Source organism: Nocardia sp. NPDC052254 (genome assembly GCF_040679495.1).
Taxonomy (GTDB): Bacteria; Actinomycetota; Actinomycetes; order Mycobacteriales; family Mycobacteriaceae; genus Nocardia.
The window spans coordinates 113,542-171,212 of the sequence record NZ_JBFAUW010000011.1 but is presented as its reverse complement, the minus strand read 5'-3'; the positions used below and the strand labels follow the sequence as shown (position 1 = coordinate 171,212).

At 66.7% G+C, this 57,671-nt stretch carries 48 protein-coding genes and 1 pseudogene (2 of these 49 only partly in view); 26 read left to right on the top strand and 23 right to left on the bottom strand.

Features of this window, described 5'->3' with window-relative positions; genetic code table 11:
* The 4 genes in view from AB0L57_RS25480 to AB0L57_RS25465 are tightly spaced (at most 41 nt apart) and all read right to left on the bottom strand, a layout consistent with a single transcriptional unit that may run on beyond the window.
* On the bottom strand, positions 1 to 341 hold the 5' portion of the coding sequence (locus tag AB0L57_RS25480) for an ESX secretion-associated protein EspG (protein ID WP_364966924.1). The gene continues 388 nt to the left of window position 1, outside the view; only the first 341 of its 729 coding nucleotides appear in the window; it begins with the start codon at positions 339 to 341; its stop codon lies beyond the left edge, outside the window.
* Positions 338 to 1,657: a hypothetical protein gene (locus tag AB0L57_RS25475; RefSeq protein ID WP_364966921.1), complete on the bottom strand. Its 1,320-nt coding sequence runs from the start codon at positions 1,655 to 1,657 to the stop codon at positions 338 to 340. The genes AB0L57_RS25480 and AB0L57_RS25475 overlap by 4 nt, the downstream gene beginning before the upstream one ends.
* 2 nt (positions 1,658 to 1,659) lie before the next feature.
* Positions 1,660 to 2,220 (bottom strand): DUF3558 domain-containing protein, encoded by a 561-nt coding sequence (locus AB0L57_RS25470; RefSeq protein ID WP_364967058.1) that lies wholly within the window; start codon positions 2,218 to 2,220, stop codon positions 1,660 to 1,662.
* 41 nt (positions 2,221 to 2,261) lie between these two features.
* Positions 2,262 to 2,627 carry a hypothetical protein gene (locus AB0L57_RS25465; RefSeq protein WP_364966918.1) on the bottom strand — a complete coding sequence of 122 codons (366 nt, stop codon included), beginning with the start codon at positions 2,625 to 2,627 and terminating at the stop codon, positions 2,262 to 2,264.
* Between the two features lie 212 nt (positions 2,628 to 2,839).
* Between AB0L57_RS25465 and AB0L57_RS25460 the strand changes: the two genes are divergently transcribed.
* Together AB0L57_RS25460 and AB0L57_RS25455 are read left to right on the top strand one after the other, a co-directional pair.
* Entirely contained in the window at positions 2,840 to 3,721 is an 882-nt protein-coding gene (locus tag AB0L57_RS25460; RefSeq protein WP_364966914.1) for a helix-turn-helix transcriptional regulator, read from the top strand.
* On the top strand, positions 3,721 to 3,921 hold the full coding sequence (locus AB0L57_RS25455; protein ID WP_364966911.1) for a DUF397 domain-containing protein: 201 nt from the start codon (positions 3,721 to 3,723) through the stop codon (positions 3,919 to 3,921). The genes AB0L57_RS25460 and AB0L57_RS25455 overlap by 1 nt, the downstream gene beginning before the upstream one ends.
* 305 nt (positions 3,922 to 4,226) lie before the next feature.
* On the opposite strand, the gene AB0L57_RS25450 is transcribed toward AB0L57_RS25455, so the two are convergent.
* The gene (locus AB0L57_RS25450) at positions 4,227 to 4,412 is read right to left on the bottom strand and encodes a hypothetical protein (protein ID WP_364966908.1); all 186 of its coding nucleotides are present in this window, start codon (positions 4,410 to 4,412) and stop codon (positions 4,227 to 4,229) included.
* A gap of 659 nt (positions 4,413 to 5,071) precedes the next feature.
* On the opposite strand from AB0L57_RS25450, the gene AB0L57_RS25445 reads away from it, so the two are divergent.
* The 7 genes from AB0L57_RS25445 (at position 5,072) to AB0L57_RS25415 (ending at position 20,160) form a co-directional block, all read left to right on the top strand.
* On the top strand, positions 5,072 to 5,410 hold the full coding sequence (locus tag AB0L57_RS25445) for a hypothetical protein (protein ID WP_364966905.1): 339 nt from the start codon (positions 5,072 to 5,074) through the stop codon (positions 5,408 to 5,410).
* 3 nt (positions 5,411 to 5,413) lie between these two features.
* The gene (locus AB0L57_RS25440; RefSeq protein WP_364966902.1) at positions 5,414 to 7,606 is read left to right on the top strand and encodes a hypothetical protein; all 2,193 of its coding nucleotides are present in this window, start codon (positions 5,414 to 5,416) and stop codon (positions 7,604 to 7,606) included.
* 161 nt (positions 7,607 to 7,767) lie between these two features.
* Positions 7,768 to 9,369, top strand: a complete 1,602-nt coding sequence (locus AB0L57_RS25435) for a hypothetical protein (protein ID WP_364966899.1) — start codon at positions 7,768 to 7,770, stop codon at positions 9,367 to 9,369.
* Positions 9,370 to 9,376: 7 nt separating this feature from the next.
* A complete protein-coding gene (locus tag AB0L57_RS25430) occupies positions 9,377 to 9,814 on the top strand; it encodes a YbaB/EbfC family nucleoid-associated protein (RefSeq protein ID WP_364966896.1) in 438 nt (145 codons plus the stop codon).
* Between the two features lie 93 nt (positions 9,815 to 9,907).
* Positions 9,908 to 10,228, top strand: coding sequence for a hypothetical protein (locus AB0L57_RS25425; protein WP_364966893.1), 321 nt, complete (start codon positions 9,908 to 9,910; stop codon positions 10,226 to 10,228).
* Between the two features lie 15 nt (positions 10,229 to 10,243).
* The gene (locus AB0L57_RS25420; protein WP_364966890.1) at positions 10,244 to 18,748 is read left to right on the top strand and encodes a toxin glutamine deamidase domain-containing protein; all 8,505 of its coding nucleotides are present in this window, start codon (positions 10,244 to 10,246) and stop codon (positions 18,746 to 18,748) included.
* Entirely contained in the window at positions 18,745 to 20,160 is a 1,416-nt protein-coding gene (locus tag AB0L57_RS25415) for an ADP-ribosylglycohydrolase family protein (RefSeq protein WP_364966887.1), read from the top strand. Before AB0L57_RS25420 ends, AB0L57_RS25415 begins: the two co-directional genes overlap by 4 nt.
* Before the next feature lie 71 nt (positions 20,161 to 20,231).
* On the opposite strand, the gene AB0L57_RS25410 is transcribed toward AB0L57_RS25415, so the two are convergent.
* Positions 20,232 to 21,539, bottom strand: coding sequence for a serine hydrolase (locus AB0L57_RS25410; RefSeq protein WP_364966885.1), 1,308 nt, complete (start codon positions 21,537 to 21,539; stop codon positions 20,232 to 20,234).
* Positions 21,540 to 21,685: 146 nt separating this feature from the next.
* Here AB0L57_RS25410 and AB0L57_RS25405 point away from each other — a divergent pair, with 146 nt between their 5' ends.
* Together AB0L57_RS25405 and AB0L57_RS25400 are read left to right on the top strand one after the other, a co-directional pair.
* Positions 21,686 to 23,257, top strand: coding sequence for an MFS transporter (locus tag AB0L57_RS25405; protein ID WP_364966882.1), 1,572 nt, complete (start codon positions 21,686 to 21,688; stop codon positions 23,255 to 23,257).
* Positions 23,247 to 23,876, top strand: a complete 630-nt coding sequence (locus AB0L57_RS25400; protein ID WP_364966880.1) for a TetR family transcriptional regulator — start codon at positions 23,247 to 23,249, stop codon at positions 23,874 to 23,876. The genes AB0L57_RS25405 and AB0L57_RS25400 overlap by 11 nt, the downstream gene beginning before the upstream one ends.
* 5 nt (positions 23,877 to 23,881) lie before the next feature.
* Here AB0L57_RS25400 and AB0L57_RS25395 read toward each other — a convergent pair whose 3' ends face one another.
* From AB0L57_RS25395 to sdhC, 5 genes are all read right to left on the bottom strand, one after another.
* Positions 23,882 to 24,766: a phenylalanine 4-monooxygenase gene (locus AB0L57_RS25395; RefSeq protein WP_364966878.1), complete on the bottom strand. Its 885-nt coding sequence runs from the start codon at positions 24,764 to 24,766 to the stop codon at positions 23,882 to 23,884.
* Positions 24,767 to 24,952: 186 nt separating this feature from the next.
* Positions 24,953 to 25,726, bottom strand: a complete 774-nt coding sequence (locus tag AB0L57_RS25390; protein ID WP_364966875.1) for a succinate dehydrogenase iron-sulfur subunit — start codon at positions 25,724 to 25,726, stop codon at positions 24,953 to 24,955.
* Positions 25,726 to 27,510: a succinate dehydrogenase flavoprotein subunit gene (gene sdhA, locus AB0L57_RS25385; RefSeq protein WP_364966872.1), complete on the bottom strand. Its 1,785-nt coding sequence runs from the start codon at positions 27,508 to 27,510 to the stop codon at positions 25,726 to 25,728. Before sdhA ends, AB0L57_RS25390 begins: the two co-directional genes overlap by 1 nt.
* 13 nt (positions 27,511 to 27,523) lie before the next feature.
* Positions 27,524 to 27,955, bottom strand: coding sequence for a succinate dehydrogenase hydrophobic membrane anchor subunit (locus AB0L57_RS25380; protein ID WP_364966869.1), 432 nt, complete (start codon positions 27,953 to 27,955; stop codon positions 27,524 to 27,526).
* Between the two features lies 1 nt (position 27,956).
* Complete coding sequence (gene sdhC, locus AB0L57_RS25375) at positions 27,957 to 28,358, bottom strand: succinate dehydrogenase, cytochrome b556 subunit (RefSeq protein WP_364966866.1); 402 nt, start codon at positions 28,356 to 28,358, stop codon at positions 27,957 to 27,959.
* A 332-nt stretch (positions 28,359 to 28,690) separates the two neighbouring features.
* On the opposite strand from sdhC, the gene AB0L57_RS25370 reads away from it, so the two are divergent.
* The 3 genes from AB0L57_RS25370 to AB0L57_RS25360 all read left to right on the top strand — a co-directional run bounded on the left by AB0L57_RS25370 (position 28,691) and on the right by AB0L57_RS25360 (position 31,936).
* Entirely contained in the window at positions 28,691 to 29,092 is a 402-nt protein-coding gene (locus AB0L57_RS25370) for a cytidine deaminase (RefSeq protein WP_364966863.1), read from the top strand.
* Between the two features lie 170 nt (positions 29,093 to 29,262).
* The gene (locus AB0L57_RS25365) at positions 29,263 to 30,555 is read left to right on the top strand and encodes a thymidine phosphorylase (protein ID WP_364966860.1); all 1,293 of its coding nucleotides are present in this window, start codon (positions 29,263 to 29,265) and stop codon (positions 30,553 to 30,555) included.
* A gap of 286 nt (positions 30,556 to 30,841) precedes the next feature.
* Positions 30,842 to 31,936: an adenosine deaminase gene (locus tag AB0L57_RS25360; protein WP_364966858.1), complete on the top strand. Its 1,095-nt coding sequence runs from the start codon at positions 30,842 to 30,844 to the stop codon at positions 31,934 to 31,936.
* Between the two features lie 27 nt (positions 31,937 to 31,963).
* Here the strand turns inward: AB0L57_RS25360 and AB0L57_RS25355 are convergent, their stop codons facing one another.
* From AB0L57_RS25355 to AB0L57_RS25335, 5 genes are read right to left on the bottom strand one after another with little or no spacing between them, the layout of a single operon-like run.
* Positions 31,964 to 33,232, bottom strand: a complete 1,269-nt coding sequence (locus AB0L57_RS25355; protein ID WP_364966855.1) for a primosomal protein — start codon at positions 33,230 to 33,232, stop codon at positions 31,964 to 31,966.
* A 33-nt stretch (positions 33,233 to 33,265) separates the two neighbouring features.
* Positions 33,266 to 33,598 carry a YbaB/EbfC family nucleoid-associated protein gene (locus tag AB0L57_RS25350; protein ID WP_364966853.1) on the bottom strand — a complete coding sequence of 111 codons (333 nt, stop codon included), beginning with the start codon at positions 33,596 to 33,598 and terminating at the stop codon, positions 33,266 to 33,268.
* Between the two features lie 28 nt (positions 33,599 to 33,626).
* Positions 33,627 to 33,977 carry a hypothetical protein gene (locus tag AB0L57_RS25345; protein ID WP_364966851.1) on the bottom strand — a complete coding sequence of 117 codons (351 nt, stop codon included), beginning with the start codon at positions 33,975 to 33,977 and terminating at the stop codon, positions 33,627 to 33,629.
* Positions 33,974 to 35,116, bottom strand: a complete 1,143-nt coding sequence (locus AB0L57_RS25340) for an NlpC/P60 family protein (protein WP_364966848.1) — start codon at positions 35,114 to 35,116, stop codon at positions 33,974 to 33,976. Before AB0L57_RS25340 ends, AB0L57_RS25345 begins: the two co-directional genes overlap by 4 nt.
* Positions 35,113 to 35,439 (bottom strand): type VII secretion target, encoded by a 327-nt coding sequence (locus AB0L57_RS25335; protein ID WP_364966845.1) that lies wholly within the window; start codon positions 35,437 to 35,439, stop codon positions 35,113 to 35,115. Before AB0L57_RS25335 ends, AB0L57_RS25340 begins: the two co-directional genes overlap by 4 nt.
* Positions 35,440 to 35,578: 139 nt before the next feature.
* Here AB0L57_RS25335 and upp point away from each other — a divergent pair, with 139 nt between their 5' ends.
* Positions 35,579 to 36,208: a uracil phosphoribosyltransferase gene (upp, locus tag AB0L57_RS25330; protein WP_364966842.1), complete on the top strand. Its 630-nt coding sequence runs from the start codon at positions 35,579 to 35,581 to the stop codon at positions 36,206 to 36,208.
* Between the two features lie 11 nt (positions 36,209 to 36,219).
* Here the strand turns inward: upp and AB0L57_RS25325 are convergent, their stop codons facing one another.
* Both AB0L57_RS25325 and AB0L57_RS25320 read right to left on the bottom strand, forming a co-directional pair.
* Positions 36,220 to 37,779, bottom strand: coding sequence for a phospho-sugar mutase (locus AB0L57_RS25325; RefSeq protein ID WP_364966839.1), 1,560 nt, complete (start codon positions 37,777 to 37,779; stop codon positions 36,220 to 36,222).
* 9 nt (positions 37,780 to 37,788) lie between these two features.
* Positions 37,789 to 38,568 (bottom strand): purine-nucleoside phosphorylase, encoded by a 780-nt coding sequence (locus AB0L57_RS25320; protein ID WP_364966836.1) that lies wholly within the window; start codon positions 38,566 to 38,568, stop codon positions 37,789 to 37,791.
* A 96-nt stretch (positions 38,569 to 38,664) separates the two neighbouring features.
* Between AB0L57_RS25320 and AB0L57_RS25315 the strand changes: the two genes are divergently transcribed.
* The 4 genes from AB0L57_RS25315 to AB0L57_RS25300 all read left to right on the top strand — a co-directional run bounded on the left by AB0L57_RS25315 (position 38,665) and on the right by AB0L57_RS25300 (position 43,092).
* On the top strand, positions 38,665 to 39,579 hold the full coding sequence (locus tag AB0L57_RS25315) for a ribonuclease Z (RefSeq protein ID WP_364967055.1): 915 nt from the start codon (positions 38,665 to 38,667) through the stop codon (positions 39,577 to 39,579).
* 88 nt (positions 39,580 to 39,667) lie between these two features.
* Entirely contained in the window at positions 39,668 to 40,369 is a 702-nt protein-coding gene (locus tag AB0L57_RS25310) for an enoyl-CoA hydratase-related protein (protein WP_364966833.1), read from the top strand.
* Between the two features lie 189 nt (positions 40,370 to 40,558).
* A complete protein-coding gene (locus tag AB0L57_RS25305; protein ID WP_364967052.1) occupies positions 40,559 to 41,734 on the top strand; it encodes a M20 family metallopeptidase in 1,176 nt (391 codons plus the stop codon).
* Positions 41,735 to 41,961: 227 nt separating this feature from the next.
* Positions 41,962 to 43,092 (top strand): M20 family metallopeptidase, encoded by a 1,131-nt coding sequence (locus AB0L57_RS25300; RefSeq protein ID WP_364967049.1) that lies wholly within the window; start codon positions 41,962 to 41,964, stop codon positions 43,090 to 43,092.
* Positions 43,093 to 43,144: 52 nt separating this feature from the next.
* Here the strand turns inward: AB0L57_RS25300 and AB0L57_RS25295 are convergent, their stop codons facing one another.
* Positions 43,145 to 43,627, bottom strand: a complete 483-nt coding sequence (locus AB0L57_RS25295) for a gamma-glutamylcyclotransferase (RefSeq protein WP_364966831.1) — start codon at positions 43,625 to 43,627, stop codon at positions 43,145 to 43,147.
* A 200-nt stretch (positions 43,628 to 43,827) separates the two neighbouring features.
* Here AB0L57_RS25295 and AB0L57_RS25290 point away from each other — a divergent pair.
* From AB0L57_RS25290 to AB0L57_RS25275, 4 genes and pseudogenes are all read left to right on the top strand, one after another.
* Positions 43,828 to 45,237 (top strand): annotated as a pseudogene (locus AB0L57_RS25290) (NAD(P)H-quinone dehydrogenase); the annotation flags it as partial.
* 782 nt (positions 45,238 to 46,019) lie between these two features.
* Positions 46,020 to 47,120, top strand: a complete 1,101-nt coding sequence (locus tag AB0L57_RS25285; RefSeq protein WP_364966828.1) for a hypothetical protein — start codon at positions 46,020 to 46,022, stop codon at positions 47,118 to 47,120.
* Between the two features lie 75 nt (positions 47,121 to 47,195).
* Positions 47,196 to 48,359, top strand: a complete 1,164-nt coding sequence (locus AB0L57_RS25280) for a hypothetical protein (RefSeq protein WP_364966825.1) — start codon at positions 47,196 to 47,198, stop codon at positions 48,357 to 48,359.
* Between the two features lie 93 nt (positions 48,360 to 48,452).
* Positions 48,453 to 49,628, top strand: a complete 1,176-nt coding sequence (locus tag AB0L57_RS25275; RefSeq protein ID WP_364966823.1) for a PLP-dependent aminotransferase family protein — start codon at positions 48,453 to 48,455, stop codon at positions 49,626 to 49,628.
* Positions 49,629 to 49,632: 4 nt separating this feature from the next.
* Here AB0L57_RS25275 and glpK read toward each other — a convergent pair whose 3' ends face one another.
* Positions 49,633 to 51,126, bottom strand: a complete 1,494-nt coding sequence (gene glpK / locus AB0L57_RS25270) for a glycerol kinase GlpK (protein ID WP_364966820.1) — start codon at positions 51,124 to 51,126, stop codon at positions 49,633 to 49,635.
* 136 nt (positions 51,127 to 51,262) lie between these two features.
* On the opposite strand from glpK, the gene glpD reads away from it, so the two are divergent.
* Positions 51,263 to 53,011 carry a glycerol-3-phosphate dehydrogenase gene (glpD, locus tag AB0L57_RS25265; RefSeq protein ID WP_364966818.1) on the top strand — a complete coding sequence of 583 codons (1,749 nt, stop codon included), beginning with the start codon at positions 51,263 to 51,265 and terminating at the stop codon, positions 53,009 to 53,011.
* Positions 53,012 to 53,026: 15 nt separating this feature from the next.
* Here glpD and AB0L57_RS25260 read toward each other — a convergent pair whose 3' ends face one another.
* Complete coding sequence (locus AB0L57_RS25260; RefSeq protein WP_364966815.1) at positions 53,027 to 53,230, bottom strand: hypothetical protein; 204 nt, start codon at positions 53,228 to 53,230, stop codon at positions 53,027 to 53,029.
* 208 nt (positions 53,231 to 53,438) lie between these two features.
* Here AB0L57_RS25260 and AB0L57_RS25255 point away from each other — a divergent pair, with 208 nt between their 5' ends.
* Positions 53,439 to 53,915 carry a flavodoxin family protein gene (locus AB0L57_RS25255; protein WP_364966813.1) on the top strand — a complete coding sequence of 159 codons (477 nt, stop codon included), beginning with the start codon at positions 53,439 to 53,441 and terminating at the stop codon, positions 53,913 to 53,915.
* A 168-nt stretch (positions 53,916 to 54,083) separates the two neighbouring features.
* Positions 54,084 to 54,518: a DUF4870 domain-containing protein gene (locus AB0L57_RS25250; protein ID WP_364966810.1), complete on the top strand. Its 435-nt coding sequence runs from the start codon at positions 54,084 to 54,086 to the stop codon at positions 54,516 to 54,518.
* A 79-nt stretch (positions 54,519 to 54,597) separates the two neighbouring features.
* On the opposite strand, the gene AB0L57_RS25245 is transcribed toward AB0L57_RS25250, so the two are convergent.
* Positions 54,598 to 55,359 (bottom strand): DNA-formamidopyrimidine glycosylase family protein, encoded by a 762-nt coding sequence (locus tag AB0L57_RS25245; protein ID WP_364966807.1) that lies wholly within the window; start codon positions 55,357 to 55,359, stop codon positions 54,598 to 54,600.
* Positions 55,360 to 55,430: 71 nt separating this feature from the next.
* On the bottom strand, positions 55,431 to 57,671 hold the 3' portion of the coding sequence (locus tag AB0L57_RS25240) for an ATP-dependent helicase (protein ID WP_364966804.1). It continues 2,502 nt past the right edge of the window; only the last 2,241 of its 4,743 coding nucleotides appear in the window; its start codon lies beyond the right edge, outside the window; it ends in the stop codon at positions 55,431 to 55,433.

Here is a 57,671-nt window from a genome sequence, read left to right as displayed (position 1 = left end):
CCCAGCTCGACCACGACGTTTCCACCGTACTCATCGACCGGCCCGGGTCTCTGGACCAGGGTGACGCCGGTCGTCTCGTCGATCCCGGCGTAGAACCGCACCGGGCGCTTGCGATTTCCCATGAGCAGCAACGACATCGGCGGGCTCGCCACCATCCGCAGTGCCGCCGACAGCTTCCGATCGAAGCCCCTAGGCATCCGCAACCGGAACTCCGAATGCATCCGGTCGTAATCGCTCTGCCACTGCGCCGACGAGGTCAGCTGCATCGGAAACGGATACCGGTCCCGGTCGGTCTCCCGCCAGACATGCATGAACTCATCGGGCGTGAACTCCCACTTCACCGTCGGTGCTCCCGATCCTCCGGCCGGAATTGCGCCGAGGGAGCATCACCACCGATGGCCTCGGGAAGAGTCCGGTCGCGAATCCCCAGCAGTTCCTCTTCGCGATCCATGATCAAGTAGTCGGGGGTCTTGTGCTCACGCTCGGACTCCTCGTTCTTGCGAGCACCGCCGAGGCCACCCATCCCCGGCATCCCACCGACTCCGGCCTGCCCCGGCTTGCCACCGAAAGCCGCTGCGGCAGCGGGATTCACGCCGCCCGGCGTGCCCGGAATGCTTTGCCCCGGGCCACCGAGCTGCCCGCCGCTCGCACCGCCGGGCCCACCGGAGGAGCCGAACCGTGAGCCGGGACCGCCGTACCCGGCGGCGGTGGTGGAGTCGGCTCCCGGCCGGGTATCGCCACTGGAAAGTGAGCCGGGTGTGCTCGACGGCTTCTGACTCGCCTGATCGCCCTGTCCAGCGGGGGAAGCACTGGCGGGATCGGTCTGCTCGGACTGCTCGGAATCGGGCTTGTCACCCTGGTCGCCAGGCTCCTGCTGATCGCCAGAAGTGTTGTTCCCCGGTGCGTTCGGACCGCTGCTGCTGTTCGGACCACCACTGTCGGGATTGTTCGCGCCGCCGTCACCGGGGCTGTCGACCGGAACGAAGGTGGGAACATTCTCGCCCGCAGGGCGATACGTGGGGTTGTAGTTGTTCTTCATCGCCTCGCGCGCGAGGAACTTCTGTTCCTCGGCGGCCGTTCCGTTGTCTATCGCGGTGCCCGCGTACATGGCGCCGAGATTTGTGAGTGGATCGTTCGAACCGGTGGGCGCCACTGTGGCGGCCTGCCCCGGCGGCGGAACGGCGAGCTGGGCGGCCTCGGCACCGTATGCCGCAGCATGGATTCGTGCACCGACGGCGGTGATGACCTCTTGGATATCGGTGGCTTGCTGGATGAACTTGTTGGCAGCGTCTTCGGCGGCTCCGGCGAATTGGCCGTGAAATCCATCGGACAGCTCTTTGTGAATCGAGAGATTCAGCCCGAAGAGGCCGCCACCCACGGCGGCTGCAATGCTATTCCAAGCCGTCGCGTGGTCATGCATAATGCCCGGGGTAATGCTGTGAACCATGGTATAGATTTCTTGGTGCTGAAGGGTATCCCAGGGCTCCGTATCCTTGATATAGGCAGGGTCGGTACTGCCATGGTGAATGCCGTCCTGGACCTGCTGTGCGCCATGCTGCGCCTGGTTGGCATCACTTCGGTTAGTGGCAATACCAGGATTGGTCACCCCGGCTACAAAATATGGATCGAAAGGTGCGGGCTGATTCTGGTCGCCCATTATCAGTTGTCCTTACCTATGGAGGATTCCACAGCTGCGGCGATACTATTTATGTTTTCACAGGGGTCGGCAGACTCTCCGCGTCCATTCAAAGTCAACAGTGTATTTATGAAGACGGTCCCCGATTTTGTGCGCAGGTGTACTTCGCAGGAGCCTGGAATGGCCGGATCCTGGCCATACGCCGCCTCCCGTCCATTGACGGTCGCTGTTTTGTGCAGCCAGGACGAGTTCTTTGCTTGATCCTCCTCGAACGACACATTCAGTGAGTCCACATCCAACGATCGGAGATCGGATTGGAACCTACATGTGAACGAGGTGAACTCTGTCACTTGGTCATGCGCTCGTTTACGCGATGCTGGATCGAAGCCAGCGGCGGTCACTGTGTCATCGCTGATCCATGTGCATGGATCGAATACAACTTTCGGTCTGTCGCTGCCGGATTCGCCTTCTTGGCTGGGAGGCTGTAGGCCGGGGTTTGTGAGCGTGGGATGCGAAGAGTGATTCTGTACCTCGGTTGACGTGGAGCTCGAATCATTGTCAGAGGTGCAGGCCGATGCGGCCATTAGGGCAGTTGCGAACGCTGCAGTAATCCAGATGCGCTGATTCATTTGTTGACGCTCGCCGCCGTGTTGATTGATCGTCGATTCATGTCGTCTGCTCCCTGAAGATCATTTCCTGCGCGGAGGTACGCGGCGGCCATCTTCAGTGCCGCCTCCTGCATACCGACTAGGGCAGTGGTGAGGTTCTCGGCTTTCCCTTCGAACCCCCGTTGTAGGTCTTCTGCGGATTTGAAATTGCCGAATCCGGCGAGGCGGTGCAGTAGATAGGAATTCTGAACCTGCTCGTCCAACGACTGTGCGAACCGTTCGAAGGTCTTTGCACATTGATGCGCCGCCCCCGGCTCCATCTTGAATGTCCCGTCGACCGCCTGCTGCCACAGCGCGTTGGCCGTTGACTGCCCCACGTCCATCGGCGTCCCTCCCGTCGTGCGTCCGCCTACCTTACTGGACGCTCGGTGTGCCGCCGTGGTTCCCCTGTCCGCGCAATCTGCTCGGCCGAGGCTGTCCACGATGCAACACTTGCAGGGGTTATGCGGAGATTGAATGAGATTCCGCAGTGGTGGGGTCGTGGGGGATCTTGCGGTGATGTGCTGGCCGCATCAATGACCTGGAGGGAGGCGGGATGTCGGAGTGCGGGTCGACGTTGCCGAGGCGGCAGCTCGGGAGGTATCTGCGCAACGGGCGCGAGGAGTGCGGGCTGACGCTACAGGAGGCGGCGGCGTTGCTGGAGCGCAGTGGGAGCACATTGCAGCGGATCGAGCGGGGCATGGTGGCGCATGTGCGGGCAGTGGACATCGCGGCGTTGTGCAAGATGTACGGCTTCAGTGATGAGCACACCAAGGCAATGAAAGCTCTTGCGGCGCAGGGGAATGAGCTGAGTTGGTGGTGTGAGTTCGGGGACCTCCTGCCGCCGAGTTTCGACTTCTACGTCGGACTGGAGGCGTCGGCCCTCCGGCTCACTACCTATGAGCCGGAGCTTGTTCCGGGCCTGCTGCAGACCCCGACGTACGCCAGCGTGCTGTTCCACTCTGGCCATCCAGATGATTCGGCGGACGAACACGCTCGACGGGTGCAACTGCGAATGCGCCGCCAGACGCGTATCACCCGGAAGTATCGGCCGGCGGTGCTGGAAGTGATTCTGCGGGAGTCGGTGCTGCGGGGCACGGTCGGTAGTCCCAAGATCATGGCCGCTCAACTGAAGCACCTAGCGGATATGAGTACTCGGCCGAACATCACCGTCCGAATACTGCCGTTTGCCGCAGGTCTGCCATTGGGCGAGCCAATTGGGCCCTTCGTCATTCTGGACTTCGGCTCGGACAGGTCCGGACGGGTCACCGAGCCACCCGTCGTCTATACCGAATGCTTCACAGGGGGTTTGTATCTTGCAAAACCAGAGTCTATTCAGCGCTACGATGGTGCCTACGAAGATCTCCAACGGAGCGCGCTGGACCCCGTGGCAAGTCGGTCCTTCCTCCGGCAGACGGCGAAGGAGTACATGTCGTGATGGGCGATGTATCGGCGGCACGGTGGTTCAAGAGCACTCATAGTGGCGCTTCCGAAAATTGTGTCGAAGTGGCCTTCCTTCCAGATGCCGTTGTGGGAGTGCGTGATTCGAAGGACCCATCGGGTCCGGCCCTGGTCTTCACCGCAGGCGAGTGGTCGGCATTCACTGCCGCCGCGGTGCGCGGCAACCTCGATCGTTGACCTCTGCGACGCGTTCGTTCCTCATCTGATCTACAACATGATCGCTATCGGCGCCTCGTACCGGCGGCCTCGCTGCGCCGTGCACTCCGCACCAACCCATGTCATCTCGAGGCGCCGAAATCGACGATGCCCACCAACACTGCGGCAGCGGGAGGCAACCGGGTTACTCGCTGCCACTCGAGTCATCACGGACCTGCCCACCTGGGCGGGACCCGCGAGTCAAGCGTTCGGCGTATGTCCCTCGTCCAATCTTGTTCGCGCGTCCTCGATCTCGGACGACAGCGGCGAACGCCAGCGGAAGATCGTCACGCTCGAGCCCTCGACGTAGGAGTCCGTTCCCATCCAATTCGGAAGTCGTCACCACCCGTCACATTGACCGTCGGGACGAGCCCGAGCCGCGACAGCACCTCGACCTCGGCCACCGCCAGGTCACCCGGCGCGGGGTCGATGACGAAGATGCGAGGATGGTCTGGAGGAGGGGGATATGCCATGCAAGAATTTTGGCGCGTGGCGATCCAGCGTGCGATGGCTTGCGTCGGTGCACGTGACCTGAGATTCTGAGCCCGCGTACGAGGTGGCTCACTTTCTGGTCCGCTGACAAGTCGATGGCCATCGCGTGCCGTGGACGACCGTGAAGGGGGAACGATGCCGGTGAGGCGGGGGCGACGGAGCGTCGGACCCATCACAGTGCTCAGCTCAGGGGCGATGGCCTTGGAGGTGGCGTGATTTGAGCTGGCACAATCGGATCGACAACATCACGGCTGAACATATCTCTGCCACCCGGCGTATCGAGGATGAAGTTGCGGAGATCGACGAGCAGGCGCGTGCCGAGACCACTCGTAGGGTCCAGGCATTGAGTTCCATGTACAGCGAGGTCGAGACCTCGGAGGAGCAAGCAGCGCGCGAAGCCCGAGACGAACGCGACAGGGTGTCGAGGGAAGCCGTTTCGAGGGGAGTCGCAGCCAGAACCACGCGGTCGGGTCGCGGCGACACCAGTAAGGACGACTACGTGCTCCCGTCGGATTGGACGGATGAAGACGAGGCAAGAGCCGAGGGATACGGCCCACCTCGCTCCTGGTTGACATAGCAGAAGTCCGGAGCGATCTGACCGAATACGCGTCGGCCCGGACGCAAAGGGGAAGGGTAATCGGTGAGCGACTATCTGAATATGAACCCGGATGGAGTTCGTCGGCAGGCGGAATCCTTTCACAGTGCATCGCAGGCATTGACGGAGGCGGCCGGATCATGGGAGGAGATGTTCGGCGTCGGCGACCTCGGTGACGAGTACAAGACTTTCGCTCGAGAGATCGTCACCGGTTTCGAGCATGTGACTCACGCCGTCGAGAACTGGTCTAGTGCCTGCGAAGCCTTCAATCACGCATTGACGCAGAGTGCGAACATCGTTCAGTACACCGACTCGCAGTTCAGTGGCGATATCAGCAAGGTATCGTTCGATCCCAATGGTGACCTTTCGCTGGGCGGAAAATAAACCATGGTCGATCAAGCTGATCTCAACCTCGGTCCCGGCACCGATGGCTCTTGGGTAACGATCAACAGCGCCGACTCTTCCGCTCAGTGGGCCGGTTACGGTAAGCACGGTAACACCGACGTAGCCGCCAACCGGGTCCTCACCAACGACGTCGGCGACTACGACCACGCTGATCCTGGACTCGATGCGGGAAAGATCCTCGGCGGGGATGCCTGGGTGGCGAACGCCGCGTTCGGGGACTACGACTGCCTGAGATGGTTCCATCTTGTGCAGGCGAGATACGCCTTTTCGGGACGTTCCGCCGGTAACGCTGTGCCTGAGTTGCAGTCGAAGGAAGCAATCGGCAAGCTGTACCTTCTGCAGAAGGACATGCGGCTCAACCATCTTGTCGGTGCCGGGCAGCGAATTGCCCGTGCTCTCACCAAGATTGAACAGGCACGTGGTGACCAGGCGCAGGCCACACAGCAACTGGCCGATTACTGGCAGGGCCCGACGGGGGCCGACGTGCAGGGCAAGCTGGCGAAACTGAGCACCTGGTCGGATGACACACTTGGTGAGTTGAAGCCCTTACCCGATCTCCTCAATACGGTTGTCGACGAGATCAAAACATGCCTGAAACGCAAGGCCAATGCGTTTGCGAAATTCAAGGACATTCACCGAATCAACGGTGCTGACATGACGAACGGTGACAGCGCCGGCCAAGCGGTCAATCTCCGTGACGACGATGATGCGGCGAACGGCAATGATGATGTCTCGATGATCATCAATGTCGCCGCTCGACGAGGTATCGGCAACGGTGTACGCGCCCGGATCCAAGATCTCGCCGACAGAGGAATATTCGGAGGGCCGCGGGACTATCACGTACTGCCGCATTATGTTGTGAATCAGGTCGGGTACGACGACGACGGTACGACCGCAGGCCAATACGAGTTCGATGACAAGGCGTCTGCACTGTGCGCGATCTGGCGTGATCAATTTTGTGAGAGTGCCGAGGGATACTTCAGGGCCTACGCCAACCTGTGCCATCAAACCGACGTGGCGGTCCAGGGGTACTTGCAGGTGGCAGTCGACGCGTTGAACGGCGTCGGGCACATACCGAAACCACCTCAGCCGACCGATCCGGGACCGCAGCCCTCGACGCCCAACCCGTCGATCCCGGGGCCGGCTGTCCCCGGTAACCCGGCTTCGACGATCCCGGCGTCGACAACCCCCTCTCCGACCAATCCTGCTGGTAGCCAAACGAATCCGGCGCAACAGCTCCTGTCCAGTCTTGCCGGCCAGGCGAGCCAGACCGTGCAGCAGGGCCTCGGCCAGACCCTCCAGCAGGGCATGAGTCAGATCCAGAATGTCGCCCAGCAAGGCTTGGGTTCGCTGGGCGGGAACCTGTCCTCGCTCGGATCTCAGATACCCGGTGTCGGTTCGGTATTGACCGACGCCAAGGGCGCCACCGGCCCCAAGGAGCTTGCGAACCTCAGCGCGTTCGGCGGGAATCTCACGGTGTCGCAAGCTGCCAACGGCGCGATCACCGCGAAGGTGACCGGACCGGATGGGAAACCGCAGGAATATTCGATGGGGATCAAGGACGGTGTGCCGTATTTGAAGCCGGGGCCGGCCGACTCGGACCCGGCGGCCGCTGATCCTGCACAGGGAACTGGTTCCGGCAAGGGAACTCCCGGGGCGAGGAGCGGCATCCCCGGCGGTGGTGGATCGCCTCAGTCAGCGAATACTCCTCCGGAGGGGAGGAGTCCGGGTTCGGTACCTGGACATTCGGTGGATCCACGTGCGGGTGAACCGGATTCGGGTGGGAGCTCGCCGACGGCCGGCCCCACGGATCCCGGTACGTCGCAGAACGGGATGCCGGGTATGCCAGGAATGCCGGGCGGTGGAAAACCCGCGCCGGGTGCCGAGCGCCCGCCGGCTGGGATCGTTCCGCCGAAGCCGATGTGGACGACCGTTCCCGGCGATGACGCGCAGATTCCCGGCGGACCGGTAGGACCGCCCAGCACCGGGCCGGAACTGGCCACCGTCGGTCCGCTGGACGGGGCTGCGGTGGCTCCGACTTCGGGTCCGGAGTTGGCGACTTCGGGGCCGTTGAATGCGCCGCCGCCGGAACAGGCGAGTGCTCCGGTGGCCACGCCGACTGCGCGCCCCTCCGATGGGGTGAAAATCGAGATCGATATGGGCGAGACCAAATAATCTATCGCGCAGTGAGTTTCGGCGGCCGGGCGCCGTGGGGCCGCGAGTGCTCCGGAGGGCTCCGGACCGTCGAACTCCCGGCTGCGGTAGCGTGACCGACGCGCTGCCATCGGGGACGAGACGCGCAGGGTGGAAATCTCGGTTGGTGAAGGGGGCATGGGGTGGCTCGGGACGAGATGTGGCGCATCGCGCTCAGAGATCGAATGGCGACCGACCCGTGGCGCTATGTTCCGGCGCCGACCAGCGACGACCATGATTGGGCCCGCGCCAACCCGGGCACCTGGCGATACTTCGTCGATCCCCATGTCGATCCGGAGACATCACGGTGGCCCCAGGACTGCATGTCCGGTTGGGGATCGGACGACTACGGCCAACTCACCAGGGTCTGGCTGAATCCGGACTTCGAACCATCGCCCGGGACCGCGCACATGCCGCTGACCACCGAGTTCGAACTCGTGTTGTGGCGTACTGCGCGTGGGTTCGTCGACTTCGAAACGTTCATCGGCACATTCGCCGACAGCTGGTTCCTCGTGGCCGCCGCCCCCGATGGGGTGCCGACCGAGACCCGGGACGGCGTCGTATTCCTGATCATCTACTCCTCGTCCGCGCAGCTCGGTGAGGATATGGATCCGTCACGGTTCCGACGGGTGTCCGGCCGCGAACTGCTCGTAGATGTGTTGCCCGGCAAGGACTTCGTAGTAAACATCAACGTCCGCAACGGGGTCCTGTTCCCGGCGGGCGGCCTGGTCGATCTGTGGCGGCAATGGGTCGCGCGGCATGTGGTATCCGTGGCTCCGTCGTGGCTGGTGGACACGTCGGCGGAAGTCCCGTCCTCGGCCCCGCAGTCGGCGCAGATGGAAGATATTCGGTCCTGGGCACTGGGGTCGGACGCGGATGTTCCATACGCGGCACCGTCACCGGGCGAAGAGATACCGCCCTGGGAACCGCCGCCGGCGAATGCCGCACCGACTCGGGCGCCGGAGCCCGTGGCAGACGTACCGCCCCGGAGATCGGCACCGGTGTCCGACTCGCCACCCTGGGGACAGACGCCGTCGGAAGCGACCGAGGCGACCGCATCGGGCACCGATCTGGGCAACCCGCGATTCGCCAACTGCGGCATCTCGGACTTCATCGAGACACGAAGCAAGGTTCTTCCGGAGCCGCGGGAATCGGATTTCGCTTGGGCGCGTGAGCATCCGGGTGAGTGGCACCATCTCGTGGGCGCGCGGGTGGACAAGGCGTCGGCTACCGACGCCGACATCATCGGCGGGTGGCTGGCCGACCGGGACGGTGGCCTCCTTCCCTGGTTGAATCCGGCGTTCGTACCGGTACCGGGAACGACGGACGCGCCCATCACCAACCACATCGAATTGACCATCTTCCGGGCGGAGATCGGGGCCGTTGATCTCGGGGAGTTCATCCACGCGTTCAGTACGGCCGAATTCATCATGCTCAACCTCGAGGACGATCCGGACGGGGCGCGCGGCTGGCCGCTCGAGCCGATCCCCGGTGGTGGCAGGGCGCTGAAGCTGTACACGTCGGAGGAACAGCTGCCGCAGGGCATCAATCCGCGGCTCCGGCAGCGGGTTTCGGGACTCTCGGTGCTGGTGGATGCGTGCTCTCTGGACGGGACCGTGGTGGTCCTGAACAGCCGGAACATCCCTCATGAACTCGGCGATCTGGACGGTTGGCTGCTGGCCGAGTGGTGGAAGCAATGGCAAGAGGCCGAGCGAATCCGCGCGGCTCCCGAGTCCGGAAAGTAGTAGCCCCGTGGACAAGTGGGAAAGAGATCAGATCCGGTCTGCCAATGACGGGCTGCGCGCGACACTCGATTCCATCGAAGGCGACTTCGAGCGTGAGCTGGGCGAACTGGGTGAGGTGCAGCGCAAGCTGGCCGCGCTGCAGGTCCGCGCGACGACGCCGAACAACTTGGGAAAGGTGACCGTCAACGGATCCGGGGTGGTCACCGACATCACGATCGCCGATGACGCCTTCCGGCGGACCACGCCACGGCAGCTCAGCGAGGACCTCAACGCGGCCATCCGTGGCGGTGTGAACGCGGCGATGGAGGCTAGGGCGAAGATTCTCGAACCGCTGGAATCCGTGGTCGACCGGATGCCCGACCTGGGGGAGGTCATGCCCGGGATGCCCAGTATGCGCGAACTGCGCGAACGGTTTTCGGAGAATCAATCGCCACCGGAGCAGTGATCGAGCCTGTCGCTGAGAGATCTGCGGAACCAGCGACGGTGCGGTTGCGTCCAAGACAGTGACGAAAAGACCGGCAGATGAGGAGTGTGGGGCGTGGTTGACTTCTTCGCGGATCCCGAGCGGCTGCGGGCGATATCGCCGCAGTTCGAAGCGCTGGGTGAGGAAGTCGAAACCGCGCTGGAGAAGTTGCAGCAGGGGCTCCAGGGTGAGGGAAAGTGCTGGGGTGGTGATCAGCCCGGCAAGGAGTTCGAGAAGCACTATCCGCAGACGGGGGAGGGCAGTGTCGCGGAGACGCTGACCGAGTTGGGGAAGCTGGCCGAAAAGTTGAAAGGAACCGGAAACAAGATCACCGGAGCGGCCGACGTCGTCCAGAATCAGGATCAGACCAATGCCGACCGAGTTCGCAAGGTGTAGTGGGGGACTGTTCGCGTGACTTTGTGGCGCCCGCCCCAGATTCCCTACCTGTCGGATTTCCTCTTCGGCCACTGGCCCGACGGCGACGAAGACGCCATGCGGCGCGCTGCCGGGCACTGGTCGGAGATGGCGAAGGCACTCAAAGACCTGCAGAAGCCGGCCGATCAAGCCATGGTCGACGCCCTCGACGCTGTCGAAGGCAAAGCCCACCAGGCGATGGCGAGCTATTGGCAGGATATCTCGGGCGGCGACGGCAGCGACCTGCAACGCCTCATCACCGTCTGCGAGAGTTACGCCGAGCAGCTCGAGCACGGTGCGACCGATATCGAGCACACCAAACTCACCATCTACATATCGGCGATGGTGATGTTGGCGATGACTGCGTGGTCATGGGTGCCCGGCGCCGGGCAGGCCGCCGAGGTCGCCACGGCCGCGGCGGTCAAGGTGACCATTCGCGCGGCAGTGCAGAAGCTGCTCTCCGAAATCGCGACCAAGGGTGCGTTGTTCGTCGCCAAACGTCTCGGCACGCGCTTGGCGATCAACGTCGGGACACAGGCGGCGGTCGGCGCCGGTCTCGGTGCGGCCACCGATGCTGCTGCCCAGGGGATTCAGCTTGCCGCCGATCATCGGCAAGGCGGCTTCGATTGGGGAAGCTTGTGGGGATCGGTGGGGTCGGGTGCCCTTGCCGGTGGGATCTCCGGACCGGCGAGCGACGGGGCGGGTCATCACATCGCCGACAAGCTCGCCAGCGGAGTCGAGCCGGGTATCGTCGCCAAGCTGGTCGGTAAGAACGTCGCGGAGATACCGGCGAACCTCGCCGGGAACGCGGCGAGTCAGGTCGCGTTCAGCGAGAACCACTCCGTCAGTGCGGACACCTTGTTCGACGGTGCCGGTGGAGGGCTGACCAGCGGTGCTCCCAAGCATGGACCGCAAACGCATGGTGATCCCACCCCGGGCACGCATCCCGATGCGGCGGCGGAACGCCCCTCCTCCGCGGATGCGGGTACCTCGCCGGCCTCCGACAGCGCCCAGCCCGCAGACCAGTCACACCCCGGATCGGGCACGACTCCGGCCGCGGCGGACGCGCCTGCGGCACCGCCGGGAACCGGCAGCGAGCACGCGTCCACCACCGCCGCCGGGCACGAGGAATCCGATACCTCGCAACCGGATTCGAAAGTCGGCCAGAACGGTGACACCCGCGCGCCGGCATCCGATTCACGGCCGAACACCGCGTCACCATCCGGTTCGGACGCCGGATCCGGACAGCAGACGCCCGCGCAGACACCGCCCTCCGACCGTTCCGCCGCGGGGCCGGCGCCGATGTCGGATCGTGCTGCCGCGCCTGCGTCTTCACAGGCGGCTGCGTCCGACCGTTCGGCGGCTCCCGTCCAGGCGCCCGCGTCCGACCGGTCCGCCGCGCCGGCGCAATCGCCGGTGCCGGATCGTGCTGCGGCGTCGGCGCAGCCGAGCTCTCCGGGCGCGGCAACGGGTGATCGGCAAATGCCCACGGGACGAGCGGCTCCCGACAGCGCTCCTCGAGTCGACGCACCCCCGTCCGGTGATCGCGGCGCTCAACCACACCGACCGGCGGAGGTGCGTTCACCGGGTGCCGATGTGCCGGAACGGCGGAACCCGGAATCACCCGCCGCGGCATCCGCACCGCGTGCGGACGCCGCGCCTGTGCGCCCGCCTGACCCGGTGATTCGCCCGGATGCCGGAACACGGCCGGACCCTGCTCATCGTCCGCAACCTGCCGCCGCTCGCCCCGAGCAACCGCGAACCGACAACGGACCCGCTCGTGATCGCGCGCCCGGTGCGGATGCGCATCCCGATTCCGCTCCGTCCCAACCGGATAGCGAATCCGGTACGTCCACCGATCGCCGGGATTCCACCCCGAACCCGGAAACCCACCGGCACGGTGGACCGGAACATCCGGCGGGAGACCGAACACCTGCGGTCACACCCGGGCCGCAGGTCTCGGACCGTGACCGAACCGGCTCACCCGGCACCGATCGATTCCCCGATGCCGCCGCCGAGCCGGACCCCGCCGCGCAACCGGTGCCGGTCGTGGTGGCACCGGTCAATGATGTTGCGGCGCCGACTCGCGACAGTGCGGGGCCCGGCCGCGAGACCGCGTCCGCTACGGAGCGGGCGCACGGTACCGATCAGCGACAGCGCGTCATCGACAGCGCCGATCAGGCCACGGCGGTCCCATCGCAGAGCGGTGGCGCCACCCGCCCAGGCAATCCGCTCGATATCGCTGCCCAGGACACCTGGGCGGGCGAGGCATACGACACCATTCGCGCATCCGACACCGATGTCCGTGACATGATCGAAAACCTCTCCACCGCAACACGTCCCGATGGTTCGACCGGATTCGGTGAGCATGAGATCGAACAGGCCAAACAACACCTGTTCGAGGACGAGCACAAACTCAGTGTGTTCGACGACGAGGGCACTGTCGTCGGTTACGAGAATCGCCGTTTCGACGCCGATCCCGATATCGCCGAGGCATGGATGCGGCTCTCGCGCGGCGAGCCGCTGCCCGCGGACATCACACTGCTGGAACATGAGCTGACCCAAGCCGCTTATCTGCGGGAACATCCGGATGCCAGCTACCGCGAGGCCCATGCGCACGCCAATACCAAGGCCGACTGGGAAAGCGACATCCCCGAGCGCACCGGCGAGAACTACCAGAAATGGGGCGAAGACGATGGCGCTGTACGTGATCTACCGGAAGACGGCGGAAACCGAGACCGAGGTGACCTACCGGTTCGGGAGCAGCGAGACGGAACTGAACCGGGAACTGGTGATCGAGAAGGCGGGCCCGGCCGTCGAAGCGGAGGGCGAAACGAGCGACCCGCTGACGTTGAAAGTGGCCGGACGCATCCTGGCTCGGAAGGGCAACGACCCGAACTGGCCGGGCGGGGGCGGGATTCAAGCCTGAGCGAGGGGGCTGAGGAGCCCCCGAAGAGTGCTCGCTCCGGCGATCGGCCACCGGATATCGCGGGACTTCGGTTCTGGTCGAGGGACAGCAACGACGACGCTGGTGGCTCGCGCGAGTCCGCCGCACGACCCGGCAGCTCGTGGGATCCGAGCAACTTCGTCGACGAGAGCGGCCCCGGGCCGCACCTGACTCCGGACGGCAGATTACCTGTCGAGAAGAAGCCGTTCCACGCGAACCCGAAATTCCGGGACGACGACGCGGCGCGGCGACATGCGGCCGACAACCCGCGAATCCAAGAGGGGGTCGGGGCGATCCGTGCCGGGGCGGAAAGGTATCCGGATCTCTATCGCCTCGACGCGGCCGACGTCGCTGTCATCAGGTCTTACCAGGATGGAAGCGTCTGCGAGCGCGTCAACAACGCGACTCGCGAGGGCCTGGCGCCGGTCCTGCGTGAAGCCGATACCGAGATACGGGCGCTGGTGAGCGCTCTGAACAAACTGCCCGACCATCGCGGCACCGTGCGGCGGGGAATCATGATCAGTGATCCCGCCAAGCTGTCGATGTTCCTGGAGGCGTACGAGGTTGGTGAGACGCCGACCGATCACGGGTTCGGTTCCTCCGACAAAGATGTCTCGGCCGGCGGAAATATCGAGCTGATCATCGAATCCCATCATGGAAAGGACATCTCCTGGGCCACCGCACAGCAGAACGAGGTCCTCTTCCCGCCCGGACACACTTTCTATGTCCAGGAGCGATCCGTCGTCCGGGGAAGGGAACCGTGGGAAGACAAGCACGTCATTGTTTTGACCGATCTGGGAAGGAATCCCGATGAGCGAGAACTCGGACGACATCGACTGGGAAGAGCTGAGGAGAGTGGGGGAGCGGATACTCGGCCCGACCCTGCGGGACGAGAACGTGTCCCCCGAGGTCCGGGCCCGGACGGACGCACTCCTGAAATGGTCGGCCGAGCTGGACGCGAAGAACGCCCGGCAGGCTACCGAACAGCAGAAGAAGAACTGGCAGGACTGGGGCGATTCGGAACTACGACGGATCGAACGGGAGCAGGACGGCCGTCCGAGGTAGGACCCTATTCGACTGGGGCACCGTCGAATTCGTCCGGCGGCCACGAGACGTATCGGAATGCCCACGACGGAATGCCGTGGCGGGCGCCGGAGTCCCGCGGTACCGACACCGGCTACCCGGACAACCGATTCCGCGCACCGGAATCCAGGCCGGCACCACCGGTTTCACCGGTGCCTCCCGGCAATTTTCCGAGGCCCGATCAGTTCGGTGGGCAGCGACAGTGGCAGCAGCCGATGAACGGGACCGGCCCGGCTCCCGCTCATGGGCCGGGTCACCCAGCAGAGCCCGCGCATTCGAGCGCGACCTCTTCGCCGCGTCCAGCCGGCCTTGCGCCGACCCACGGTGCGGCGCCCGGTCGGCCGGTGGAACCTCCGCCCGCGACGACGCGTGGAGCCGCGCCGAGCCGCCCCGCGGACCCTCCGCATCCGAACGAGGCTCCGCCATCGCGCCGGCCGGTTCCTGCCGGTGCCGCGGAGCAGCGGGGTCCCGATCCAGTTCCACCGCATTCGGATCGACCCGAAGCTCCGAGCGAACCGCCCGGACCGCACCCGGACACGCCACCTCGGGCTCCGGCCGATGCACCCCCGCCGACGCATCCGGACCGGCCGACCACCACCGTTGAGCAGCAACCACTTTCGGAGTCCGCGCCCGATGCGGGAGACTCGCGGCCCGTTCGCCCGACCGAACCGCCCACCGACGGCGGTCCGCCGTTGCGAGTGACTCGTACCGAGGATTCCGGCGGCGGGCAGGTCTCGGATATGTCGGTCAAGGTCTATCTCGACCAACGCCCCGGGGTCGAGAACGAGCACATGCGGCAGGTCGCGACCGCGGCACGGGCGGCTGCGGATGAGATCGCCGGCCCGAATCACCGTCTGCCGTGGGGGGATCAGCCGAAGCTGAGTATCGAGTTCGTGAGCGACCCGGCGGTCGCCGACATTTCTGCGATTGTCGAGCACGGCACCAGCTCGGAACGCGGGGTGTGGTCCACCGAGGCGTCGCCCGAGGACCTGGCCGGGCGGATTCGCGAGCAGCTCGGACTGCCCGCGGATCACGACGGGCGAATCGGCTTGAGCGCCGACGATATTCAGGCCCTGAGTGATCGCATCGCCGAGGCGAACACACATTCCCCGCTGCGTGGCCTGCCGGACACCCGAGAGGTCGGCACCGGCAAACTGGCACCGCTCGAAGACCCTGCCTACCAGGAGGATCTGCGAAACGCGCTGCGCGAGGGTGATCACTTCACCACCTTCTTCGACCCTCGTACCCATGAGGCAGGAGGCATGGTCAACGATGGTGGACCGGAGGTGCCCGGGCGCCGGAACTCGTGTGGCGACAACATCATGGCCGGGTTGTCATGCCTCTACGGCGACCCGCAGGTTTCGCACCCGCGTCATGCCGATCGTCTGCCGGACGGCAGTATCGACGACTTCGGTCCCGAGATCGGTGTCATCGACCGCATCAGCGATTGGCTCGGTGCCGATTGGCAGACCTTCACCCACGAAGAGTCCCCGCCGGCGGGCTTCACCGAGCTGCACGATCTGATCGACGGGCTCGGCCCGGGCTCATCGGCCGCGGTGGCGGTCGGCTTCCACGCTCGTGACCCGGAGACCACACTTCCGCTGTACCACGCGGACGGCAGTCCGGTCATCGAGGAAGGCCACGGTGTCATCGTGGTCTACCCGCGCGATGCGGAAGGCCCGGTGTGGTGGGACCCGCTGACCGGGGAAGCGTCCGACCGGCCGTTCCCGCACCTGGTCGAGGACGCCGCGAGCCTGCACGCGATACCACTGGGAAAGGATGCGAAACCCTATGCACCCCACACCGATTCGGAACCAGGAGGAGGCCGAGCGCTATCTGGCGAAGGCGCTGGGGCGACGTCGGAAGTACCGGATGTACCCGTTCGAACTGGGGTGGGTGGCCTATCCGATCCTGTCGCAGGAGGAGATCGACCAGGGGCGCCACATCGGCCTGACGAAGATGGTGCTGGACTCCCGCACGGGGGTGATCACCGAGTTCCCGAGTCTGCCGGTCCAGACGGTCGCCGAGAGGTACACGTCGGCGATCACGGAGGGCACCCGGATGCTCGGCGGCCAGATCTACCCGCCGCGCAATCGACTGCGCCTCACCCTGAGCCGGTACACCCGGGACAAAGTGGAGTACCAGATCCGGCCCGAGTGCCTGACCGGGGACCGTCCGACCGCGAACTACCTGCTCGTGATGGACAAGCGAACCCGGACCGCCCAGCCACCGGGAACCATGAACATGATGGCCGCGTCGTGGATCGAGGCACGGCAGCGAGCGATCGGGATCTGGCCGCTGCGGGGGATCGTGGAGTACTAGGTGATCGGGGGAATCCTCCCCTCGATGTCGGGCATCTGCCGGATGATTCGACTGCCGGTGCGGGGCGCGAACACCGACCGCAGGCTCAGGCGCCTTCCCCGGACCACCGTGCGCCGCTGTCGAATCCACCGGTACCGCCGTATTCCCGGCCGCAATACGGCGAGGGGCCGCACCCCCAGAGTCCGCAACATCAGCCCGCGCCGGTTCCGCCGCACCGGTCACAGGTTCCGGCCCCACCGCGAGAGAACGCGAACATCCCGCGTAGTCCGGACGAACGCCTGCGGTCGCACAACAGTCCCCAGCTCCCGTACGACTCTCGGCAGCCGGTATCGGCGCATCCGCACGACTCTGTGCCTGCGCCGGGCGGACACGATCCACGGCAGGGCCGTCGGGATCCGGTACAGCAATCACCCGTACCACCGCACCCTGTCGCCGAGCCGCAGCGAGCTCGTGAGTACTACCGCGGCCAGCACCCCGAGAACAATCAGGTCATCCCGGTGCGTGCCCACCGCGAGAACCCGACCCCTTCCTACGACGTCCGGCGTTATCCGAATGCACCCGGTGGGCCGATCACCGTGGTCAGGGTACGGGCGTACGTCACGGGCGACGCGCACATTCCGCCCGAACATCTCCATCACCTTTGGGACAACGCGCAATTCGCGACGGACCGTGCTTTCAATCAGGGGCACCATCTCGCGTCGGGGGATCGTGTTCTGGTCGACCTGGTCCAGACGCCCGACCCAACGGTCGCGAATGTTCACATGCACGTGAGTGACAGGCCTGGATATTGGCATCCGGGAACGTCACCCGAGGTGATCGCGAAGCAGCTGCACCGACACCTCGGATTGCCGCCGGAACACTATCTGGGTTTCGGAGAGAACAGTCTGCGCGAGTTGAGTAGTGCCATCGCCGGTTCATACCCGGGAGGACATGAAGCGGTACCTGGCCGCGGCATCGGGCACGAGCCGCGAGTGCCGGATCCTGTCGTTCGAACCGGGCACGGTGGCCCACCCGATCCTGTCCGCGCAGGACATCGGCCGGAGCCGCCTGTCGGCCACGGCGCTCCGCGCCGGGAAGGAAGCGACCACCGGCCTCACGAACCCGCCAGTGGAGACGGTCGTCCGGCTGTTCGCGACGGTGATCATGGGACCCACCCGGATGTCGGTCGCCTCGAGCAGGATCGTGGCGGCATGGATCACCCGTCTGAAACGTCCGAACCGCGGCCGGCGCAGCGCGGCGATCGCGGAGAAATTGGGGAAAGAGACGACGTTCCGCATACGGACGGGGCGGAGGGGAGTCGGCCCGAACATGGCCACGATGGTGAGCACACCGGATCGGAGCCGGAGGCTGACCGTAGCGACCCGCTCGGCCGTCCCGCCGAGCCCGAGCCGCGGCTGCGGGATCTGTTTCCCCCGTCCGGTCTGCCGGTGGATGAAGCACGGGTACTGCCGCTGGCGCGGCAGGCTCTCGACGGCGAGTACGGCGGACTACGCGCCTCCGTCGATACCGTATCCGGCAATTCGGGTAAATTGAACATGACCTTCAAGGTGTACGACGAGGATGGAAATCAGGTCGGATACGCGAGTAGATCGTTTTCCAACACCGACGGTCACATCATCGCCGAGCATGTCAAATTCACTCTCGATGAGAATGTTCAAGGTTCGGGGTTTGCTGGAGAATTCCACGAGGTTCTTTTCGGGTGGTATGGGCGGTCGGGGGTGGAAGAAGTGATGTTGCGGGCAAATATTGATGTCGGAAGCTATGCCTGGGCCAGGCAGGGTTTCGAATTCCGAATCCAGCAGCAGGCATGCGCCGATGTTCGGCCCAATCTGAATCGAGAGATCAGCAGAATGCGGCTCGAGCTGCAGCAGCTGCAGCAGGAGCAAGCGCACCTTCCGGAACATGAGAGAACTCCGAGAATCGGCGAGCTCGAAGGCGTTCTGGAGAAGGCGGACGAAATTATGTCGCGATTTGTGGTGGGGGACTCGAACTTCCCTACGCCGCTGGAAATTTCCGTGCTCGGTCGGCCGGATGACTTGTCGCCGGGGGAGTCTCGCGATCTGATGTGGCCGGGAAAGAGAGTCTTTCTGGAGCCCGAGGGCAAAGTTGCCTGGCACGGTGTCAAAAAGATCCATAAGGAATTGCGATGAGAGATCCGAAAATCGACCTCAACAGCTGGCCTTCGGCAGAAAAAGATAGGCGAAACGTCAAAATTGGGTTTTGGCATCACGACTGGTCGAGGCGGTGGCGAGACCAGGCGGAATTTCGGCCGGAGAGCCGCGCTGTCGAAGGCAGTGATTACAATCAGCATCACGTCGATATCGAGGCGCCCGCGAAGGCCGAGGTGGACTTCGGTACCCGTTCGGATGAAATTTCCGCGAGTCGTCCGGGTGGCATCGGGAGGCTGCGGCCGGCGACCGGGGGCGAACGGATACGCGGTGCGCTGGTGTCCGCCGCGGTCGGTGATGCGTTTGCGTGGTCGTGCAACGGCGGTGGGTTGCGGACGTATCCCTGGTATACGGGGATCGGGATCGGGGATGAAAGTCCGCTGATCGACTACCTCCCGTATAAACGGCCGGTGCTCACCGAAGTCACGCAGCTGATGGCCTACACTGCCGAAGGGCTCGTTCGTGCCAGTGGCGCGCGACGCGTAGGTAATCCAGTGGACCCAATTTCAGCTGTTCAGCATGGGTTTCAACGGTGGTTGTATTTCACTCGCCGTGACCGCGAACAGATTGGAGTGGTTGCTGAGTGGAGCCATTACGGCGGAATTTATGCCCCGGACGCAGCTGTAAATGATTACCCCGACGGAATTGTCGCGGAAGATTTTCGGTTGCGCGGTATCAGCGAAACAGGGCACGCGGATGTCGAAATTGCCGATACATTGCTCGGTTTTGCCGCCACCGGAATCCGGTCGACCCCCACTGATCCACGAGGCACGGCCCGCGGTGGCGATGTTCTGGTCCGCGCAGCTCTCGCCGCGGTGTGGTCGGAAGATCTGACGGAAACCTTCGACCTCGCGATTGCCATTGCCGCGCTGACCCATCCGCACCCTGACGACTATCTCGCTGCCGGTGTGCTGGCGGTGATCCTGCACCAACAGATTCGCGACCGCCCGTTCATGGAGTGCCTGTCCGCCGCGTTCGACGAACTGGTGCGCAGACCCGATCACAAGAAGACCCGGGTGATGGTCAACCGTGGCCTGATCCTGGTCCAGGACGAGCGGTCGCCGACGGGGGTGAACAAGCTGCGCAGATACTTCCCGGACGGCGGTGCGGACGGTGCCGAGACCCTGGGGATCGCCCTCTATTGCGCTATGGCCAGCGACTATCTGCGCGAGGGGTTGCTGATGGCCTTGAACTACGCCACCCATCGAAACGGTGCCGCTGCCGCCACCGGAATGCTGCTCGGCGCGGAGTACGGAATCCAGTCCGTCCCCCGAGTCTTCCTCGACCCGATGGATTCGGCACCCACCCTCGATACCCTCGCCCAGCACCTCGCCACCGAACTTCGTGACGTGCTCGTCGACGAGGAATGGCTGCGCCGCTTCCCGCCTACGTGACCACCTGCCCGGTTGGCGTGAGATTGCCTTCCAGCCACGTGTGCGGTACGCGGTTCCGCGCCGGACGAGCCCTACCGCGACCGTCCCATACGTGACCACCCGAACAATCCCAGCCCGATCACCAGCACGAATCCGCCGATGATTCCCACCGTGCGCAGATTGCTGCTGTTGTGCGGCGGGGACGGGTTCGCGGCCGTGGGGTTGTCCTGGGACGGTGGGGAGGCCAGGGCCACGTTGGTGTTGTCTTCTTTGACGTTCGCGTCGGGCAGGGAGCCGATGTTCGCGCCCGCGGGCAGGGCGAAGGCGTAGTCGAGGAGGCGGGCGGCCTGTTCCGGGGGGCGAATGGGCAGGACGTCGGCCTTGAGCAGGGTGACCACCAGGCGGTGGCCGTTGCGCTCGGCGCCGGTGACGAAGGTCTGGCGGGCGTCGTCGGTGAAGCCGGTCTTACCGCCCAGGTCGCCGGGGTAGTCGTAGAGCAGGCGGTTGTCGTTGGCGATGGGGAAGCCGGGGTGGTCCTTGTCGTCGGGGATCTTCGGATCGGCGGGGAACCCGGGGAAGTCGTACTGCTCGGTGTGGATGATGTCGGCGAAGGTCGGGTTCTGCATGTCGTGCCGGAAGATCGCCGCCAGATCGAAGGCCGAGGTGCTCATTCCGGGGCCGTCCAGGCCGGAGGGGGTGGCGGCGCGAGTGTCCATGGCCTGCAACTGTTTTGCCATCGCGTTCATCTTCGCGACGGTGGCCGCGTCGCCGCCGAGCTGGGCGGCGATGGCGTGTGCCGCGTCATTGCCCGAGCACATCAGCAGTGCGTGGAAGAGCTGTTCGTTGGTGTAGCGCCCGCCGGGGCCGATACCCACGCGGGTGCCGTCGGCGTTCGCGTCGTCCTGGGTGCCGGTCACCACCTGATGTGGGTCCAGGGCCGGTAGCGCGACCGCGGCCAGCAGGGTCTTGATGGTGGAGGCCGGCCGGTAGCGGCCGTGCGGATCCTTCGCGGCCAGCACCTTGCCGGTGTCGAGGTCGGCGACGATCCAGGCCGTCGCGGAGATGTCGGCGGGGACCGGGGGAGCGCCCTGCGGCAGCACGACCCCGCACGAGCCGAGCTTGTCGCCGCCGATCGGATTCTCCGGGATCGGCAGCGGACCAGGGGCCGTTTCGCCTGGTTGAGGGACCTCCGAGGTGTCGATCGGTGGCGGCGGCACCGTCTTGTTCGGGCACGAATCGGTGTTCGGCGTGGTGAAAGGCGTGGAGGTGGTGACCGGGGCCGCGCCGGCGACCCCCAATCCGGTGACCGTCGTGGCGCCGAGCAGCCCGGCCGCGACTACGGCGGCCGCCAGGGAGCGGAGTTGGAAAGGACGGTCGCTGCGGGACGTGCGGGTGTTCATCGACATGCAGCTTATGCGGATTTCGTAGATCGTGCCGCGACGCCTCTCCGAGCCGATCATTGACAGAGACATGCAAATGAGGGTTACTATCAAAAAGTAGAAACATCCAACTGAACGGACATGTCATGAACTTGCGGGGATCGCGAATGACGTCTGCACCGCCCGGCGGCACGGCGGAGCGAGCGACGACACGAGGTGAGGCCGACGCGTCGGCCGGTGCCGCGCGCTGGCTCGCCCTCGGCGCGCTGGGGCTCGCGATGCTCACGATCGGTCTGGACACCACCGTGCTCGTGGTGGCCCTGCCCACCATGGCCATCGATCTGCACGCGAATACCGGTGCGCTGCAATGGTTCACCACCGCCTACACGCTGGCGCTGGCAGCGCTGATGCTGCCCGCCGGTGCGCTGGGTGATCGGTACGGCCGCAAGAAGTTCCTGCTCGGCGCACTGGTGATCTTCGGTGGTGCCTCACTGTGGTGCGCGCTGGCGACCTCGGCGGGAATGCTGATCGCGGCGCGTGCCGTTCTGGGTGTCGCGGCCGCCGCGATGATGCCACTGTCCATGGCGGTGCTGCCCAGCCTCTTCCCGGATCAGGCCGAACGTCAACGCGCACTGACGATCTGGGTGAGCTCGACCGCCCTCGGGCTGCCGCTGGGGCCGATCGTGGGCGGCTGGCTGCTGCAGCACTTCTGGTGGGGCTCGGTGTTCCTGATCAATGTGCCGCTGGTGATCGTGGGGGTGATCGCGGTCTTGATGCTGGTGCCGGAGACGCGCGGAGACAGCACATCTCGGATCGATCTGCTGGGTGTGGTGCTGTCGGCCGCGGGCATGCTGGGCTTCACCTACGGATTCATCCGGTTCGGCGAACAGGGCTGGGGTGACGGTACGGCCTGGTCGGCGGTGGCCGCCGGGGCCGTGCTGCTGGCCGGGTTCGCCGGATGGCAGCGCCGGGCCGCGCATCCGCTGGTCGATGTGGGATTGTTCGCCAAGCGCGGATTCGCCTGGGGCACCGCGTATTCGGTGTTCGTCAACTTCGCTATGTTCGGGATGTTCTTCACGGTTCCGCAGTACTTCCAGGCGGTGCTCGGGGTCGACACCCTCGGCAGCGGCCTGCGGTTGCTGCCCCTGATCGGCGGGATCGTGGTGGGAACGCGCGCGGTCGACAAGCTGCTGCCGAAACTGGGCGCGCGGGTGGTGCTCACCGCCGGTTTCCTGATCCTCGGCGCCGGACTGGCGATGGGGGCGATGATCCAGGTCGGCAGCGGCTACGGCTACACCGCCGCCTGGACGACCATCCTCGGCTTCGCCATGGGCATCGTCATGCCGGCCGGTATGGGGATGGCGATGGGTGAGCTCAGCGCCGAGCGGGCCGGATCGGGCTCGGCGCTGCTGCAGGCGCTGCGCCAGGCCGGCGGCACCATCGGCGTCGCGGTGCTCGGGACCGTACTGGCCACGCAATACCGCGCCGATCTGGGCTCCTACAACCACGAGCCGATCTCCGACGGTGTGAACGCGGGAGTCGCGACGGCCCGGGCGACCGGTGATTCGGGCATGCTCGAGCAGGTGCAGTCGGCCTTCGTCTCCGGTATGGGCGCGATGCTGTGGTTGTGCGCCGCGGTGTGTGTGCTGGCCGCCCTGCTCGCCGCTATCTTCACCCGGCGCGGGGAGGCGGCACCGGCTCCGGACGTGGATGCGGGACAATCGGTACATGTCGGCTGATTCGAAGACACAGGCCCATCCGGGAGCGGCCTCGCCCCGGATGGGCCTGCGTGAACGCAAGAAGCTTCGCACTCGCCGCACCATTCGCACCGAAGCGTTGAAACTCTTCGGGCAGCAGGGGTATTCGTCGACCACGATCGATCAGATCGCCGAGGCCGCCGATATCTCACCGAGCACCTTCTTCCGCTACTTCCCGTCCAAGGAACAGCTGGTGCTGGCCGATGATCTGGATCCGATCATGATCCACGCCATCGAATCCCAGCCCGCGGAGCTGGCCCCGCTGGCCGCGTTCCGTAAGGCCATGCACGACACCTTCGCGGCGCTGGACCCACAGGACTGGCAGTTCGAACAGGATCGGATGCGGCTGATCTACAACGAGCCGGAACTGCGCAGCGTGATCATGCAGGAGACCGAGCGCAATGTGGATCTGATCGCCGGGCTGCTCGCGCGGCGAATCGGCCGCCCCCCGGACGATTTCGAGGTGCGCGCTTTCTCCGGGGCGATGATCGGCGCCATGATGACCGCGTTCGGACGCGAGGGCCTGGATCTGGCGAAGGTGGATCGCATCGTCGAATTCATGGAAGCCGGAATGCCGCTGGGGCCGGTCGAGCCGTCCTGAGCCGGTCAGCGGGCGGTCAGATGCGCGGTGACGGTGTCGTCGGTCATGGTCGAGAAGAACTCCCCGATCACATCCTCGATGTGCGAGATCGACTCCGCGCAGTACAGCGTCGGCTGATAGTGGGTGATGTCGTAGGTCGCGGTGCCCATCTCGTGAATGTCCAACGGCCGCAGATTCGCGTCACGGAACTCCGCGATCTCACCGAAGGACGACAGCAGACCCGCACCGTAACAACGGATTTCGCCTGCTTCGCGCAGCACGCCGAATTCCATCGAGAACCAGAACACGTCGGCGAGGAACTTCAGCGCCGCCTCGGTCTCCAATCGCGCCACCGCCGCGCCCACCTCGGCGTAGACCGCCGCGAATCGTGGTGAGGCCAATTGATTGGCGTGCCCGATGATTTCGTGGATCGCATCCGGCTCCGGTGTGTAGAGCGGGGCGGAATGATGGCGGATGTACTGGGTGGAGTGGAAGGTCCGATCGGCGAAGGAGCCGAAAAACCGCCGCAGCGGCACCAGCCCGGCCGCCGGCGCGTAACGAAAACCGCTGAGCGGTACCAGTTTCGCCGTCACCTCGGCCAACTGCGGAATGTGATCGACGGGTAACCCCAGGCGCTGTTCGGCGGCCAGTACCTCCGCGCAGGCGTACTCCCGATGCCTGCGCAGCAGTTCGGCGGACACGATCCGCCACACCTGCTGTTCGGACTCGGTGTAGTCGATCCGCGGCAGCGGCTCACCCGCCCGGTAGTCGAGCGCCAGTGCCGCGATCGCGTTGCGCCGTTGCCGGTACTCCGGATCGTGCACGCCCGGATGCTCGTCACTCAGATGCACCGTCACATCGCCGTCGTCACCCGTGGTGACCGGCGAGTACAACTGACCTTCGCTGAACATGCCTCCAGGCAAGCACCACCGACCCGAACCGACAACAAACCCCGAGCAAACTGGACAAATTGCCTAGTTGTGGCCGTGGGATGGGTTGCCACAAGGCTGTGCCACAGCCTTTACCTGCACATATGCGAGAGCCGCCCGCACCGGATCGGTGCGGGCGGCTCTCGGGATTCGAACTGCGGGCCGGAATCAGCGGGCGAACAGCAGCGCTCGCTTGACTTCCTGGATGGCCTTGGTGACCTCGATGCCACGAGGGCACGCGTCGGTGCAGTTGAAGGTGGTGCGGCAGCGCCACACGCCCTCGACGTCGTTGAGGATGTCGAGGCGCTCGCGGGCGCCCTCGTCACGGCTGTCGAAGATGAAGCGGTGCGCGTTCACGATCGCGGCCGGGCCGAAGTAGCTGCCGTCGTTCCAGTAGACCGGGCACGAGGTGGTGCAGCAGGCACACAGGATGCACTTGGTGGTGTCATCGAAGCGGTGCCGGTCGGTCTGGGACTGGATACGCTCGCGGGTCGGCGCGTTGCCCGAGGTGATCAGGTACGGCTTCACCGCGCGGAACGCGTCGAAGAACGGCTCCATGTTCACCACGAGGTCCTTCTCCACGGGCAGGCCGCGGATCGGCTCGACGGTGACGGTGAGCTCCTTGCCGTTCTTGGGCAGCATGTCGCGCATGAGCACCTTGCACGCCAGCCGGTTGACGCCGTTGATCCGCATGGCATCGGAACCGCAGACGCCGTGCGCGCACGAGCGCCGGAAGGTGAGCGTGCCGTCCAGATAGGACTTGATGTACATGAGCACGTTCAGGAACCGGTCGGTAGGCAGCACCGGCACCTGGAACGAATCCCAATGCGCGCCCTTGTCGTCCTCGGGGTTGAACCGGGCGATCTTGACGGTCACCATGGTCGACCCGTCCGGCACCGGGGCGGGCTTCTGCCCGGCGGGGGCTTCGGCTACAGCAGTCATCAGTACTTACGCTCCATCGGCTCGTAACGGGTCTGCACGACCGGCTTGAAGTCGAGCTGGATATCGGCGATCAGCTCCGCCGGCTTACCTTCTTCGACCTGCTTGTACGCCATGGTGTGGCGCATGAAGTTGACGTCGTCGCGGTCGGGGTAGTCCTCGCGGGCGTGGCCGCCGCGCGATTCCTTGCGGTTGAGCGCACCCACGACGGTGACCTCGGCCAGCTCCAGCAGGAAGCCGAGTTCGACGGCCTCGAGCAGATCGCTGTTGTAGCGCTTGCCCTTGTCCTGCACGGTGATGTGCTGGTAGCGCTCCTTGAGTGCGTGGATATCGGTCAGCGCCGTCTTGAGGGTCTCCTCGGTGCGGAACACCGCCGCGTTGGCATCCATGGTGACCTGCAGGTCGGTGCGGATGTCGGCGACGCGCTCGCTGCCGTGGTCGCTCAGCAGCAGCGTCAGCCAGTCCTGCACCATCTGCGCCGGGTTGTCCGGCAGCTCGACGAATTCGGTGCGGTCGGCGTATTCCGCGGCGGCGATACCCGAGCGGCGGCCGAACACGTTGATGTCCAGCAGCGAGTTGGTGCCCAGGCGGTTCGAGCCGTGCACCGACACGCAGGCGCACTCACCGGCGGCGTACAGGCCGGGGACCACGTCGGTGTTGTTGCGCAGTACCTCGCCGCGGATGCGGGTCGGGATACCACCCATCACGTAGTGACAGGTCGGCATGACCGGCACCGGCTCCTGCACCGGGTCCACGCCCAGGTAGGTGCGGGAGAACTCGGTGATGTCGGGCAGCTTCTCCTCGAGCACGTCCTCGCCGAGGTGGGTCACGTCGATGAAGACGTAGTCCTTGTTCGGGCCGCCACCGCGACCCTCGAGGACCTCCTTGACCATCGACCGCGCCACGATGTCGCGAGGCGCGAGGTCCTTGATGGTGGGGGCGTAGCGCTCCATGAAGCGTTCACCGGAGGCGTTGCGCAGGATGCCGCCCTCACCGCGGACGGCCTCGGAGATCAGAATGCCCAGACCGGCCAGGCCTGTCGGATGGAACTGGTGGAACTCCATGTCCTCCAGCGGCAGGCCCTTGCGGAACACGATCGCCATACCGTCACCGGTCAGCGTGTGCGCGTTGGAGGTGGTCTTGTACATGCGGCCGGAACCGCCGGTGGCGAAGATGATCGACTTCGCGTGGAAGACGTGGATCTCACCGGTGGCCAGCTCGTAGGCGACCACGCCGGTGGCGACCGGACCGCGATCGGTCTCGCTCATCACCAGGTCCAGCACGTAGAACTCGTTGTAGAACTCGACGTCGTGCTTGACGCAGTTCTGGTAGAGCGTCTGCAGGATCATGTGGCCGGTGCGGTCGGCGGCGTAGCACGCGCGGCGTACGGGGGCCTTGCCATGGTCGCGGGTGTGGCCACCGAAACGGCGCTGGTCGATCTTGCCCTCGGGCGTCCGGTTGAACGGCAAGCCCATCTTCTCCAGATCGAGCACGGCGTCGATGGCCTCTTTGGCCATGATCTCCGCGGCGTCCTGGTCGACCAGGTAGTCACCACCCTTGACGGTGTCGAAGGTGTGCCATTCCCAGTTGTCTTCTTCGACGTTGGCCAGCGCGGCGCACATACCGCCCTGGGCGGCGCCGGTGTGGCTGCGCGTCGGGTACAGCTTGGTCAGCACAGCAGTGCGCGCCCGGGGGCCGGCCTCGATCGCCGCACGCATCCCCGCGCCGCCGGCACCGACGATGACCACGTCGTAGCGGTGCTCCTGAACCGGTCGAGATTCACTCATCGCGGAGGCGTTCCTAACTGATGTTGGGGTCGAAGGTGAAGATGACGTAGCTGCCCACGCCCATGATCAGGATCATCGCGACGACCAGCAGGGTCTTCAGCCAGAAGCGGGTGGAGTCCTTGCGGGAGTAGTCGTCGATGACGGTGCGCAGGCCATTGCCGCCGTGCAGCTGGGCCAGCCAGAGCATGGTCAGATCCCAGAACTGCCAGAACGGGCTCGCCCAGCGGCCGGCCACGAAGCCGAAGTTCAGTCGCTTCACGCCGCCGTCGAGCATCAGCATGATCGTCATGTGGCCCAGCACCAGCACGACCAGCAGCAGGCCGGAGAAGCGCATGAACAACCAGGCGTACTTCTCGAAGTTGTTGCCGGAGGTCCGCCGCGGCGAGCGCGGTGCGTCGAGGCTGGCGGGGCGATCGTAGGACTTGCCGATAACAGGTGCGGTCATATCAGTGCTCCGTCAGCAGGTAGAAGAACTGGCGGCCGACGCCGACGGCGGACACCACGATCCAGATCGCGAGCACGATCCACAGCATCAGGCGCTGGTACTTGGGGCCCTTGGACCAGAAGTCGACCAGGATCACGCGGATGCCGTTGAGCGCGTGGAACAGCACGCAGACGACCAGGCCCATCTCCATGAGGGCCACGATCGGGTTCTTGTAGGTCTCGATCGCCCGGTCGTAGGTGTCCGGGCTGACTCGCACCAGAGCGGTGTCGAGTACGTGGACGAACAGGAAGAAGAAGATCGTGACACCGGTGATCCGGTGCATCGCCCAGGACCACATTCCAGGGTCGCCGCGGTACAGAGTCTTCCGCTTCGGCTGAGCCGGAGCTTCCAGTGTGGTCGTCATAGAGTGCGGTGCCTCCAACGTCGTTGATGGACACGCCGGCGAGCCGGCAGTCGGATCCGGTCGCAGACCCGGCGTACGCCGCTGAGCCACTGAATCTGGAGAAACACCAGCTCAAATCGTGCGCTGACATCCGGAGGCGATGGCCGGCGGTGCGCTGCCAAACCTGGACCGATCTGTGGAGAACTCTAATCCCCGGCGATTCGCGGAACTAATTCGGCGTGCCGCGCGTTGACCTTCTGATCAGTGAGTTAGGTTTGCCTTGCCTGAATCTTTGACTACCTCGCGACGCCATTTCTACGCTGTCATATCGGCTGTTCGAGTGGAGGTCCGTTATGCCAGAAATTGATTGGAATTCCCTGCGCAGCAACGCATTTCATGTTATGCGCAATGCGTATGCGCCCTACTCGGAGTTTCCGGTGGGTGCCGCTGCTCTCACTCTCGACGGGCGAATTGTGAGCGGCTGCAATGTGGAAAATGTCTCATACGGCCTCGGTCTCTGTGCTGAAACTGTACTCGTCGGTAACTTTTGTTCTTCGGGTGGTGGCCGGTTGCTGGCGATTTCCGTATGCGACTCGCGCGGCGCTGTTCTGATGCCGTGCGGGCGCTGCCGGCAGGTGCTCTACGAGCACGGCGGCCCGGATCTGCGTATCGACCACCGCGCCGGCCCGGTCGCGCTGGCGAGTTTGCTGCCCGATGCCTTCGGCCCCGACGACCTGGCTGTCGGCCGGCAATGATGTGAATTTCCGCACCCATTCGTCGAATTCCCGGTAGTTGCGGCCCGATTCGGTTCGCGCATCCATGACCATCCCTCCCGTGACCCCCGGTGATAGCGCGACCGTATCGCGGACCACCGACATACTCGGCCGGGCCGCCTCGGCCGCGGTGATCTGGAAGGATTTCCGAAATGACGCAGGCGCATTCGGCGGTGTCGGTGATCGCGGCCAAACGCGATGGTGCGGCCCTCGGCGACGATCAGATCGACTGGGTGATCGACGCTTTCACCCGCGGCGCGGTCGCGGATGAACAGATGGCGGCGCTGGCGATGGCGATCGTCTGGCGGGGCATGGATCGGCGCGAGCTGTCGCGGTGGACCGCGGCGATGATCGCGTCGGGGCAGCGGATGGATTTCACCGATCTGCCGCGGCCCACCGTGGACAAGCACTCCACCGGCGGGGTCGGCGACAAGATCACGCTGCCGCTCGCACCGCTGGTGGCCGCGTGTGGTGCGGCCGTACCGCAGCTGTCCGGGCGTGGGCTGGGGCACACCGGCGGCACCCTGGACAAACTCGAGTCCATTCCGGGCTGGAAGGCCGACCTCGCGCCCGGGCCGATGCGCGAGATCCTCGCCGATCCGGAAATCGGGGCCGTGATCTGCGCGGCCGGTGCCGATCTCGCACCCGCCGACAAACGCCTGTATGCCCTGCGCGATGTCACCGGGACGGTGGAATCGGTCCCGCTGATCGCGAGTTCGATCATGAGCAAGAAGATCGCGGAGGGTACCGGTGCGCTGGTACTCGACGTCAAGGTCGGCAGTGGCGCATTCATGAAGAAACTCGGCGACGCCACCGAACTGGCCACGGCGATGGTCGAATTGGGGGCCGACGCCGGGGTGCGGACGGTCGCCCTGCTGACCGCGATGGACACCCCGCTCGGCCGGACGGCCGGTAATGCCCTCGAGGTCGCCGAGGCGGTGGAGGTGCTGGCCGGGGGAGGGCCGGCGGATGTCGTCGATCTCACCGTCGCATTGGCGCGGGAAATGGTGACGCAAGCGGGAATTCGTGATGTCGATCCGGCCGATGTGCTGTCCGGCGGCCGCGCCATGGACCACTGGCGCGCGATGATCGGTGCGCAGGGTGGTGATCCCGCCGCGCCGCTGCCGCGCGCCCGGCACGCCGAAACCGTTGTGGCACAGGAAACCGGTGTACTCACCCGGCTCGACGCACTCGCGGTCGGCCTCGCGGCCTGGCGGCTCGGCGCCGGTCGCGCTCGCCAGGGTGACCCGGTGCAATACGGAGCCGGAATCGAAATGCATCGCAAGCCGGGGGAATCGGTGACGCGGGGCGACGCTCTGTTCACCGTGCACTCCGATGACGAATCGCTCGTTCCGGCAGCCGTGGCGGTGCTGCGCGACGGGTACGACATCGGGTCCGAACCGCCGCCCGTGATGCCCGTGATCCTCGATCGCATCGGCGATTGAGGCCGCCTGTCCGCTGAGGCTCGCCTGCTGCCTCGCTCGCGGCGTTCCGCACCCCGGATATGGTCGCCCCGCACGTCGTCCGGCCGCCCATGCGCCGTCCGGTACCGGACGGCGGTGTCGCGCCCGGCGGATCGCTCTCCGGCCGGCCGATGTGCCCGCGTCTTTCCGGCGAGCGCGATGTGACCGAGCAACATGCGGGCCACACCGGGGCAACGACTTTCCGGCGATTGCATGCACACCGGGAAAGTCGCCTGCGCGAAGCCGCGAATGCCGATAGCGTCGTTACATGACTGGACCGATGCCTTTGACTCTCGCCTCGATCCGCCAGGCCCCCAAGGCCGTGTTGCACGACCACCTCGACGGTGGCCTGCGCCCCGCGACCGTGCTGGAGCTGGCCGCGGAATGCGGATACGACGAGCTACCGGCCGACGACGCCGAATCGCTGGGCCGCTGGTTCCGCGAGGCGGCCGACAGCGGATCGCTGGAACGATATCTGGAAACCTTCGCTCATACCGTGGCGGTCATGCAGACGCCCGAGGGGCTGCGCCGGGTAGCCCGCGAATGTGCCCTCGACCTCGCCGCCGACGGTGTGGTGTACGCGGAGGTCCGGTTCGCGCCCGAACAGCATCTCGACCGTGACCTGACCCTCGACGAGGTCGTCGAGTACACGCTGGCCGGTTTCCGGGAAGGTGAACGGCTCGCCGCCGAGGCCGGCACCCCGATTCGGGTGACGTGCTTGCTCACCGCCATGCGCCACGCCGCCCGCTCCCGCGAGATCGCCGAACTGACGGTGCGTTTCCGGGATCGCGGGGTGGGGGGATTCGATATCGCCGGCGCCGAGGCGGGCTATCCGCCCTCGCGCCATCTGGACGCCTTCGAGTACATGCGGGCCAACTGCGCGCAGTTCACCATCCATGCCGGCGAAGCCTTCGGCCTGCCCTCGATCCACGAGGCACTGGCCTTCTGCGGATGTGACCGGCTCGGGCACGGGGTGCGCATCACCGACGACATCTTCGACAACGGCGGTGCCGAGCCCACTCTCGGGCTGGTGGCGAATTATGTTCGCGACAAACGGATTCCGCTGGAGCTGTGTCCCTCGTCCAATGTGCAGACCGGTGCGGTGCCCGCACTGGACAAGCACCCGTTCGATCTGCTGGCCCGGCTGCGGTTCCGGGTCACGGTCAACACCGACAACCGGCTCATGAGCGATACCGACATGAGCCGGGAGATGCTGAAGCTGGCCGACACCTTCGGCTACGGCTGGAGCGATCTGGAACGGTTCACCATCAACGCCATGAAATCGGCGTTCATCCCGTTCCCGGACCGGCTGCGCATCATCGACGAGGTGATCAAACCGGGCTACGCGGTTCTGATCGGATAGGCCGCGCGCCCGGTCCGGGTACGGCGCCTATTCGCGCTGCAGCCGGCTCTCGAATGCCTGCTCGAGGCCCCGCCAGCCCTCCGCTTCCGCGGTGAACGGCGGGCTCGGGGCCATCCGGCTCGGGTCCGGCTCCAGCAGATAGGACACGTACCAGCCCAGCGGCGTCGACTTCGCCAATGCCTGCTCGACGCCGTCGTCGCCCACGTAATCGGCTGCGTCGGTGAACAATTCGACCGCCAGGTCGAGCTGGTCGAGATCGACGGATTTGGGTCCCTGGCCGAGGTCGTCGGCCAGGCCCGGCAGTACGTAGATGTTCTCCTCGGTGACCTCGACCTCGAGCGAGCCGTCCACGGCCGCTGTCCGCACCTCGCCATAGGTGCTGACGCGGGCCAGATCGTGATCGTGATCGTCGGCCAGATAGCGGGCCAGAGCGCGCTCGGATCCGAAGACGGTGATGTTGCCCTCCTTGCCCAGGAAGACCGGCTCGTCGTCGAGATAGCAACGCAGCGTGAAGAATTCGCCCTCGGAGGTGACGATCTTGACGGGGTCGATACCGACCTCGTTCCAGAACGTCTCGTCCTCGTCGTCTTCGTCTTCGCTGTCTTCGTCCTCGGTGTCGTCCTCGTCGAGATCGACCTGCTCGATATCGTCGTCGTCGGTGTCGACCGCGTCCTCGGCGTCGACGACGTTCTCCTCGGCCGCCAGCATCTCGGCCTCGGCGACGGCGAGCGCCTCGGCGTCCACGTCCGGCGAGGCGACCACCGAATCGATGGCGTCGATGACCTGGTCCCAGTCCTTGGCGATCGCGTTGCCGACCTGGTCCCAGAGCTGCTCACCCTCGCGGCCCACGAAGGCCGTCACACCGGCCGGCAGGGCGCCGAGGATCGGATGCGAGCCGAAGAACTTCGTCACGACCTCGAGTTCGCACACCTCACCGATGGTGCGGACCATCTCGAGGGTTTCCTCGAGCTCGGCGAGGTTGTCCGGGTCGGGCTCGCCGGCCGCGAGTTCGGGCACCCCGACGAGGTCGAAGACATGCTCCTCGTGCGGCTCCAGCTGGGCTGCCGACAATCCGACGATGACCTTCCAGGACGGATGGTCGACGAGGTCGTTGTCGTCGTCGGTACGAATGAACGCGGCCAGCTCCGCGGGCGTATCGAACCCGTACAGCTTGTCCTCGTGCCCGAGGAATGCCTCCCACTCGTCGTCACCGTCGCGCCAGCGTGGTGCCCACAGGGTGACCAGATCGCCGTCGGTGAGACCGAGCTCGATCGGGACGATGTCTCCAGAAGCCATGACCGAAAGCCTATCGAGCCGTAGCGTGTGGCACTATTCGGCCCGCCCCGCAACGTTTCCCGATTCGGGCGCGGTGAAGGCCGAATTCAGCGTGGAGACCACTTCCGAGCGCTGTTCGCCCGCATTCTGGGCCGCCTGCTGGCAGGCCCAGATGATCAGCTGGCCCACTTCGGCGGGCGATTGGGAGGTCACGTTCTCCGAGAGGGTGAGCCCGACCATGGCGCCGTCGCTGTCGACCTCGACGCCGACCGAGCCGTCCTCGGAGGTGAAACGCCCCCGGACGTTCTTGAGGTTGTAGAGCGCGGCCTCGAGGGCCTCCAGCTTGTCCGTCGCCGCGGCGACGAGCGCATCCATTTCCGCGCTCACAGTGCCTGCCTTCCGGTAGATGCAACGCTCATACGGGCCTCATCCAGCTGGTGGGGCCGGTGTCCTCGTCGTCCATGCGGTCGAGTTCGTCGACGGCTTCCTGCCGGGTGGGCAGGCCGAGCTTCGCCAGGATCTCGGGAGGCATTCCGGATTCGGCGAGCAGTTCGCGCCGACGAGCCTTCGCGACGATGGCCGACCGCTTGGTCAGGCGCAGGATTTCGGTGGCCAGAGCCTGTGCGCCGTAACGATATTCGCTGCGTTCGAACTTGATCTCCACCGGGATGCCCTGATCGGTGGCTCGCACACTGATGGTGCCTGCGCGATTGGCGCTGGCGGCGACCGTGACGCTCGGGATCTGCTGTTGCTGCGGCCGGCTCATGAAGTCGGCCTGTAGAACCCGTGGAACGCCATTCCCATGTTCTCCGTTCGAATCGAGTCGATCTGTACCGGATCGCCGGCCTCGACCATCTGTCCGTTGCCGACGACCATCGCGACGTGACCGTCCCAGATGGCCAGGTCGCCCGGCTCCACATCGCCGGGGCTGACCGGTGTCGCGCCCTGGCTCTGATCACAGGCCAGCCGCGGTAGGTCCACACCGGCTTCGCCGTAGGCCCATTTGGTCAGGCCGCTGCAGTCGAGGCCCGAGCCCGGGGTGTTGCCGCCCCAGACATACGGCGTGCCGCACGCGCTGATCGCCGATTTGACCGCGGTGGCGGCCTTCTGGTTGGGAGCCTCGACCTGACTGCCGTCGGGCAGGGTGATCATGACGCCGCCGTGCTTGCCGGGTTTGTCGGCACCGGGCTGGTTCGCGCCGGGAGTCTTCCCGCCGGAGTGCGACTTCGACGAGGTGGCCATGCTGGCCGGGCTGGTCATACTGCCCATCATCGAGCCGCCGGTGGACATCAGCCCGCTCATCATGGAGGAGGCCTGCTGCACACCGGTACTCACCATCGGCGCCGCGGCCGCGGCGGCGGGCGCCACCGGAGTACCGGCCACCGACGGGGTGGACGGCGGCGGGGTGAGCTCCGACATGGACGCGGTGTGGGTGTCGAGTTCGGTACGCACCCGCCCGACCACACCCAGTGCCTGGCCGAAATGGTCGATCGCGGAGTTCACCACGGTGACCAGCCCGGGCGGCGTGGTCACCGCGGGACCGAGCGCCTGGACCGAGCCGACGAACGACTGCACGATCCCGTCGAGTTCCTTCTGGCCGGTCTGCACCGACGTCGCGGCCTGGCTGACCACATCGGCCATGTCGTTGCCGCGGTCGGAGATCGAGGCGGCCGAGGTCTGTACCTTCATCGCCTTGTCCATCGCGGCGTCCCCGCCGCGGCCGTTCCAGGCGTTGGTCATCTGATTGATGCTCGAGCTGCCGGCCTGGTGGACACCGTCGAGGTGGGTGGACACCTGCCGCAGCGCATCGGCGGGACCGTCGGCGGGCAGTACTCCCGAGCCGAAACTGGTGAGCAGGTCGATGAGCGGCTTGGCGAGTACGTCCAGGTCGATCACGCCGGTCATGCGAGTTCGCCCTCGATGGCCCCCAGTCCGGCAGCACCTTCGGCATCGGTGCCGGAATAGGTGGTCGCGGCGCCCGCGGCGGCGGCACCCATACTGCCCATCACGGCGCCCAATTGACTGATCCCCGCGACGTGTCCGGCGTGGGCTGCGGCGTAGGTGGCGACGAAATCACCCCCGATCAGCCCCATGATCGGTCCGAGTAGGAGTGGGTCCGCACCGGCGGCGTGCGCGGCGGCGAAGCCCATGTCACCGGCCAGGCCCGTTGCTGTGGCACCGTAGGCGGCGACGCCCTCGGTGTCGACCGAGATCTTGTGCATCAACATCCCCCATCGTGCTGGTCTGGTGGCAGATTACGTCATCCGAGTAGTTCGACGCATGCCTCCGCGCAACGGTTCCCTCTCCGATTGCGGAAATCTGCCTTCGGTTCCGATCCCGAACCCCGACAGACCTTATCGTTCCTTCATGCGTACGCATATCGTGGATCACCCGCTGACGGCGACCCTGCTGACGACCATGCGCGATGCCCGCACTCCGAACGCAGGTTTCCGGGCCGCACTGGCCGACCTGACCGGATTCCTCGTCTACGAGGCATTACGTGAAGTCCCGCTCCGAACCTTCGATATCGATACTCCGGTGGCGAGGACCCAGGGGGCCAGGCTGGCGCAGCCGCCGCTGCTGGTGCCGGTGCTGCGGGCCGGACTCGGCATGGTCGACGCCGCCAGCGCGCTGATACCGGAATCCCGGGTGGGTTTCGTCGGCATGGCGCGCGACGAGCGCACCCATCGGCCGGTGCCGTACATGGAATCGCTTCCGGCCGATCTGTCCGGGTTGCCGGTATTCGTCCTCGACCCCATGCTGGCGACCGGCGGCTCCATGTGCCACACGCTGAGTCTGCTGGTCGACCGTGGCGCCACCGATATCACCTCGGTCTGCGTGGTGGCCGCGCCGGAGGGCATAGCCGCACTGGAGAATTCGGGATTCCCGGTGCGGCTGGTGACCGCGGCCGTCGATGACCGGCTCAACGACGATGCCTTCATCGTGCCCGGACTGGGCGATGCGGGCGACCGTCAGTTCGGCCCGAGACAGGGCTGACGGTCACCCGGTCACAATCGCTCGCAGAATTCGCGTAGCTCCGAAAGCCGTTGCGCGGCAAGCTGTTTCGCTTCGGCGAGCCGCTCGGGTCCCGGGACCGGTACCACGACCTCCAGATAGCATTTGAGCTTGGGTTCGGTACCGGAGGGCCGGATCACGATCCGCTGCCCGCCGCCGTCGAAGATCAGCGCGTCGGTGCGCATCCGGCCGCGAGCTGTCGACAGATCGGTACTCGTCACCGGCACGCCGGCGATCCGATCCGGTGGTGTGTCGCGCAGGCGGGCAACGACTTGCGCCGCGGCGGCGGAATCCGCCAGCCGCAGCGACACCTGATCACCGGCGTGCAGGCCGAATTCGACCGCGTATCCGTCGAGGGTCTCGGTCAGGTCGCTGCCCGCCTCCGCCAGGCGCGCGGTGAGATCCGCGGCGGCCACCGCGGCGGTGATGCCGTCCTTGTCGCGCACCGCCGCCGGGTCCACGCAGTGGCCGATGGCCTCCTCGTAGGCGTAGACCAGGCCGTCTCCGGCACGCGCGAGCCATTTGAAACCGGTGAGCGTTTCGGCGTACCGGGCGCCCCGGGCGGCAGCCAGTGCGCCGAGCAGCCGCGAGGACACCACGGTCGTGGCGACCAGGGCGTCGGGTTCCGCGTGCCGCAGTACGTAATCGGCCAGCAGGACGCCGGTTTCGTCGCCGCGCAGCATCCGCCATCCCCGCGGCCCGCGTACCGCCAGGGCGCAGCGATCGGCGTCCGGGTCGAGGGCGACGGCGAGATCGGCGTCGGCCTCCTCCGCGAGTTTCAGCAGCAGATCCGCCGCACCGGGTTCCTCGGGATTGGGAAACGAGACCGTCGGGAAGTCCGGATCCGGATCGAATTGTTCGGCCACCACGTGCACATCGGGGAAGCCCGCCGCGGCCAGGGCCGCCACCGCGGTCTCGCCGCCCACACCGTGCATCGGGGTGAGCGCGATTCGTATCCGCCTGCGCCGGGCGATGATTCGATCGTCGGCGGGGCCGCCGACGATCGAAGGAATCGCGGCCGCGCGAGTCAGATAGCGATGCAGCAGTTCCTCGCCGAGTTCGGCGGGACCGGCGTCACCGGGCAACGACAGCAGCGAGGGTGACGGGGCGGCGGGCGCGGTGCGGGCGATCGGTTCGGTGACCGCGTCGATGCAGCGCTCGATCTCCTGGTCCGCGGGCGGAATCAGCTGGGAGCCGCCGTCGAGATAGAGCTTGTAACCGTTGTCGGTGGCCGGATTGTGCGAGGCGGTGATCTGCACCCCGGCCACCGCGCCCAGTTCCCGCACCGCGAAGGCGAGTACCGGTGTGGGTAACGGCCGCGGCAGGGCCAGGACCGAGAATCCGGCGGCCGCGAAGACTTCCGCGGTGACGGCGGCGAATTCCGCCGAGCCGTGCCGCGCGTCGCGCCCCACCAGCACCAGCCCGCCACCTAGGCAGCGACCCCGAAGCCATTCGGCCACACCGGCACTCGCGCGTGCCACCGTGCCGGTGTTCATCCCGTCGGGGCCGTCCGTCATCGGGCCGCGCAGACCCGCTGTCCCGAATCGCAACATGTCGCCTGCCTACATCCGCTCCAGCACGCCGCGCAGCAGTTTGCCCAATCTCGGTGCCGCGGCCTGTCCTTCGGCCAGCACCTCCTGATGCGACAGCGGTGCACCGGTCACGCCGGCGGCGAGGTTGGTGACCAGCGAGATGCCCAGCAGACGCAATCCCAGCGACCGTGCCGCGATCGCCTCCAGCACGGTCGACATGCCCACCAGGTCCGCGCCCATACCGCGCAGCATGCGGATCTCCGCGGGGGTCTCGTACTGTGGCCCGTGCAGCCCGGCGTACACCCCCTCGGTCAGCGAAGGGTCGACTTCGGTTGCCAGCGTGCGCAATCCGGGATCCCAGGCATCGACCAGATTGACGAAGGTGGCGCCGGTCAGCGGCGTGTGCCCGGTCAGATTGAGGTGGTCGGCGATCAGTACCGGATCGCCCACCCGCATACCGTCGCGGATCCCGCCCGCGGCATTGGTGAGGACCACCGTCTCCGCGCCCGCCGCGGCCGCGGTGTGGACCGCGTGGACGACCCGCTGTGGTTCGTAGCCCTCGTAGAGATGCTGGCGTCCCATCATCAGCAGGACCGGCGTCTCGCCGACCGTCACCGAATGCACGATGCCCTGATGCCCCTGGGCCGTCGGTGGCTCGAATCCCGGGATCTCGCCCATCGGGATCGATGTCCGCGGGGTCGCGATCTCGGCGGCGGCGGATTGCCAGCCGGATCCGAGGATCACCGCGACCCGGTGGTGAGGTACTTCCGTACGTGTGGCGATCGCCTCGGCGGCCTGTTCGGCAAGCATGCGCCCACGATAGTGCGCGCGGGGGCGTGCCGGGTGCCGCGCGCCGGACGCATTCGTCGGCCGCCGCGCGCGCGGGCCGGGGTCGGGGGCAGGATGGTGCCTGTGCGCGAACTCGTGGTCCTCGGTACTGCCAGCCAGGTCCCGACCCGCCGGCGCAATCACAACGGATATCTGCTGCGCTGGGATGGTGACGGACTGCTCTTCGATCCGGGCGAGGGTACCCAGCGCCAGATGTTGTACGCGGGGGTCTCGGCCGGTGGCATCACCCGTATCTGCCTGACCCACTTCCACGGTGACCACTGCCTGGGCCTGCCCGGTGTGCTGGCGCGACTGAATCTGGATCAGGTCACGCATCCGGTCGACATCTGCTTTCCGGGGTCGGGTGCGGAGCTGCTCGCGCATCTGCGCGGTGTCGTACCCGATTTCGCCGGTCTGCGTGAGCATCCCGTCACGGCCGACGGTCCGGTGGCCCTGGCGGAGGCGCCCTTCGCGTTCGAGGCGGTACGGCTGGCCCACCGTGTCGACACCTTCGGCTACCGCCTCATCGAACCCGACGGGCATCGGTTCCTGCCGGACCGGCTGGCCGAATTCGGTGTGGCCGGACCCGCGATCGGGCGGTTGCAGCGTGCGGGTTCGGTGCGAACCGACGACGGCCGGACGATCACCGTGGACCAGGTGTCGGCCGCCCGGCCCGGACAACGTTTCGCGTTCGTCATGGACACCCGGATGTGTTCGGGCGTGGAGGAATTGGCCGAGGGCGCCGATATGCTCGTGATCGAGTCGACCTTCCTGGAGGCGGAAACGCAGCTGGCGCACGACTTCGGTCATCTCACCGCCGGGCAGGCCGCGAAGGTCGCCGCGGCGGCCGGGGTGCGGACGCTGGTCCTGACGCACTTCTCCCAGCGATACGGCGATCTGGCGGGACATCACGACGAGGCGCGGCGCTATTTCGACGGGGATCTGGTCATCGCCGAGGATCTGATGCGGGTACCGGTTCCCGCTCGCCGGTGAGCCGGCCGTCGCTGCGCAACCCGACTCGTCGGTAACTTCGGTGGGGGTGCGGTGTCGCACTCCATTTCTCCCTGCATATTCTCTGCCTATGCCGTACTTGGACCGTGACGGGGACGTATTCGTGCTCTACCTCGGCAACGAGGGACAGACCGACAGCGAGAACCGCTTCCATCCCGACTGGATCGACGAATTCCACGACCGGCTGGATCAGGTCGAGGCCGCCGAGGGACAGGCCGCGCTGGTGACGGTGGCGACCGGGAAGTTCTTCAGCAACGGCCTCGACACCGACTGGCTGTTCGCGAACATGGACCGGATGCACTGGTATCTGGACCGGGTGCATTCGATGTTCAGCCGGTTGCTGACCTTCGGTATGCCGACGGTCGCCGCGCTGAACGGACATGCCTTCGGTGCCGGTGCCATGCTCGCCACCTCGCAGGATTTCCGGGTGATGCGCGCCGATCGCGGTTACTGGTGCCTGCCGGAGGTGCATCTGGGCATGCCGTTCACGGTGGCGATGAACGCGCTGGTCACCGAGCGGCTGACCAATCAGGTCGCACTCGATGCCATGACCACCGGCCGCCGCTACGGCGCCGCCGACGCCCTCGCCGCCGGAATCGTCGATCAGCAGGCCGACGCCGACCGGGTACTGGCCGACGCGGTCGCGCGCGCCGCCGCGCTGGCGGGTAACCGCAAGCCGAATCTGCCGGTCATCAAGCGCGCCCTGCACGCGCGGGCGCTGGCCGGGTTGACCACCCCGACCACTCCGGAGAACCTCGCCTTCGGCAGCTGACAACCCGATGATCATCGCGGGGCGTTCAGTGCGAGACTGGATGCCATGCCACGCAGCGGGGACGATCGCAGCTGGAGCCGCCAGTCCGGGAATCGGCCCACGGGCGGCGGTTGTGTGCGTGCGGACGGCCTCGGTGCCGATACGTCCGGAACCGAGGACGCGGACCGGGCCACCGCGCCCGATCCCGCGCTGATCGCGGCGGCCGACGATGCGTTGTCGGCCGCCGAACCGGAGCTGATCGAGCTCTCCCATGCCATCCACGCCGAACCGGAGCTCGCGTTCAACGAGTTCCGCAGCGTGCACAAGACGCTGATCCCGCTGCGGGCTCGCGGGTTCCACATCGAGACCCCGGTCGCCGACCTCGACACCGCCTTCGTCGCCACCTACGGCAGCGGTGAACTGGTGGTGGGCATCTGTGCCGAATACGACGCGCTGCCCGAGATCGGACATGCCTGCGGGCACAACATCATCGCCGCGTCCGCCGTGGGGGCGGCGCTGGCGCTGGCCGCGGTGGCCGATCGATGCGCGATCACGGTGAAGGTGTTCGGTACCCCGGCCGAGGAGAGCGGCGGCGGCAAGGTCCTGATGCTCGAGCGCGGCGTGTTCGACGGCGTCGCGATGGCGATGATGGTGCATCCGGGACCCTTCGACATCGTGGCCGCGCGATCGCTGGCGCTGGCGGATCTGTCGGTCACCTTCCACGGCCGTGAGGCCCATGCCAGCGCCGCGCCCGAATACGGACGCAACGCCGGTGACGCCGTCACGGTCGCGCAGGTCGCGCTGGGTCTGCTGCGTCAGCATCTGCGGCCCGGCCAGCAACTGCACGGTATAGTCGAATCGGGTGGTGTTGCCCCGAATATCGTGCCCGGCTTTGCGGAACTGCTGTACTACCTGCGGGCAGACGACGCCGCATCCCTCGACGATCTGCGACAGCGCGCCTCGGCCTGTTTCGAGGCGGGAGCGCTGGCAACCGGATGTACTCATGAGATCCGGGCGCTGGCGCCCACATATACCGAGCTCACACCGGACCCCGCACTACTGTGTGCCTACCGCGAGCAGATCATCGGTATGGGTCGCATACCGCTCGCGCCGGAGCTGGAGGCAGCGCGGCCGCTCGGCAGTACGGATATGGGCAATGTCACCAACGCCATTCCCGGGATTCATCCGGTGATCGGTATCGACGCCAACGGCGCGGTGACACACCAGCGGGAATTCGCTGCGGCGGCCGTGACGCCGTCGGCCGATCTCGCCGTGATCGACGGGGCACGTGCCCTGGCACGGACCGCGATCCGGATCGCGGGCGATCAACTACACAGGGACAGGTTGTTGGGGCGCAGTATTCGGCGACAGGAGGATATTCGGTGAGCACGATCGGCCGGTCACCGGCGGGCCGCGAGGACGATGCCGCGGAGGGTGACTCCGCGAGTACCGGCGTTCCCGCCGCGGCGAGCCACCAGGCGACGACCACGGGCCTGCCCGGGCGCCCGTCCGGTTCGGCGGCGGGCCCGGACGCGGGCACCTGTCGCCACACCGGACTCGCGACCGGACGGCAGAGCGAGGTCGCGGCCGGGCAGGCCGTCGTCGAGTCCTGGCTGCGCGAACACGGTGACGACCTCATCGGCTGGCGGCGCCACATCCACGCCAACCCGGAACTGTCCCGGGCCGAGCACGCGACCACCGAATTCGTCGAGTCGTGGCTGGTCAAGGCCGGCCTGGAACCGCGCAAACTGCCCACCGGAAACGGCTTGATCTGCGATATCGGCCCATCCGGTCCACGGCTGGCGCTGCGCGCGGACATGGATGCGCTGCCGCTGCAGGAGTACACCGGCCGTCCCTTCGCCTCGACCGTGCCCGGTGTGTCGCATGCCTGCGGTCACGACGCGCACACCGCGATCCTGCTCGGCACCTGCCTCGCGCTGGCCGAACTCGACCAGCTCCCGGTGGGCGTGCGGCTGGTCTTCCAGCACGCGGAGGAGGTCATGCCGGGCGGCGCCATCGACATGGTCGCCGCGGGCGCGATGGACGATGTTTCGCGAGTCTTCGCACTGCACTGTGATCCGCGGCTCGAGGCCGGCCGGATCGGCGTACGGGTCGGTGCCATCACCTCCGCCGCCGACACCGTCGAACTGGTACTGGACTCACCGGGCGGGCACACCTCACGACCGCATCTCACCAGCGATCTGGTCTACGCCATCGGCACCGTCATCACCGGATTGCCCGGTCTGCTGAGTCGTCGTATCGATCCGCGGACCAGCACGGTCATGGTGTGGGGTGCGGTATCGGCGGGCAAGGCGCCCAATGCCATTCCACAGACGGGCATGCTCACCGGAACCGTCCGTACCGGTGATCACGCCACCTGGTCGCTGCTCGAGCCGATGGTCCGTGAGATCGTCGAAGGCCTGCTCGCGCCGACCGGCGTGCGGTATCAGCTGAACTACAAGCGCGGGGTGCCCCCGGTGGTCAACGACGAATTCTGCACCCGGATGTTCGAGGACGCGATTCTCGGCCTGGGCCCGGACGCGCTGTCGGACACCCCGCAGTCCGGTGGTGGCGAGGATTTCTCCTGGTACCTCGAGGAGGTGCCCGGCGCGATGGCTCGTCTCGGCGTGTGGTCGGGAGAGGGCCCGCAGCTCGACATCCACCAGCCGACCTTCGATATCGACGAGCGCGCACTCGCCGCCGGGGTCCGGGTCATGACCAATCTGGTACTACAGGCACGCTGACCGGCAGGTCTTCCGGCCGTGGTCGGCCCGCCGTACGCGGCGGGCCGACCGGCTACATCGAGCCGAAGGTGCCCGGCCCCACGTTGCGGCTGTTGCGGGTACGCAGTGCGTGCACGTATTCGGATGGGGCACCGGCCTTTTCGGCCGCATCGGCGATCACGCCGATATAGCGCGCCGAGGGCAGTCCGCCCTCGTAGGCATCCAGTACGTACAACCACGCCAGGACCGGCTGGGTTCCGGTGCCCGAATTCGGCGAGACCCGCAGGCGGATCTTCTTGTGGATCCCGAAATCCGAACCCTCCCACCGATCGAGACTCTCCTCGTCCTCGGCGGAGACGTCGTAGAGCACGACGAACACCCGGGAACCGGGATCCTCGACCACTGTCGCCAGCGGCCCCTCCCAGCCGATGTCATCGCCGGCGAAGGTCAGGCGCCACCCCTCCAACCAGCCCGTTCCGTAGACGGGGGAGTGCGGACAGCGCTTGAGCATCTGCTCCGGGTCCATATTGGATCCGTAGGCGGCGTATATCGGCACCTGGCAAGAGTATCGAATGTACGGACTGCTTGTTTCGAACCGGCTCTGTTCGGGGCCCGGCGAGGGCCGCACATGTCCGGCGATCGACGAGAAGGTGACACGCGCAACCTCACCCGTGGTGCGGTCAAAACTGTGGGGATCAGGACCGATAACGTTGACGGCAGTGCCGGAGATCCCGGCCGCACAGCTCGGTAGCGGAGGTACACATGGCCCGCATAGCAATCATCGGGGGTGGCCCCGCCGGCTACGAGGCGGCGCTGGTGGCGGCTCAGCACGGAGCCACCGTCACGGTGATCGACTCCGACGGTATCGGTGGTGCGTGCGTGCTGTGGGATTGTGTTCCGTCCAAGACCTTCATCGCCTCGACCGGTGTGCGCACCGATCTGCGCCGGGCCCGTGACCTGGGTATCACCGTGCACATGGCGCAGGCCCAGGTGCGGCTGTCGGAGGTCAACTCGCGAGTCAAGGCGCTCGCACAGGCCCAGTCCTCCGATATCCGCTCGAAACTGCAGGCCGCCGGGGTCACCATCCTCAACGGCAGTGGCCGGCTGATCGACCAGATCCCCGGCCTGGCCACCCATTTGGTGCGCGCGACCCTCGCCGACGGCACCGAGCGGGTGATGGAGGCCGAGGTGGTGCTGATCGCCACCGGAGCCAGCCCGCGGGTGCTGCCCGGCGCCGAACCCGACGGTGAGCGCATTCTCACCTGGCGCCAGCTGTACGACATCGCGGAACTGCCGGAAACGCTGGTGGTGGTCGGATCGGGTGTCACCGGCGCCGAATTCGTCTCCGCCTACACCGAAATGGGCGTCAAGGTGAAGCTGGTGTCCAGCCGCGACCGGATGATGCCCGGCGAGGATGCCGACGCCGCGCTGGTCCTGGAGGACGCTCTCGCCGAACGCGGCGTGGAACTGGTGAAACAGGCCCGCGCCGATGCCGTCGAGCGCACCGCCGACGGCATCGTGGTGAAACTGTCCGACGGGCGCACCGTCACCGGCACCCACGCGCTGATGACCGTCGGGTCCACGCCCAATACCCACGATCTGGGGCTGGAACGAATCGGCATCGAACTCGATCGCAGTGGCTACCTGCGGGTGGACCGTGTCTCCCGCACCGCGGTGCCCGGGATCTACGCCGCCGGTGACTGCACCGGGCTGCTACCACTCGCCTCGGTCGCGGCCATGCAGGGCCGGATCGCGATGTACCACGCACTCGGCGAGGGAGTGCAGCCGATCCGCTTGAAGACGGTCGCCTCGGCGGTCTTCACCCGTCCCGAGATCGCGACCGTCGGTGTCAGCCAGACCTCGATCGACAACGGCGAGGTCCCCGCCCGCACGGTGATGCTGCCGCTCAACACCAACCCGCGCGCCAAGATGTCGGGACTGCGCCGCGGTTTCGTGAAGATCTTCTGCCGCCCCGCCACCGGCGTGGTGATCGGCGGCGTGGTGGTCGCCCCCATCGCATCGGAACTGATCCTGCCGATCGCGCTCGCGGTCCAGAACAATCTCACCGTCAACGACCTGGCGCAGACCTTCTCGGTGTACCCGTCGTTGTCCGGATCGGTGACCGAAGCGGCCCGGCAGCTGATGCGCCACGACGACTTGGACTGAATCCGCTGAATCCTCTGCGTCGGCTTCGCCGCCGCGGGTTTCGGCCCCTTGTGCCTCGATTTTTCACCCCTCCGGTCAGTCGCTGCGCTCCCTCCCTCCGTCGCTCCACAATCGAGGCGGGCCGAAACCATCGGGGTGCACGGTCTCGGGAAGGTGAGCCGGGGCGGATGTGTCGGGACAGGTGTGCGGAGGTACGCCTGTTGGGGTGGGCGAACCGGGGCACAGGTCCGGCGATGGCCAGCCGGGGCGGATGTTCTCGGGACAGGTGCGCGGAGGTAGCCCTGTCGACGTGGGCGAGCCCGGGCGAACGTCCGCCGATGGGCCAGTCGGGGCGGATGTCTCGAGATGGGCGAATCGGGAGTGGGCATCTCGGGATGGGGAACGGGGACGGTCGGCTCTGTCGTGGAAGTGTTTGTGTCAGTGGGCCACTCGCGCTCGATCGCGGTGATCGGGGTGCGCAATTGTGCCGCCGAAGCGGGGGCGAACTCGGCGTTGTCCGGGGGTTCTCCGAGTGTTCGTGTGGCCTTCCCAGGGATGCGAAACATCCCTGTTGCCTGGATTCTGTTCGTATGGTTCACTTCCCGCAGAGATGTCACTGTCGGGTAGTCGGCGGCGTCCAAGTGCGGGGGGAATTCACCTTTCCGGGCCGGGAATCCGCAGGCGGCCCGCGGCTCGCAGCAGGGTGCGGACCGGGCATCGATGAGGGATAGATGAGCCGGTCTCATCGGGCGGCGGCAGCCGGGTCGATGGCAGGCCGGGCTCTGGAAAGGGACTGCGAGACAGTGAAACATCGTAAGCCGGGTCGGCCGCAGCAGCGCGGGCTGGCCGCGACGTCGTTGCCACTGGCCACCGCCGCGGTCGTGGCGACCATCCTCGCATCGGGGACGGCCGCCGCCGCACCGGCGGATCAGCCGAATGTGCCGACCACCCCCGCCTCACCGGGTGCCACCGACGAGAATCCGGCCCAGGACGGCGATACCGGTTCGCCGAACGGTCAGAATTCGCCGGGTGCCGAGCAGAACGGCCCGCAGCAGGACGGCAACACCCAGCCGGGTGTGACCACTCCGGGCCAGCAGCCGGGCACCACCGGTCCACGGCAGGGGACCACTCCGCAGCCGGGTGTCACGACGCCCAACCAGAACACGCCGAAGCCGGGCTCGCCGACGCAGCCGGGTGTCACCGCTCCGCGTGTGGCGCCGCTGCCGGTGCCGGGGCAGGGCAACCAGGTGGGACCCGCCGGGACCCCGGATCAGCACAACCCGAACGACCAGGCCGACCAGCTGAAGCCGGGACAGCAGCCGGATCAGTCGGTGGTCACCCCGAACGGGCCGCAGCCGCAGCAGCACAACAACCAGATGGACACGCTGCGCGGTCAGCAGGGTGAGGGCCCCTCCGCCGAACAGTCGCAGTGGACCTCGCCGAGCCTGCAGTCCGCACCGGCCGCACCGGTGATCCGGATGAACGGCCCGCACACCGAGGTCGGCGCCAATGCCGACGGTGGCGCCCTCCTGCCGGGCTACGTCGCCAACACCCACCACTTCAGCAACCTCGACGGTTACGTCGGCACCGTCGGGTACAACACCCCGAACGGTGTGGGTGACGCGGGTGTCTCGGTGGAGTTCGTCGAGGCCAACAAGATCAAGGTCACCTCGTACACCCACGCGACCGGGTTCGACGATCTGAAGTCGGAGAACTACGTCGACACCACCCAGCCCAACGCCGCGAAAGCCGCCGTCGAAGGCTGGATCAAGCAGCAGCCCGGTGGTGCGGCCGCGCTGGATGCCGCGGCCCAGATTGGTAGACTCCCGCAGGGTGATATCGCTCCGCAAACGGTGAATGTCGCTGGGGCGACCACTCAGTGGGGTGGCACAGTCCAGTACTGATAACAGACTGAATCGACGCGTGGGGCGGTCGTTCGCGACCGCCCCACGCGTGTGTCTCGGGGAAGGGACGGGTTGATGGCTTCCGGCGATGACCAGAACCGGGACGAGGGCGATTCGGAATTCGGCCCTCCGGTCTCCGGGTTCGGACCACCGCTGAACGATTTCGGGCCGCCTACGGGTGACTTCGGGCCGCCCATGGGTGATTTCGGGCCGCCGACGGGCGATTCCGCCGGGGTCGGCTGGTCGCCGGTCGGGGAGCTCGATCGTCCCACGGTCGGCTGGCAGCCGGCCGACGCTCCCGTGGCACCGCCGGTCCCGCCACCGCCGCCGCAGTATCGAGCGCCCGATTCGACCACGGCACCGGAGCCGCCGCGGGCACCCGCACCGGAGACTCGGCGCGTACCCGGGCCGGACCAGCATCGCGGTCCCGAGGCCGCTCGAGGTTCCGAGGAGACGGTTCGCTTCTCCGATTCCGGATCCAGACGGCCCTCGGCGCCGGCCGATACCGAGGGCGGTTCCTGGTGGAATTCCGACGACTCCGGATTTCCGCCGACTCCGCCCCGGGACAAACCCACCTCACTGTGGGACGACGACGAGCTCGCCAAGAAACTGACCGCGCCGCGCCCGGGCAACGAGCCCAAGGCCGGTTCCGGTTCGCTGTGGGACGACGACGACCTGGCCAAGAAACTGGCCCCCGCCCGCCCGGCCGCCGGTCCGGAGCCCGAGGAGCACCACCGCAACCGGGGTGTGCTGTTCGGCGGTATCGGTGCCGCCGTCGTACTGGTCGTCGCGCTGATCCTGGTGGTCGTCTTCGCCACCCGCGGCGGTGGTGGCGACGACGACCCGACCGCGGCAGCGGGAACGACCGCCGCCGACGGTAGCTGCGTCACCCGCACCGAGGGCCCCATCGTCTATGGCAACGGGCCCGGTGACACGTCCAGCGGAGCCAATGCCATCTTCGGCTACGAACACGCGTACTACACCGAGCGCAGTGCCGAGAAGGCGCACACCTTCGTCGCGCCCGACGCGAACGTCCAGCCGGTGCCGGAGTTGCAGAAGACCATCGCCGAGCACGTCCCCGCGGGAACGACCTACTGTCTGCGGATCGCGTCGGCGGGGGCGAATCAGTACAGCGTCGAGGTCACCGAGCATCATCCGGACAACTCGCGCGCGGTGTACCTGGAGTTGATCGCGACGGTGAATCAGGGAGGCAAGTACCTCATCCAGCTGATCCAATAGTTCTACTTCTCACACTATGAGAATCTAAGTTCATATTCTGGATTGCTCTGTGCGAAAGTGGAGGTACCACCCCTTTCGTCCGGAGGTATATCCATGTCGCCGCACACTCCACCCCTGTCCCGTCGGCTGGACGGTCTGCAGAGTTCGGCGATTCGCGATCTGCTCGAGCTGACCGCCCGGCCGGACATCATCGGCCTGGCCGGCGGCCTGCCCGACGAGCAGTTGATGCCGCGCGATGCCATCGCTCGCGCGGCGGAGTCGGCGCTCACCGATCCGGCGCGGCTGCAGTACACCGAGTCCGCGGGCTGGGGTCCGCTGCGCGAGGTGCTGGCGGCGCGGGAGTCCGCGCGACTGGGCCGCACGGTGCCGCTGTCGGAGGTCTTCGTCACGCACGGTTCACAACAGGCGCTGTCCCTGCTGGGTGAGGTGCTGCTGGATCCGGGCGCCCTGGTGATCGTCGAGGATCCGGCCTACGTCGGGGCCCTGCAGGTGTTCCGTGCCGCGGGCGCGCGCGTCGAGGCGATCGCACTGGATGCCGAGGGGATGCGTGTGGACGCGCTCGCGGAGCTGCTGGCCCGCGGTGAGCGTCCCGCACTGGTGCACACCGTCAGCAACTTCCACAATCCGCGCGGGGTCACGATGAGTGCCGCTCGCCGGCGTGAGCTGGCGGCGCTCGCCGAGCGGTACGGCTTCTGGGTCGTGGAGGACGATCCCTACGGTGAACTGTGGTTCGACCTGCCCGCCCCCGAGGCGGTGGCGTCCTACTCGCCCAATGTGATCCGGCTGTCGAGTGCCTCCAAGATCCTGGCTCCCACGCTGCGTGTGGGCTGGATGGTCGCACCGGACGCGGTGTGCCGTGGTGTGGAGTTGCTGAAGCAGGGTGCGGACCTGTGCGGTTCGGCGCTGACCCAGCAGATCGCCGCGGATCTGCTGGCCGACGAGGGCTGGCTGAACGCTCATCTGGACAAGGTTCGCGGCATCTACGGCGAACGCGCCACCGCGCTGGTGGGTGCGGTGCGCGACCGCTTCGGCGACCGGGTGGTGAGTACCGATGCCGCCGGCGGCATGTTCGTGTGGGTCGATTTCACCGACGGCACCGATACGGTCGAGCTGCTACCACGCGCGGTCGAGCACGGCGTGGCCTACGTGCCCGGTTCGGCCTTCGCGGTCTCGCAGAGCTACCGCGGCTCGATGCGCCTGTGCTTCACCACCTCCGATGCGGGCACCCTGACCGAGGCGGTGGATCGGCTCTTCGCCGCCGTCGGCTGAGCGGCTACTCGGCCCAGCCGTAGGTGCGTTCGACCGCCTTGTTCCACTCGTCGTAGCGGTGGACGCGCTCGTCGTCGGGCATGGCCGGCCGCCATACCTTGTCCTCGGCCCAGTTGGCGCGGATCTCGTCGGTTCCCGACCAGAAACCCACGGCCAGCCCGGCCGCGTAGGCGGCACCCAGGGCGGTGGTCTCGGTGATCACCGGCCGTACCACCGGGACGTCGAGGATATCGGCCTGGAACTGCATGAGCAGCTCATTGGCCACCATGCCACCGTCGACCTTCAGGGTGGTCAGCTCGACATCGAGATCCTCGGCATCGGCGCGCATCGCATCGAGTACCTCGCGGGTCTGAAATGCCGTGGCCTCCAACACCGCTCGTGCCAGATGCGCCTTGGTGACGAAACGGGTCAGGCCCGTGATCACACCGCGGGCGTCCGGCCGCCAGCGCGGGGCGAACAGCCCGGAGAACGCCGGGACGATGTAGGTGCCGCCGTTGTCCTCGACGCTTCGGGCCAGCGGTTCGATCTCGGCGGCCGATTCGATGATGCCCAGATTGTCGCGCAGCCACTGCACCAGCGAGCCGGTGACCGCGATCGAACCCTCCAGCGCGTACACCGCGGGCTGGTCGCCGAGCCGGTAACACACCGTGGTGAGCAGTCCGTGTGTGCTGAACACGGGTGTGGTGCCGATGTTGAGCAACATGAAATTGCCGGTGCCGTAGGTGTTCTTGGCCTCGCCGGGGATCAGGCAGGCCTGGCCGAAGGTGGCGGCCTGCTGATCGCCGAGGATGCCGGCGACCGGAACACCGGCCAGTGGTCCGGTGGTGATCTCGGCGTAGACCTCCGAGGAACTGCGGATCTGTGGCAGCAGTGAGACGGGGATGTCGAACTCCGCGCAGATATCCGAATCCCATTGCAGCGTATGCAGATTCATCAACATGGTGCGCGAGGCATTGGTGACGTCGGTGAGATGGCGGCCGGTCAGCTTCCAGAGGATCCAGCTGTCCATCGTGCCGAAGCACAGTTCGCCGGCCTCGGCCCGCACCCGTGCGCCCTCCACCTCGTCGAGCAGCCAGCGCAGCTTCGGTCCGGAGAAATAGGTGCTCAGCGGCAGTCCGGTCCGGTCGGCATAGCGGGCGGCGCCGATGTCCCCGCCCAGCCGCTCACAGAGATTCGCGGTGCGGGTGTCCTGCCAGACGATCGCGTGGGCGACCGGCGCACCGGTGGCGCGATCCCAGACCACCGTGGTCTCGCGTTGATTGGTGACGCCGACCGCGGCGATGTCGGCCGCGCTCGCCCCCGCCGCCTCCAGGGCCGCACCGATGACGTATTCGGTATTGCGCCAGATGGTTTCGGCGTCGTGCTCGACCCAGCCCGGATGGGGGAACAACTGCTCGTGCTCGCGCTGGGCGAGTCCGGCGATGCGGCCGGAGCGGTCGAAGACGATGCATCGGCTCGAGGTTGTCCCCTGATCGATGGCGGCCACGAAGCGTCGCATCCGTGCAGGCTACTAAACCTGCCGCGCGCCGCGCATCACATCGCCGCCGCACCGCTGGTGGACTAGGGTGGAAGCCGATTACCGACGAGTAGCGCAGGACGATCCCACCGAAACGAGTGCGGAGGAAGTCGAGGCGATGAACGAGAAATCACACGGTCAGCACACCGGCGAACTGGGCCCCGAACAACGCGTGGCAACCTGGGAGAGCCTGGGCGCCAACCATTTCGATGTCATCGTGATCGGTGGCGGCGTGGTCGGCTCGGGTATCGCCCTCGATGCCGCCACCCGCGGACTGGAAGTGGCCCTGGTGGAGGCGCGTGATCTGGCCTCGGGCACCTCGAGTCGGTCGTCGAAGATGTTCCACGGTGGCCTGCGCTACCTGGAACAACTGGAGTTCGGGCTGGTCCGGGAGGCGTTGCGGGAGCGGGAGCTGAGCCTGAAGACCCTGGCGCCGCATCTGGTGAAACCGCTGCGCTTCCTCTATCCGCTCACCCATCGGGTGTGGGAACGCCCGTATGTGGCCTCGGGCCTGGTGCTCTACGACTCCATGGGCGGTGCGAAATCCGTTCCGGGACAACATCATGTGACTCGATCCGGCGCGCTTCGACTGGCCCCCGGTGTGCGCCGCGATGCGCTCATCGGCGGTGTGACCTACTACGACACCGTGGTCGACGATGCTCGTCACACCATGACGGTGGCCCGGACCGCCGCCCACTACGGCGCGGTCATCCGGACTTCGACCCAGGTCGTGGACTTCCTGCGGGAGGCCGACCGGGTGGTCGGGGTCAAGGTGCGCGACAGCGAGGACGGCCGCACCACCGAGGTCCGCGGCCATGTGGTGATCAACGCGACCGGCGTGTGGACCGACGAACTGCAGGCGCTGTCGCATGTGCGCGGCCGATTCCACGTACGCGCCTCCAAGGGTGTGCACATCGTCGTGCCGCGCGACCGGATCACCAGTGACGCGGCGCTGATCCTGCGCACCCAGACCTCGGTGTTGTTCGTGATCCCGTGGGGGAGCAATCACTGGATCGTCGGGACCACCGACACCGACTGGAATCTGGACCTGGCACATCCGGCCGCGACGAAGGCCGATATCGACTATCTGCTGGACCGGATCAACGAGGTCCTGGTCACCCCGCTCACCCAGGACGACATCCAGGGGGTGTACGCGGGCCTGCGGCCGCTGCTGGCCGGTGAGAGCGACGAGACCTCGAAACTGTCGCGGGAACACGCGGTGGCGCGGATCGCCCCGGGCCTGGTCGCCATCGCGGGTGGTAAGTACACGACCTACCGCGTGATGGCCTACGACGCGGTCGACGCGGCGGCCCGCGACATTCCGCAGCGGGTCTCACCCACGATCACCGACAAGGTCCCGCTGCTGGGCGCCGACGGCTACTTCGCCCTGCTCAATCAGACTCCACAGCTGGCGCAGACCTACGGTGTGCACCCGTATCGCATCGAACATCTGCTCAATCGTTACGGCGCGCTGGTCACCGATGTCCTCGATCTGGCCGAGGGCAAACCCGAACTCCTGCAACCGATCACCGAGGCGCCCAGCTATCTGCGGGTGGAGGTGGTCTACGCGGCCGCGGCCGAGGGAGCACTGCATCTCGACGACATCCTCGCCCGCCGCACCCGCGTCTCCATCGAGTACTCCCATCGTGGCACCGAATGTGCCGAGGAGGTGGCGCGGCTGGTGGCGCCGGTGCTGGGCTGGGATGGCGAGCAGATCAGGCGCGAGGTCGACACCTTCGTGGCCCGCGTCGAGGCCGAAGTGCGATCGCAGACCCAGCCCGACGATGTGTCGGCCGATGCGCTGCGTGCCGCGGCGCCGGAGCCGCGGCCGGAAATCCTCGAGCCGGTACCGCTGCCGCAGACCTAGCCGATCCGCCGGACGCTAACGCCGCACCGCGGCGGGATCGGCGGGGTGCGGCGGCGCCGAGGTGGCCGGGGACGACTCGTGTCCGGTCCGGCTGGTCCTCGAGGTCGAATGCTGCAGTGCGTTGCTGAACAGCACGGTCGCCGCGATGGCGAGGGCCGCGATCACGAGTTGGGTGACAAGGCGCGTGCCACGACGCACCGTGGTGCTCGCATATGTCATCTGGCCTGCTCCCGGACCCGTCGTGAAAGTTGTCGCCCGTATGTCGGCTCGGCGGGCCGAAATGTTAGCCGACGGAAGAAATGCGGGCTATCTACGGGCAAATGTCGTGGTCCGGCGGATCCGGGTGGTGCTGACTACCATCACGGTGGGGGCTGCGGTGGGGTCCGGTGGTCATGACCGAGTACTCGACAATCGAAGGAGCATCGTCTTGAAGGCACTGATCGTGTGCACCTCCGTCTCGCACGGCAACACCGAACAGGTGGCCGATGTGATGGCCGAGGTGCTGGGGGCACGCGTCGTCGAACCCGGCGAGGTCACCCCCGCCGACCTCGCGGCCTACGACCTGGTGGGGTTCGGCTCGGGAATCTTCAACATGAACTTCCATCCGCGGCTGCGCGAATTCGCCGGATCGCTGCCGTCGGGGCAGCAGGGCTCGGCCTTCGTCTTCGCCACCAGCGGACTACCCGAGCCGCCGTTCCGGCGCTACACCCGCGCGTTCGCACACCAGCTCGAGAGCAAGGGGTTCGAGGTGGTCGGCACCTTCGCCTGCCGGGCGTACGACACCTGGTTCCCGTTCAAACTCGTGGGCGGTATCCGCAAGGGGCAGCCCGACGCCGCCGGTCTCGCAGCTGCCCGTGCCTTCGCCGAAGGACTGCGGGTGCCCGACCAGCCGGCGGCTGATTGATCTCGGATTCGGAAGTTCCGCTGCGGCAGGGAATTACGGACATCGAATCCGCATCCCGGAATCGCTGTGGGTTCGAACCAGTGGGCCGGGTGGCAATCCGCCGTGCTTTCGGTGCAAATGAGACATAATTCCTGGGGTTAGCAAGCCCGGCGAACATGAAGGCAAATCATGACGTCTTATGAACCTCCCGAGCACCAGCAGCCCCAACCCTCCGGCGGTCACCAGGGCGGGCAACCGCCGGTGGGCGGCTTCGACAAGAAGACCAGTGCGATTCTGTCCTATGCCCTGGGATGGCTCACCGGGATCATCTTCCTGTTCATCGGGAAGCATGACCCCGATGTGAAATTCCATGCGTCGCAGTCGATCATCTTCTTCGGTGCCGCCACCGTCGTCGATGTCGTGCTGAGCTTGCTCGCCGCCGTGCTGGGCACGGTGGGGATCGTGTTCAGCCTCGTGAGCTTCGTGGTCGGGATCTTCGCGTTGGTCGTCTGGATCATGGCCATGATCGCGGCCAACAACTCCGGTGGCGCCCGTGTGGAGCTTCCGCTGGTGGGCAAGTTCGTCGCCCCCTATGCCGACCAGCTGGCCAATTCGGTGCACTAGCAGAGGATTTCGGCAGCGTTCGGGTGCTACCGGCGGGCATGCCACCGGTAGCACCTCCGAACACCGGGCGGCCCGGCCGCTAGGCGAGCGGCGGCTGGCAGCGCGGGCAGAAGTAGATGCCGCGCTCGCGATTCGGGGTGGCCGGGTCACCGAGCAGGTGTACGACCACCGCGGTACCGCAGCGATGGCACGGGCGGCGTTGGCGGCCGTAGACCAGGGGCCTGCGGGGCGGATGGTGAGCGGCCTCGGTCAGCACCGCGTGAGCCTCGTCCACCAGCGGTGGCAGGTCGACCGCGGCGACCGGTGTCGCCGGATGGACGCGGCGCAGAAAGCAGATCTCGCTGCGGTGGATATTGCCGATTCCGGCCAGATTGGTCTGGTCCAGCAGCGCCAGTCCGATGGGTTGTTCCGGATGGGCGCTCAGCCGCCGGATCGCTTCTGCCGCATCCCAATTCGGCCCGAGCAGGTCGGGGCCGAGATGGTCGGTGGTGGTGTGTTCGTCGGCCCGGGGCAGCACCTCGACCAGCCCGAGGGAGAAACCGACCGCCTCGGCGTCGGCGGTGGCCAGAACCAGCCGGGCGGTGAATCCCGGTTCCGTCCACCGCGCACCCGGACGGTAGATCCGCCAGCTGCCCTCCATCTTCAGATGGGTGTGGATGCTGAGTGTCTCGGTGCGCACGAACAGGTGTTTGCCGTAGCTGCCGACACTGTCGATGGCACGATCACGCAGATCCAGCGTGGCATATCTCGGAACCCGGAAATCACTGCGGGTCAGAGTGTTTCCCGCCAGTGCGGTGCGCAGGCGCGCCGCTGTGCGATAGACGGTGTCGCCCTCCGGCATCGGCGCTCACCGCCCCGGATGCCGAAGCCGGTGGATGCCGGGAACATCGTGTTCCCCGGGCGCCACGGAGGTCACGGCCGGCTCCGCAGCCGCAAGCCCCGGGGCGTGGTGTTGAACCCGGCCTCGCTGAGGAAGGTGGCAAAAGTGTTGCCGTGGACGGATTCTCCGTCGATCCGCTCGACGACCAGTGAGTCGATGCGCCGGTCGTGGACGAGTGTGGCCAGGGCGGCCGCGGCCCGGGTGCGGACCTCGGGATCCTCGGTGAAGGTGAGTAGTGTCTTGCCGCCACGCTCCAGATACAGGGCCAATTCACCATCGGCCAGCACCACCAGCGCGCCCGCCTTGCGGCCGGGCCGATGCCCGGCACCCTCGCTCGACGATTTCGGCCACGGCAGCGCGGCGCCGTACGGGTTGGCGGGATCACACGCCGCGAGTGCGAGTGTGTGGGGTGCACCGCCGGACTCGGTATCGAACGAGCGCAGGCGATCGACCACATCGGTGGTGGAGAACTGCGCACCGCCGAGGGTGTCGATGAAATAGCCGCGCCGGCAGCGTCCCCGATCCTCGAATTCGGTCAGTACCCGATACATCAGCGCGAATCCGCCCGCGACATCCTCACTCTGGACCGAACCGCGGGTCAGTACCCCGTAGCGTTCCAGCAGCAGATCGGCGGTGGCATGTGCGCGGATCGTATTGTCGGCCGACCGCGGGGGCAGCAACGACCAGCGTCCGGCAACCGCCGGTGGGCCGGATCGGGTCGGTACGGCCGGCCGCGGCAGGTACATGCGCCCGCGCGGGGTGCGCCGAGGCGAGCGATGCGCGGTGGTGCTGCGGGAGGTACCCGACAACCGGGCCCGGACGGGTGCGAAGGTGTCGCCACTGACATGACCCGCCCACACCAGTTCCCACAGGGCGGCTGCCACCGCGGCATCGTCCAGAAGTCCGGTGGCATCGGACAATTGGCGGAAGAAGTACGCGCCGCCCGCCGGCTGCGCACCGGCCTCGCCCGGCGCCGCTGGGTCCGCGCCCCAGGCGCCGAACAACCGGAGCTGGGTATCGGTGAAGTCGATCTCCGCGACGGGTGCCAGTGTCACCGGTGCCTGATCCGCCGGGTGCAGCGCGATCCAGCCGTCCTTGGCGGTCAGGGCGCCGTGGCCGGACCAGATCACCTCGCCGGTCGCGGTCAGCTCGTCGAGCATCGCCGGTGTGTAGTCGCGCACCCGGGACGGCAGGATCAGCGATTCCCAGGCCGAGGCCGGAATCGGCACGCCCGCGAGCTGTTCCACGACCGCGGCGACACCGTCCACGCCGTGCAGGGGCGAGGTGCCGATGTGCTGCCAGGCGGGGAGAAACCGTCCGAACGCGCCGGTCGACACCGGTTCCACCTCTTTGCGCGCGGCCGCCAGCGAACGCCGCCGCAACCGCCGCAGCACCTCGGTGTCACACCACTCCGTACCGGCCGATCCCGGCGTGAATTCGCCTTCCACGACACGCTTCTCGGTTCCGAGGCGGTGCAGTGCGGTGGCTGCCACGGCCGTGCCGATACCGAAGCGGAGCGCGAGTGCGTCGAGGGTGAAGGGCGCGTGCGTGCGGGCGAAGCGGCCGACGAGGTCGCCGAGCGGATCGGGCACCGGTTCGATGAACGCCGCCGGGGTGCCGATCGGCAGCGGAACCCCGAGGGCGTCACGCAATCTGGCGGCATCCTCCACCGCCACCCACCAGTGCGATCCGGCGAAGGACACCGCGAGCGCGCGTTTGGCTCGAGCCAATTCCGCGAACCACGGACCGGGGTCGTCGGTACAGCGCGCCGCCGCCTCGTCCGGGGTGAGCGGGCCGAGCAGCCGCAGCAGATCGGCCAGGCCCTCCGCGTCGCGGGCCTGGCGCTCCGGGGTGAGCCGTTGCAGTTCCCGCATCAGCTGTTCGAGGACCGCGGTGTCGAGCAGTTCGCGCAGTTCGACCCGGCCCAGCAGTTCCGCCAGCAGACTCGAATCCAGTGACAGTGCGGCCGCTCGGCGTTCGGCGAGCGGGCTGTCGCCCTCGTACATGAACTGGCCGATGTAGTCGAACAGCAACGCATTGGCAAAGGGGGACGGGGCCGCGGTCTCCACCTCGACCAGGCGCAGTTTGCGGCGCGCGACGTTCGTCAGCAGATCGCGGAGCGCCGGCAGATCGTAGACATCGCGCAGGCATTCACGCACCGTCTCCAGCAGAATCGGGAAATCCGGGAATTTCCTTGCCACATCGAGCAATTGGGCGGCACGCTGGCGCTGCTGCCACAGCGGTGCGCGCCGGCCCGGATCGCGGCGCGGCAG

Bases quoted from the DNA above. Each gene is read 5' to 3' on its own strand.
- AB0L57_RS25400 (WP_364966880.1), top strand. From the start codon at position 23,247: ATGTCGGCTGATTCGAAGACACAGGCCCATCCGGGAGCGGCCTCGCCC.
- AB0L57_RS25390 (WP_364966875.1), bottom strand. From the start codon at position 25,726: ATGACTGCTGTAGCCGAAGCCCCCGCCGGGCAGAAGCCCGCCCCGGTG.
- glpD (WP_364966818.1), top strand. From the start codon at position 51,263: ATGAACGAGAAATCACACGGTCAGCACACCGGCGAACTGGGCCCCGAA.
- AB0L57_RS25320 (WP_364966836.1), bottom strand. From the start codon at position 38,568: ATGCTTGCCGAACAGGCCGCCGAGGCGATCGCCACACGTACGGAAGTA.
- AB0L57_RS25415 (WP_364966887.1), top strand. From the start codon at position 18,745: ATGAGAGATCCGAAAATCGACCTCAACAGCTGGCCTTCGGCAGAAAAA.
- glpK (WP_364966820.1), bottom strand. From the start codon at position 51,126: ATGCGACGCTTCGTGGCCGCCATCGATCAGGGGACAACCTCGAGCCGA.
- AB0L57_RS25470 (WP_364967058.1), bottom strand. From the start codon at position 2,220: ATGGCCGCATCGGCCTGCACCTCTGACAATGATTCGAGCTCCACGTCA.
- AB0L57_RS25345 (WP_364966851.1), bottom strand. From the start codon at position 33,977: ATGAGCCGGCCGCAGCAACAGCAGATCCCGAGCGTCACGGTCGCCGCC.
- AB0L57_RS25405 (WP_364966882.1), top strand. From the start codon at position 21,686: ATGACGTCTGCACCGCCCGGCGGCACGGCGGAGCGAGCGACGACACGA.
- AB0L57_RS25250 (WP_364966810.1), top strand. From the start codon at position 54,084: ATGACGTCTTATGAACCTCCCGAGCACCAGCAGCCCCAACCCTCCGGC.
- sdhA (WP_364966872.1), bottom strand. From the start codon at position 27,510: ATGAGTGAATCTCGACCGGTTCAGGAGCACCGCTACGACGTGGTCATC.
- AB0L57_RS25245 (WP_364966807.1), bottom strand. From the start codon at position 55,359: ATGCCGGAGGGCGACACCGTCTATCGCACAGCGGCGCGCCTGCGCACC.
- AB0L57_RS25310 (WP_364966833.1), top strand. From the start codon at position 39,668: ATGCCGTACTTGGACCGTGACGGGGACGTATTCGTGCTCTACCTCGGC.
- upp (WP_364966842.1), top strand. From the start codon at position 35,579: ATGCGTACGCATATCGTGGATCACCCGCTGACGGCGACCCTGCTGACG.
- AB0L57_RS25355 (WP_364966855.1), bottom strand. From the start codon at position 33,232: ATGGCTTCTGGAGACATCGTCCCGATCGAGCTCGGTCTCACCGACGGC.
- AB0L57_RS25275 (WP_364966823.1), top strand. From the start codon at position 48,453: ATGTCGCCGCACACTCCACCCCTGTCCCGTCGGCTGGACGGTCTGCAG.
- AB0L57_RS25280 (WP_364966825.1), top strand. From the start codon at position 47,196: ATGGCTTCCGGCGATGACCAGAACCGGGACGAGGGCGATTCGGAATTC.
- AB0L57_RS25465 (WP_364966918.1), bottom strand. From the start codon at position 2,627: ATGGACGTGGGGCAGTCAACGGCCAACGCGCTGTGGCAGCAGGCGGTC.
- sdhC (WP_364966866.1), bottom strand. From the start codon at position 28,358: ATGACGACCACACTGGAAGCTCCGGCTCAGCCGAAGCGGAAGACTCTG.
- AB0L57_RS25410 (WP_364966885.1), bottom strand. From the start codon at position 21,539: ATGAACACCCGCACGTCCCGCAGCGACCGTCCTTTCCAACTCCGCTCC.
- AB0L57_RS25335 (WP_364966845.1), bottom strand. From the start codon at position 35,439: ATGTTGATGCACAAGATCTCGGTCGACACCGAGGGCGTCGCCGCCTAC.
- AB0L57_RS25395 (WP_364966878.1), bottom strand. From the start codon at position 24,766: ATGTTCAGCGAAGGTCAGTTGTACTCGCCGGTCACCACGGGTGACGAC.
- AB0L57_RS25325 (WP_364966839.1), bottom strand. From the start codon at position 37,779: ATGTTGCGATTCGGGACAGCGGGTCTGCGCGGCCCGATGACGGACGGC.
- AB0L57_RS25460 (WP_364966914.1), top strand. From the start codon at position 2,840: ATGTCGGAGTGCGGGTCGACGTTGCCGAGGCGGCAGCTCGGGAGGTAT.
- AB0L57_RS25450 (WP_364966908.1), bottom strand. From the start codon at position 4,412: ATGGCATATCCCCCTCCTCCAGACCATCCTCGCATCTTCGTCATCGAC.
- AB0L57_RS25260 (WP_364966815.1), bottom strand. From the start codon at position 53,230: ATGACATATGCGAGCACCACGGTGCGTCGTGGCACGCGCCTTGTCACC.
- AB0L57_RS25475 (WP_364966921.1), bottom strand. From the start codon at position 1,657: ATGGGCGACCAGAATCAGCCCGCACCTTTCGATCCATATTTTGTAGCC.
- AB0L57_RS25360 (WP_364966858.1), top strand. From the start codon at position 30,842: ATGACTGGACCGATGCCTTTGACTCTCGCCTCGATCCGCCAGGCCCCC.
- AB0L57_RS25370 (WP_364966863.1), top strand. From the start codon at position 28,691: ATGCCAGAAATTGATTGGAATTCCCTGCGCAGCAACGCATTTCATGTT.
- AB0L57_RS25380 (WP_364966869.1), bottom strand. From the start codon at position 27,955: ATGACCGCACCTGTTATCGGCAAGTCCTACGATCGCCCCGCCAGCCTC.
- AB0L57_RS25340 (WP_364966848.1), bottom strand. From the start codon at position 35,116: ATGACCGGCGTGATCGACCTGGACGTACTCGCCAAGCCGCTCATCGAC.
- AB0L57_RS25455 (WP_364966911.1), top strand. From the start codon at position 3,721: ATGGGCGATGTATCGGCGGCACGGTGGTTCAAGAGCACTCATAGTGGC.
- AB0L57_RS25365 (WP_364966860.1), top strand. From the start codon at position 29,263: ATGACGCAGGCGCATTCGGCGGTGTCGGTGATCGCGGCCAAACGCGAT.
- AB0L57_RS25440 (WP_364966902.1), top strand. From the start codon at position 5,414: ATGGTCGATCAAGCTGATCTCAACCTCGGTCCCGGCACCGATGGCTCT.